Origin of the sequence: Stenotrophomonas sp. AN71 (assembly GCF_050435725.1) — a bacterium.
Classification (GTDB): Bacteria; Pseudomonadota; Gammaproteobacteria; order Xanthomonadales; family Xanthomonadaceae; genus Stenotrophomonas.
In genome coordinates, this window is the sequence record NZ_JBNDKU010000007.1 from 111,800 (window position 1) to 169,470 (window position 57,671).

At 66.9% G+C, this 57,671-nt stretch carries 48 protein-coding genes (2 of these 48 running past the window's edge); 32 read left to right on the forward strand and 16 right to left on the reverse strand.

The features are described 5' to 3' along the window. Positions 1-132 carry the 5' portion of a C40 family peptidase gene (locus ABH900_RS12725; protein WP_429623257.1) on the reverse strand. Its footprint begins 408 nt before the window's first position, so only the first 132 of its 540 coding nucleotides appear in the window; its start codon is at positions 130-132; the stop codon falls past the left edge of the window. A 111-nt stretch (positions 133-243) separates the two neighbouring features. Between ABH900_RS12725 and ABH900_RS12730 the strand changes: the two genes are divergently transcribed. From ABH900_RS12730 to ABH900_RS12760, 7 genes are all read left to right on the forward strand, one after another. Next, on the forward strand, positions 244-726 hold the full coding sequence (locus ABH900_RS12730) for an FKBP-type peptidyl-prolyl cis-trans isomerase (protein WP_429623258.1): 483 nt from the start codon (positions 244-246) through the stop codon (positions 724-726). A gap of 99 nt (positions 727-825) precedes the next feature. Further along, positions 826-2,070, forward strand: a complete 1,245-nt coding sequence (locus ABH900_RS12735; protein ID WP_429623259.1) for a DUF418 domain-containing protein — start codon at positions 826-828, stop codon at positions 2,068-2,070. Positions 2,071-2,073: 3 nt separating this feature from the next. After that, positions 2,074-3,324: an NAD(P)/FAD-dependent oxidoreductase gene (locus ABH900_RS12740; RefSeq protein WP_429623260.1), complete on the forward strand. Its 1,251-nt coding sequence runs from the start codon at positions 2,074-2,076 to the stop codon at positions 3,322-3,324. Continuing rightward, a complete protein-coding gene (gene gorA / locus ABH900_RS12745) occupies positions 3,321-4,679 on the forward strand; it encodes a glutathione-disulfide reductase (RefSeq protein ID WP_429623261.1) in 1,359 nt (452 codons plus the stop codon). The genes ABH900_RS12740 and gorA overlap by 4 nt, the downstream gene beginning before the upstream one ends. 118 nt (positions 4,680-4,797) lie before the next feature. Beyond that, complete coding sequence (locus ABH900_RS12750) at positions 4,798-5,718, forward strand: DMT family transporter (protein WP_429623262.1); 921 nt, start codon at positions 4,798-4,800, stop codon at positions 5,716-5,718. Continuing rightward, positions 5,715-6,053: an MGMT family protein gene (locus ABH900_RS12755; RefSeq protein WP_429623410.1), complete on the forward strand. Its 339-nt coding sequence runs from the start codon at positions 5,715-5,717 to the stop codon at positions 6,051-6,053. Before ABH900_RS12750 ends, ABH900_RS12755 begins: the two co-directional genes overlap by 4 nt. A 93-nt stretch (positions 6,054-6,146) precedes the next feature. After that, positions 6,147-6,821 (forward strand): rhomboid family intramembrane serine protease, encoded by a 675-nt coding sequence (locus tag ABH900_RS12760; protein ID WP_099588485.1) that lies wholly within the window; start codon positions 6,147-6,149, stop codon positions 6,819-6,821. A gap of 50 nt (positions 6,822-6,871) precedes the next feature. Here the strand turns inward: ABH900_RS12760 and ABH900_RS12765 are convergent, their stop codons facing one another. The 7 genes from ABH900_RS12765 to ABH900_RS12795 form a co-directional block, all read right to left on the reverse strand. Beyond that, the gene (locus ABH900_RS12765) at positions 6,872-8,455 is read right to left on the reverse strand and encodes a phytoene desaturase family protein (protein ID WP_429623264.1); all 1,584 of its coding nucleotides are present in this window, start codon (positions 8,453-8,455) and stop codon (positions 6,872-6,874) included. 76 nt (positions 8,456-8,531) lie between these two features. Beyond that, complete coding sequence (locus tag ABH900_RS12770; protein ID WP_429623265.1) at positions 8,532-9,026, reverse strand: VOC family protein; 495 nt, start codon at positions 9,024-9,026, stop codon at positions 8,532-8,534. A 125-nt stretch (positions 9,027-9,151) separates the two neighbouring features. Continuing rightward, on the reverse strand, positions 9,152-11,161 hold the full coding sequence (locus ABH900_RS12775) for a M13 family metallopeptidase (protein ID WP_429623267.1): 2,010 nt from the start codon (positions 11,159-11,161) through the stop codon (positions 9,152-9,154). Between the two features lie 238 nt (positions 11,162-11,399). Continuing rightward, entirely contained in the window at positions 11,400-13,502 is a 2,103-nt protein-coding gene (locus ABH900_RS12780) for a M13 family metallopeptidase (protein ID WP_429623268.1), read from the reverse strand. A 170-nt stretch (positions 13,503-13,672) separates the two neighbouring features. Continuing rightward, the gene (locus ABH900_RS12785; protein ID WP_429623270.1) at positions 13,673-15,718 is read right to left on the reverse strand and encodes an alpha/beta hydrolase family protein; all 2,046 of its coding nucleotides are present in this window, start codon (positions 15,716-15,718) and stop codon (positions 13,673-13,675) included. Positions 15,719-15,790: 72 nt separating this feature from the next. Then, complete coding sequence (locus tag ABH900_RS12790; protein ID WP_429623272.1) at positions 15,791-18,745, reverse strand: TonB-dependent receptor plug domain-containing protein; 2,955 nt, start codon at positions 18,743-18,745, stop codon at positions 15,791-15,793. A 386-nt stretch (positions 18,746-19,131) separates the two neighbouring features. Next, the gene (locus ABH900_RS12795) at positions 19,132-21,939 is read right to left on the reverse strand and encodes a TonB-dependent receptor domain-containing protein (RefSeq protein WP_429623273.1); all 2,808 of its coding nucleotides are present in this window, start codon (positions 21,937-21,939) and stop codon (positions 19,132-19,134) included. Positions 21,940-22,152: 213 nt separating this feature from the next. Between ABH900_RS12795 and apbC the strand changes: the two genes are divergently transcribed. Together apbC and dcd are read left to right on the forward strand one after the other, a co-directional pair. Further along, a complete protein-coding gene (gene apbC / locus ABH900_RS12800) occupies positions 22,153-23,007 on the forward strand; it encodes an iron-sulfur cluster carrier protein ApbC (RefSeq protein ID WP_429623275.1) in 855 nt (284 codons plus the stop codon). Positions 23,008-23,085: 78 nt separating this feature from the next. Then, positions 23,086-23,658: a dCTP deaminase gene (dcd, locus tag ABH900_RS12805; RefSeq protein ID WP_012511735.1), complete on the forward strand. Its 573-nt coding sequence runs from the start codon at positions 23,086-23,088 to the stop codon at positions 23,656-23,658. 96 nt (positions 23,659-23,754) lie between these two features. Here the strand turns inward: dcd and ABH900_RS12810 are convergent, their stop codons facing one another. The 3 genes from ABH900_RS12810 to ABH900_RS12820 are packed head-to-tail and all read right to left on the reverse strand — an operon-like array spanning position 23,755 to position 25,028. Next, positions 23,755-23,922: a LiaI-LiaF-like domain-containing protein gene (locus tag ABH900_RS12810; protein ID WP_414485249.1), complete on the reverse strand. Its 168-nt coding sequence runs from the start codon at positions 23,920-23,922 to the stop codon at positions 23,755-23,757. A 15-nt stretch (positions 23,923-23,937) separates the two neighbouring features. Then, positions 23,938-24,360 (reverse strand): HIT domain-containing protein, encoded by a 423-nt coding sequence (locus ABH900_RS12815; RefSeq protein WP_429623276.1) that lies wholly within the window; start codon positions 24,358-24,360, stop codon positions 23,938-23,940. Continuing rightward, positions 24,357-25,028, reverse strand: coding sequence for a dienelactone hydrolase family protein (locus tag ABH900_RS12820; RefSeq protein ID WP_429623278.1), 672 nt, complete (start codon positions 25,026-25,028; stop codon positions 24,357-24,359). The genes ABH900_RS12815 and ABH900_RS12820 overlap by 4 nt, the downstream gene beginning before the upstream one ends. 204 nt (positions 25,029-25,232) lie before the next feature. Between ABH900_RS12820 and rimO the strand changes: the two genes are divergently transcribed. Further along, positions 25,233-26,594 (forward strand): 30S ribosomal protein S12 methylthiotransferase RimO, encoded by a 1,362-nt coding sequence (gene rimO / locus ABH900_RS12825; RefSeq protein ID WP_429623280.1) that lies wholly within the window; start codon positions 25,233-25,235, stop codon positions 26,592-26,594. Then, positions 26,591-27,424: a DUF3025 domain-containing protein gene (locus tag ABH900_RS12830; protein ID WP_429623281.1), complete on the forward strand. Its 834-nt coding sequence runs from the start codon at positions 26,591-26,593 to the stop codon at positions 27,422-27,424. The genes rimO and ABH900_RS12830 overlap by 4 nt, the downstream gene beginning before the upstream one ends. A gap of 52 nt (positions 27,425-27,476) precedes the next feature. Here the strand turns inward: ABH900_RS12830 and greB are convergent, their stop codons facing one another. Then, the gene (gene greB, locus ABH900_RS12835) at positions 27,477-27,983 is read right to left on the reverse strand and encodes a transcription elongation factor GreB (protein ID WP_429623283.1); all 507 of its coding nucleotides are present in this window, start codon (positions 27,981-27,983) and stop codon (positions 27,477-27,479) included. Between the two features lie 117 nt (positions 27,984-28,100). Next, the gene (locus ABH900_RS12840) at positions 28,101-29,606 is read right to left on the reverse strand and encodes a helicase HerA-like domain-containing protein (RefSeq protein WP_429623284.1); all 1,506 of its coding nucleotides are present in this window, start codon (positions 29,604-29,606) and stop codon (positions 28,101-28,103) included. 122 nt (positions 29,607-29,728) lie between these two features. Between ABH900_RS12840 and ABH900_RS12845 the strand changes: the two genes are divergently transcribed. Next, entirely contained in the window at positions 29,729-31,339 is a 1,611-nt protein-coding gene (locus ABH900_RS12845) for a transglycosylase SLT domain-containing protein (RefSeq protein WP_429623285.1), read from the forward strand. A 23-nt stretch (positions 31,340-31,362) separates the two neighbouring features. Further along, on the forward strand, positions 31,363-31,710 hold the full coding sequence (locus tag ABH900_RS12850) for a ribonuclease E inhibitor RraB (protein WP_429623287.1): 348 nt from the start codon (positions 31,363-31,365) through the stop codon (positions 31,708-31,710). A gap of 69 nt (positions 31,711-31,779) precedes the next feature. Here the strand turns inward: ABH900_RS12850 and asd are convergent, their stop codons facing one another. Then, entirely contained in the window at positions 31,780-32,622 is an 843-nt protein-coding gene (gene asd / locus ABH900_RS12855) for an archaetidylserine decarboxylase (RefSeq protein ID WP_429623289.1), read from the reverse strand. Beyond that, positions 32,619-33,269 carry an SCO family protein gene (locus ABH900_RS12860; RefSeq protein ID WP_429623291.1) on the reverse strand — a complete coding sequence of 217 codons (651 nt, stop codon included), beginning with the start codon at positions 33,267-33,269 and terminating at the stop codon, positions 32,619-32,621. The genes asd and ABH900_RS12860 overlap by 4 nt, the downstream gene beginning before the upstream one ends. Positions 33,270-33,391: 122 nt before the next feature. Between ABH900_RS12860 and prmB the strand changes: the two genes are divergently transcribed. The 10 genes from prmB to ABH900_RS12910 all read left to right on the forward strand — a co-directional run bounded on the left by prmB (position 33,392) and on the right by ABH900_RS12910 (position 44,391). Then, entirely contained in the window at positions 33,392-34,321 is a 930-nt protein-coding gene (gene prmB, locus ABH900_RS12865; RefSeq protein ID WP_429623292.1) for a 50S ribosomal protein L3 N(5)-glutamine methyltransferase, read from the forward strand. Then, the gene (gene aroC, locus ABH900_RS12870) at positions 34,318-35,421 is read left to right on the forward strand and encodes a chorismate synthase (RefSeq protein WP_429623293.1); all 1,104 of its coding nucleotides are present in this window, start codon (positions 34,318-34,320) and stop codon (positions 35,419-35,421) included. The genes prmB and aroC overlap by 4 nt, the downstream gene beginning before the upstream one ends. After that, the gene (locus ABH900_RS12875; protein ID WP_429623294.1) at positions 35,414-36,451 is read left to right on the forward strand and encodes a 2-hydroxyacid dehydrogenase; all 1,038 of its coding nucleotides are present in this window, start codon (positions 35,414-35,416) and stop codon (positions 36,449-36,451) included. Before aroC ends, ABH900_RS12875 begins: the two co-directional genes overlap by 8 nt. A 91-nt stretch (positions 36,452-36,542) precedes the next feature. Then, positions 36,543-37,571, forward strand: a complete 1,029-nt coding sequence (locus ABH900_RS12880; RefSeq protein ID WP_429623296.1) for an aspartate-semialdehyde dehydrogenase — start codon at positions 36,543-36,545, stop codon at positions 37,569-37,571. Positions 37,572-37,720: 149 nt separating this feature from the next. After that, the gene (locus ABH900_RS12885) at positions 37,721-39,730 is read left to right on the forward strand and encodes a FimV/HubP family polar landmark protein (RefSeq protein ID WP_429623297.1); all 2,010 of its coding nucleotides are present in this window, start codon (positions 37,721-37,723) and stop codon (positions 39,728-39,730) included. A gap of 26 nt (positions 39,731-39,756) precedes the next feature. Continuing rightward, positions 39,757-40,119: a VOC family protein gene (locus tag ABH900_RS12890; protein WP_429623298.1), complete on the forward strand. Its 363-nt coding sequence runs from the start codon at positions 39,757-39,759 to the stop codon at positions 40,117-40,119. 32 nt (positions 40,120-40,151) lie between these two features. Continuing rightward, on the forward strand, positions 40,152-40,922 hold the full coding sequence (gene truA, locus ABH900_RS12895) for a tRNA pseudouridine(38-40) synthase TruA (RefSeq protein ID WP_429623300.1): 771 nt from the start codon (positions 40,152-40,154) through the stop codon (positions 40,920-40,922). Next, positions 40,919-41,575 (forward strand): phosphoribosylanthranilate isomerase, encoded by a 657-nt coding sequence (locus ABH900_RS12900; RefSeq protein WP_429623303.1) that lies wholly within the window; start codon positions 40,919-40,921, stop codon positions 41,573-41,575. Before truA ends, ABH900_RS12900 begins: the two co-directional genes overlap by 4 nt. Positions 41,576-41,799: 224 nt before the next feature. Further along, positions 41,800-42,492, forward strand: coding sequence for a hypothetical protein (locus ABH900_RS12905; protein WP_429623304.1), 693 nt, complete (start codon positions 41,800-41,802; stop codon positions 42,490-42,492). Positions 42,493-42,540: 48 nt separating this feature from the next. Continuing rightward, positions 42,541-44,391 (forward strand): peptidoglycan-binding protein, encoded by a 1,851-nt coding sequence (locus tag ABH900_RS12910; protein WP_429623305.1) that lies wholly within the window; start codon positions 42,541-42,543, stop codon positions 44,389-44,391. A gap of 80 nt (positions 44,392-44,471) precedes the next feature. On the opposite strand, the gene ABH900_RS12915 is transcribed toward ABH900_RS12910, so the two are convergent. After that, the gene (locus ABH900_RS12915) at positions 44,472-45,359 is read right to left on the reverse strand and encodes a LysR family transcriptional regulator (RefSeq protein ID WP_429623307.1); all 888 of its coding nucleotides are present in this window, start codon (positions 45,357-45,359) and stop codon (positions 44,472-44,474) included. A gap of 96 nt (positions 45,360-45,455) precedes the next feature. Between ABH900_RS12915 and trpB the strand changes: the two genes are divergently transcribed. The 9 genes from trpB to ABH900_RS12960 all read left to right on the forward strand — a co-directional run. Then, positions 45,456-46,673, forward strand: coding sequence for a tryptophan synthase subunit beta (gene trpB, locus ABH900_RS12920; protein WP_429623309.1), 1,218 nt, complete (start codon positions 45,456-45,458; stop codon positions 46,671-46,673). Continuing rightward, positions 46,670-47,356, forward strand: a complete 687-nt coding sequence (locus ABH900_RS12925) for a hypothetical protein (protein WP_429623310.1) — start codon at positions 46,670-46,672, stop codon at positions 47,354-47,356. The genes trpB and ABH900_RS12925 overlap by 4 nt, the downstream gene beginning before the upstream one ends. A gap of 1 nt (position 47,357) precedes the next feature. Then, complete coding sequence (trpA, locus tag ABH900_RS12930) at positions 47,358-48,167, forward strand: tryptophan synthase subunit alpha (RefSeq protein WP_429623311.1); 810 nt, start codon at positions 47,358-47,360, stop codon at positions 48,165-48,167. Positions 48,168-48,373: 206 nt separating this feature from the next. Further along, positions 48,374-49,249, forward strand: a complete 876-nt coding sequence (gene accD, locus ABH900_RS12935; RefSeq protein WP_197581990.1) for an acetyl-CoA carboxylase, carboxyltransferase subunit beta — start codon at positions 48,374-48,376, stop codon at positions 49,247-49,249. Continuing rightward, positions 49,249-50,610: a phosphoglucosamine mutase gene (glmM, locus tag ABH900_RS12940; RefSeq protein WP_429623313.1), complete on the forward strand. Its 1,362-nt coding sequence runs from the start codon at positions 49,249-49,251 to the stop codon at positions 50,608-50,610. Before accD ends, glmM begins: the two co-directional genes overlap by 1 nt. 284 nt (positions 50,611-50,894) lie before the next feature. Next, on the forward strand, positions 50,895-51,377 hold the full coding sequence (locus tag ABH900_RS12945) for an RcnB family protein (RefSeq protein WP_429623315.1): 483 nt from the start codon (positions 50,895-50,897) through the stop codon (positions 51,375-51,377). A gap of 203 nt (positions 51,378-51,580) precedes the next feature. Further along, positions 51,581-52,732: an efflux RND transporter periplasmic adaptor subunit gene (locus tag ABH900_RS12950; protein ID WP_429623317.1), complete on the forward strand. Its 1,152-nt coding sequence runs from the start codon at positions 51,581-51,583 to the stop codon at positions 52,730-52,732. Beyond that, on the forward strand, positions 52,732-55,854 hold the full coding sequence (locus tag ABH900_RS12955; RefSeq protein WP_429623319.1) for an efflux RND transporter permease subunit: 3,123 nt from the start codon (positions 52,732-52,734) through the stop codon (positions 55,852-55,854). The genes ABH900_RS12950 and ABH900_RS12955 overlap by 1 nt, the downstream gene beginning before the upstream one ends. Continuing rightward, positions 55,851-57,671: the 5' portion of an efflux RND transporter permease subunit gene (locus tag ABH900_RS12960; RefSeq protein ID WP_429623320.1), read on the forward strand. Its footprint extends 1,383 nt past the window's final position; the window shows 1,821 of its 3,204 coding nt (coding positions 1-1,821); its start codon is at positions 55,851-55,853; its stop codon lies off the right edge, out of view. Before ABH900_RS12955 ends, ABH900_RS12960 begins: the two co-directional genes overlap by 4 nt.

The following is a 57,671-nucleotide window of genomic DNA, read 5'->3' on the forward strand; positions in this document are numbered from 1 at the left end:
GGCCGTCGGCGGGGGCGGCGCGGGGCGGGTCGCCTTGCCGCCTCCACAGGCGGTCATCAACAGGGGCAGGACCAGCAGCAGGGCCGGGGCAAGGAGCCGGCGCAGGCCGGACGAAACTGGCGTGATGTGCATGATCTCCGGATAATGCGCCACCTTGGATTGGCCGTCATGATGGCGGCGTCCCCGTCGGGCGACAACCCGCCCCAACCCGCCTGCCTCCGGCAGATCCAGACAGAGTTGCGCATGAAGATCGAAAAAGACCGCGTTGTCCGCTTCCACTACACCGTTTCCGAAGTCGGCCAGGAGCCGATCGAATCGTCCAAGGACCGCGGCGAGCCGCTGGCGATCCTGGTCGGCCACGGCAACATCATCCCGGGCCTGGAAAACGCCATGATGGACAAGGAAGCCGGCGCGACCTTCAACGTCGACGTCAAGGCAGCCGATGCCTACGGCGAGCGCCGCGAAGGCCTGTCCCAGCGCGTGCCGAAGAAGCACTTCGGCAACACCAAGCTGGCTCCGGGCCAGCAGGTCGTGCTGCAGACCAACTTCGGCCCGCGTGCAGTGACCGTGCAGAAGGTCGGCATGAGCGTCGTCGACGTCGATCTGAACCACCCCATGGCCGGCAAGGACCTGCACTTCGACGTGGAGATCGTCGATGTGCGCGAGGCTGGCAAGGAAGAGCTCGACCATGGCCACGTCCATGGCGACGGTGGTCACCAGCACTGATCGCGGCGCGATCGTGATGGCAGCAACGGCCCGCTTTGGCGGGCCGTTGCATATGTGGAACACGACGCTGCGCTCCATGGTGTACGGGCCAGCGGCATAATGGCGGACCTGCCAGACGGACGCCCTGTGAACGCCGTTTCTCCTTTCCTGCAGCCGGTGGCTTCCGGCGAGCGCATCGCTGTGCTGGACGTGCTGCGAGGTGCCGCGCTGCTGGGCATCCTGCTGATGAACATCGAGGCCTTCAGCGGACCGCTGGACCTGGCCTTCACCGGCATCGACACGCACTGGCAGGGCATCGATTACTGGGCCGATGCGTTCGTCTACGTGTTCGTGCAGGGTAAATTCTTCACCCTGTTCTCGCTGCTGTTCGGCGCCGGCTTCGCGGTGATGGCCCAGCGCGCCGACGCGGCCGGGCGCGCGTTCACCCCGTTCTATCTGCGCCGCAGTGCCGGTCTGCTGCTGATTGGCCTGTGCCATGCGCTGCTGGTCTGGTCCGGCGACATCCTTGTGCTGTACGCGCTGGCGTCGTTGCCGCTGCTGGCCTGCCGCGAGGCGCCACGCAGCTGGCTGCCGTGGATGGGGGGGATCGTCTATCTGGGCGGAGTGGCGATGATGCTGCTGATCGGCGCGATGGTGTCGATGGCTTCGGCGGACGATGCGCAGAAGATGCTGGTGGATGCTCAGCAGAGCATTGACTTGCAACGCCAGGTGTACGGACATGGCAGCTGGATGCAGGCCAACGTGCAGCGCTTGAACGAATTCGGCGCATCGTTGGGCGCAATGCTGATCAGCGGTCCGGAGGTGCTGGGCATGTTCCTGATCGGCAGCTGGTTTGCCGGCAGCGGTGCGCTGTCATCGCCTGAGCGCTTCACGAGGCTGTACGTGGTACTGCGCTGGGTGGCGTTGCCATTGGGCCTGCTGGTCACGCTGCTGGGCGTGGCGTGGAAGCCGTATCTGGCGCCCGGGGCCTACGACCTGCCGGTCACGGCAGCGATGGCGCTGGTGGCCATTGGTGGCCTGCCGATGTGCCTGGGCTACCTGGCGTGGATCGTGCACGCCCGCGCGCGGCTGGGGTGGCTGGCGCCGGTGGGTCGGATGGCGCTGACCCACTATCTGGGCCAGTCGCTGCTGTGTACCTGGCTGTTCTATCACTATGGCCTGGGGTGGTTCGAGCTGATGCCGCGCAGCGTGCAGCTGCTGTTCGCGCTGCTGCTGTTCGCGTTGCAGGTGGGAACTTCGCAGGTGTGGTTGCGCCGCTTCCGGTTCGGTCCGATGGAGTGGCTGTGGCGCGCGATGACGTATCGGCAGTGGCCGCCGATGCGGCGTGGGGCCGGGCAGGGCTGACCGGTGCAGGGCGCGCACGAGGATGTGATCGTGGTCGGTGCCGGTGCAGTCGGTCTTGCCACCGCGCTCGCGCTGCGCGCGAACGGTCGGCAGGTGCGCGTGATCGAACGGGGGCGCATCGGAGCGGCAACCTCGCATGGCAACTGCGGCACCATCACGCCCAGCCACGCGCCGCCGCTGGCAGCACCGGGGGTACCATTGCGTGCGCTGCGCTGGATGCTCGATCCGCGCGCTCCGCTGTATGTACGCAGCCGCCTGGACCCCGTGCTGTGGCGGTGGCTGCTGCAGTTCAGCGCGCGCTGCAATGCACGCCACTGGCTGCAGTCCACCCGCGCACGTGCCGCGCTGTTGAACGACTCACGGCTGCGCCTGGCCGAGTGGGTGCAGACGCATGCGCTGGACTGCGAATTCGACGCGCGTGGGCTGGACTACGCATTCGGCGATGCGCGGAATTTCGAGCAGCATGCTGCCGAATGCGAGGCGTTGAACGCGCAGGGCATCGCGACGGTCTGCATTGATGGGGCTGCCTATGCACGCGACAATCCGGCTTTCCATGACCGGCTTGCCGGTGCGATCCATTTTCCCGGCGATGCGCAGCTGCGCCCGGACCGCTACACCGCAGAGCTGGCGCGTGTGCTGCGCGCGCAGGGCGTGACGATCGACGAGCAGCTGGAGCTGCAGGATTTCAGTGGCGACGGGCACGGCGTGAGCGTACGTGCGGGCGGGCGCGTTCTGCAGGCGCGCGAGCTGGTGCTGGCGACCGGGCCGTGGTCGCCGCGCTGGGCGCGGCAGCTGGATCTGCGCGTGCCGATCCAACCTGGCAAGGGCTATTCGCTGACCTGGTCACGGCCGTCACAGGTGCCGCTGCGCCCGGTGGTGCTGAAAGACCATTCCGTGTTCGTGATTGCCTGGCGCGACGCGCTGCGGCTGGGCGGCACGATGGAGTTCGCCGGTGCCGACCCGCAGCTGCGTGCGACCCGCCTGCAGGCATTGCAGCACGCCGCCGACCAGTACCTGCGTGCGCCACGTGGCGCGCAGCTGCAGGAACAGTGGTGTGGCTGGCGGCCCATGAGCGTGGACGACGTGCCGCTGATCGGCCGCGCGCCCGCGCATCCTCACGTCTGGCTTGCAGCAGGGCATGGCATGCTCGGCATCAGCATGAGCGCCGGCACCGGCCAGCTGATCGCCGATCTCGTCTGTGGCCGCACGCCCGCGATCGATCCTGCCCCTTACCGACCCGAGCGATTCCGATGAGCACTACTCCCTATGATTACGACCTGATCGTCCTTGGCGGGGGTTCCGCCGGCCTGGCCGGTGCCATCCGCGCGGCGCAGCATGGCAAGCGCGTGGCGATGCTGGAGCCCGGTGAACTGGGCGGGACCTGTGTCAATGTCGGCTGCGTGCCGAAGAAGGCGATGTGGCTGGCGGCCGACCTGCACGAACGCATCGGCCTGGCCAGCGCAATGGGCTTTGACGTCAATCCGCGCCCGGCGCTGTCGTGGAAGGAACTGGTGATCCATCGCCAGGCCTATATCAGCAACATCCACACCAGCTACCACAAGCGCCTGGATGAAACCGGCGTGGTGCGCATTCCGGCACGCGGCCATCTGCTCGATGCGCATACCGTGGCCTGCAGCGATGGTGTGCGCTACAGCGCAGAACACATCCTGATCGCCACCGGTGCGCACCCGCTGCGTCCAGACATTCCCGGTGCCGAGCTGGGCCTGGTCTCCGACGATTTCTTCGATCTGCGCGCCGCCCCGGCCGAGGTTGCGATCATCGGCGGCGGTTACATCGCGGTGGAACTGGCCGGCCTGCTGCAGGCGCTGGGCAGCAGGGTCAGCCTGCTGGTGCGCGGCAAGCGGCTTCTGGAACGTTTCGATTACGAACTGACCGATCAGTTGGCCGAGAACCTGAAGCAGCAGGGCGTGCGCATCCATTTCAACTACCGCCTGCGTGAGCTGCAGCGCGAGGGCGAGCGTGTACGGACGTTCGGCCATGACGGCCCACTCGACAGCGTGTTCGATGCGGTGTTCTTCGCCACCGGCCGCCGTGGCAACAGCCGTGACCTGGGCCTGGAAGCACTCGGCATCGGCATCGGCGAGCACCAGCAGGTGGAGGTGGACGAATGGCAGACCACGCGCGTGCCGAGCGTGCATGCGGTGGGTGACATCGCTGGCAAGGTCGGTCTGACCCCGGTGGCGGTGGCTGCATCGCGGCGCCTGATGGACCGTCTGTTTGGTGGCCGCCCGCAGTCGAAGATGGATTACGAGAATGTGGCCAGCGTGGTGTTCTCGCACCCGCCGCTGGGTGCGGTGGGCATGAGCGAGGAAGAAGCGCGCGCACGCTTTGACCAGGTGAGCGTGTACCACAGCCGCTTCCGCCCGATGCTGCAGGCGCTGGCCAACGGTACCCAGCGCAGCCTGTTCAAGATGGTCTGTGCCGGTCCGGAAGAACGGGTGGTGGGCATCCATCTGCTGGGCGAAGCGGCCGACGAGATCCTGCAGGGTTTTGCGGTGGCGGTGAAGATGGGCGCGACCAAGGCCCAGTTCGATGACACCGTGGCGATCCACCCGACCTCGGCCGAGGAAGTGGTGCTGATGCGCTAAGCCGGGCCGTTGTAGAGCCGAGCGTAGGCTCGGCTCTACAGGGCGCCTGGCGCGCCCGTGCGACAATGAGCGTTCCCACATACCCCGTGGCCGCCCCGCGCGGCCCGCCGTCGTCCTGATGTCCAACCCCGCTTCCCGTATCGCCACCGCCTCCCCGCGCATCGCGCTGGGTGGCGTCGGCCTGGCCGCGATCGGCGCCATCGCCGCGTCCGGCAAGGCCATCATCGTCAAGCTCGGCCTGCGCCACGGCGTGGATGCCACCACGCTGCTCGCGCTGCGCATGCTGATGGCGCTGCCGCTGTTCGTGCTGATGGCGCTGTGGGCCGCGCGTCGTGCCGAACCGCTGTCCTGGGCCGATCGTGCCCGTGTGCTCTGGCTGGGTTTCACCGGCTATTACCTGTCCAGCCTGCTCGACTTCCAGGGACTGCAGTACATCAGCGTGACGCTGGAGCGGCTGATCCTGTACTTGAACCCGACCCTGGTGCTGCTGATCAACGTGCTGTTGGCCCGTCAGCGTCCGGGCCGCTGGCAGATCGGCGCGCTGGCGCTGAGCTACCTGGGGGTGCTGCTGGCCTTCGGGCATGACCTGCAGCGCGAAGGCGGGCAGATCATCGTCGGCAGCCTGCTGGTGCTGGGCAGCGCGCTCAGCTATGCGCTGTACCTGTTCGGCAGCGGCCAGGTGGTGGCACGCATCGGCGCGGTGCGGCTGACCGCCTACGCCAGCTGCGTGGCCGGCGTGCTGGTGCTGCTGCATTTCGCGGTGACCCATCCGCTGCCATTGCTGTGGCAGGCCCCAGCGCCGGTCCAATGGCTGTCGTTGGTCAACGCCACCGTATGCACGGTGCTGCCGGTGCTGGCGATCATGCTGGCGGTGCAGCGCGTGGGTTCGTCGCTGGCCGCGCAGGTCGGTATGCTGGGCCCTGTTTCCACCATCGTGATGAGCCTATGGCTGCTCGACGAACCGATGGGGCCGGCGCAGATCGCCGGCACCGTGCTGGTGCTGATCGGCGTACTGCTGGTGACCCGCCTGCGGCGCTGACGCCGGAGCAGGCACGTGCACGCATCCTGGCGGTGATCCGCGCGATCCCGGCGGGACAGGTGATGGGCTATGGCCAGGTGGCGATGCGTGCGGGCCTGCCCGGGCGCGCACGCCTGACTGCGCGCGTCCTCGGCCAGAACGACGACCCGGACCTGCCCTGGCACCGCGTGCTGCGCTCGGATGGACGCATCGCGATGGCGGAGGGCTCGGCCGGGTGGCGCGAGCAGTCGCAGCGGCTGCGTGCCGAGGGCGTGGTGGTGGAGAACGGCCGGGTGCGGATGCCGGCAACCGATCCGGCGGCGGCGCTGGATGCCGCCGTGTGGGGCCCGGGCTGAGCGCCGCTGGCGACTGAACGGGCTGCGCCTGCCGGTCGCCAACAAGACACGGTGCTGCGGCTATGATGGAGGCCGTTCCATGCCGGTACTCCCATGTTCCCGCGACTGCCCACCGTCACCAAGGCCCTGCTGATCGCCAACGCGATCCTGTTCCTGCTGCAGCAGCCGTTCCTGCTTGGCATGCAGACCTTCGAGCCGTTCATGCTGCAACCGCTGCAGCAGGGCTTCGACGCATTCTCGCCGGGCGGCAACTTCCAGCCGTGGCAGCTGCTGACCTATGGCTTCCTGCATGGCAGCTTCGGCCACCTGTTCTTCAACATGCTGGCGGTCTTCATGTTCGGCGCGCCGCTGGAGCAGACCTGGGGCGAGAAGCGCTTCCTGCTGTACTACCTGGTCTGCGTGGCAGGTGCCGGTGTCTGCCAGCTGCTGGTGGGGACGCTGTTGGAGAACCCGGCGACGGTACTGGGCGCGTCCGGCGGCGTGTTCGGCCTGCTGCTGGCCTACGGCATGCTGTTCCCGAACCAGCGTGTGATGCTGCTGTTCCCGCCGATCCCGATGAAGGCGCGTACCTTCGTGATCCTGTTCGGCGTGGGCGAGCTGGTGCTGGGCATGACCGGCTGGCAGCCGGGCGTGGCCCACTTCGCGCATCTGGGCGGCATGCTGTTCGGCTGGTTGCTGATCCGCTACTGGCGCGGGCAGTCGCCGTTCAACAAGCGTCGCCCGCCGGGCCCGCCGAAGCGCCCGAACCATCTGCGCAGCATCAAATGATCCGAAGGATCATCTGATGCTGTGGGTGCCGACCGTTGGTCGGCACCCCCTTAAAGATCCTGCAACACCACCTGCGCGGCATTGTGCCCCGGCGCCCCGGTCACGCCGCCACCGGGATGTGTTCCTGACCCACACAGATACAGGCCGGGCAGGGCACCGCGATAGCCGGCCTGGCCAATCATCGGCCGTGCCGAGAACAACTGGTTGGCACTGAGCGCACCGTGGAAGATGTCGCCACCGATCAGACCGAAGGCACGCTCCAGATCCAGCGGTGACAGCACCTGGCGGCCCAGTACGCTGTCAGCGAACCCCGGCGCATACCGTTCAACGGTGGCGATCATCAGATCGGCCACCGTTTCACGATGATCATCCCAGTGACGCCCACCGGGCAGCACCGGCGCCACGTGTTGGCAGAACAGGCTGGCGACGTGCTTCCCCGGCGGCGCCAGCGAATCGTCCAGCGTGCTGGGAATCAGCATTTCCACGATCGGTTCGCGCGACCAGCCGTCGCGACGTGCATCCAGCCAGGCGCGATCCATGTAGTCCAGGCTGGGCGCCATGATGATGCCGGCACTGAGGTGATCGCCGGGGCCGGGAAGGGCGTGGAAATCCGGCAGCCGCGACAGTGCCACGTTCATCCGGAACGTGCCGGAACCGCAGCGCCAGTTCGCCATGCGTTCGCGGGTAGCGTCCGGCACCTGCGCCGGCTCCAGCAACTGCTCGTACAGCAGCTTCGGATTGACGTTGGCGACCACCACGCGTGCGCGCAGGGTGTCGCCGTTGCTCAGCTCCACGCCCACTGTACGGCCCTGTTCGATCAGCACGCGCTGCACGCCGGCATCCACGCGCAGTTCCGCACCGGCCTCGCGCGCGGCAGCGGCAATCGCCTGGCTGATCGCGCCCATCCCGCCGATTGCATGGCCCCAGGCACCCTTCACGCCATTGCACTGACCGAACACGTGATGCAACAGCACGTAGGCGCTGCCGGGCGTGTACGGGCTGGCGTAATTGCCGACGATGCCATCGAAGCCGAACAGGGCCTTGATCGGCTCGCTCTCGAACCAGCGATCCAGGTACTCGGCGGCCGACAGCGTGAACAGGTCCAGCAGCTCCTGCCGCAACGAGGCATCCAGCGCTGCCAGTTCGCGGCCGAGGCGGCCCATCTGCCACAGCGCAGGCAACGCGCGCCAACCACCGGCAACGCCGGCATCCGGTGGCGCGCGCAGAGCCCAGGCGCGCAGCACATCGGCGAAGATCTCCAGGCGCGCTTCGTATTCGGGTAGCCGCTGCGCATCCCGCTCGGAGAACTTCGCGATCTCGGCCTGGGTGCGGCCCGGTGCCGACAGCAGGTAGCGCCCATCGGGCAGCGGCAGGAAGTTGTTGGCCGGGCGATTGGTGACGCGCAGCCCATGCGCATGCAGTTGCAGATCTTCAATCACCTTCGGCTGCAGCAATGACACCGTGTAAGACGCCACCGAGTTGCGGAAGCCCGGGTGGAACTCCTCGGTGACCGCCGCACCGCCAAGGACGCCGCGGCGCTCCAGCACCAGTACCTGCTTGCCAGCGCGCGCCAGATAGGCCGCGCAGACCAGACCGTTGTGGCCGCCACCGATGATGATCGCATCCCAGGACATCAGCACCTCGCAAAAAGGGGACGGAGGGGATTAAGTCGCAATTCGCATTGTGGCGCCGGAAATGGGGAGAAGCGACTTAATCCCCTCCGTCCCCTTTTTGGATTGCGGCCTGGATGGTGGCGATGTCGATCTTCTTCATCGGCATCATCGCGTTGAAGGCACGCTTGGCCAGGGCCTTGTCCTGGCTGGTCACCGCTTCGATCAGCATGCGCGGGCTGATCTGCCAGGAGATGCCCCAGCGGTCCTTGCACCAGCCGCACTGGCTCTCCTGGCCGCCGTTGCCGACGATCGCATTCCACAGACGGTCGGTCTCGGCCTGGTCCTCGGTCTGGATCTGGAACGAGAATGCCTCGCTGTGCTTGAACGCCGTGCCGCCGTTGAGGCCGACGCAGGGAATGCCGCAGACCGTGAACTCGACCGTCAGCACAGTGCCTTCCTTGCCGTCCGGATAATCGCCAGGGGCGTGATGCACGGCGGTCACCGCGCTGTCGGGCAGGAGGCTGGCATAGAAGGTGGCGGCCTCGAGCGCGCCGTTGTCGTACCAGACACAGATCGTGTTCTTGTGCGCCATGTTCGGGCTCCGCGATGGACGAAGCCGCAGCGATAGCACGCCGGCTGTTAACCCGGGATCGTGCTGCACCCGCAAAAAAAAGGGCGCCCGAAGGCGCCCTCTGGGTTACACCCGCAGACGATGGCTCAACGCCAGACCTTGATCTGCTCGGCCTCGCTGCGCTGCATCGGCTGGCCGGCCTTGCAGCTGAAGGTGGCGCCGAACGCCGGCAGGTTGGCCAGCGTACCGTTGCTGCGCCACACGCCCGGCGCGCGGATGTCGGCGGTCAGACGGCGCACGGCTTCGTTCGGCGACAGCTGCTGCGCCCACAGCGCCGACCAGGCGCGGAAGAAGCCCTGCTGTTGTGCCTGCTTGGCCTTCGGTTCCTGCGCGGAATAGGCCGCCCAGGCCAGTTCCAGGCCGGCGATGTCGGCCAGGTTCTCTTCCTGGGTGAGCGTACCGTTGACCTTGGCACCCTTCACGCCGGGGAACTCGTAGGCGCCGTACTGCGCAGCCACGTGGTTGCCGAGCAGGGTCCACGCGGTCTTGTCGGCCGGGGTCCACCAGCTGCGCAGTTCACCCTTGGCATCGACCAGTGCGCCCTTGGCATCGATCGCGCGGGTCAGCTCATGGCCGACCAGGCCACCGAAGCTGCCAAACTTGTCGGCAGCGTCAGCCTTGGCGTTGAACACCGGACCCTGCAGGATCGCGGCGGTGACGATCAGGCGGTTCTGTGCCAGATCGTAGGCCAGCGACGGCTGCTGCGGCAGCACGTCCCAGCGACGGTCGGCATTGCCCTTGCCGATGCGCTTCATTTCCTCGCGATGGCGCCAGGTCGAAGCGATCAGCATGTTGCCACCGAACGAGCCGCGCCCCATCGGCTGCACGCTGTAGTCGAGGTCGCGCAGCGGGGTGCCGATCTCGATCTTCAGCGCGGCCAGCTTGGCCTGGGCTTCGGTCTTGGCTTCGGCGCTCATCCAGCTGTTGTTCTTGACCGCTTCGATCTGCACTTCACGCAGCTTGTCGACGATCCAGGCAGCCTGGCGGCGATCTTCGGCCGACAGGTAACGGCTGGCATACTCGCGGCCGACCATCGGGCCGGCGGCCACGTTGATCGCGTCGAGCACGTTTTCCCAGCGCTGCGGCGGCAGCGTTTCGCCACGCAGCACGCGGCCGCGGAATTCGAACTCGGCGTCGCGGTAGGCCTTGGACAGGTACGGTGCCATCGAGTCGCCCACGCGCCAGCGCAGGTAGGCCTTCCACTGGTCCGGCTTGAGCTTGGTGACCATGCCGTCGAGCTGCTTGAACAGGCCCGGGTCGGCCAGCGAGACCAGGTCGTCCTCCACGCCCTGTGCCTTCAGGAAAGCGTCCAGCTGCAGGTTGCGATAGCGGCTGTTGAGCTCCTTGGTGGAGATCGGCGCGTAGTTGTTGAACGGGTTGTTGATGCCGGCCAGCGACTGCGCATTGCGTGCCAGCTCGGTTTCCAGCGCGATCACCGCCTGCGACTCGGCGTCCAGCTTGGCCGCCGGGGTGCCGGTCAGCGCCAGGATCTGCTTGACGTAGTTGCGGTAGCGGGCCATCAGGGCCACGGTATCGGCGTCGGTGCGGGTGTAGAACGCCGGATCCGGCAGCCCCATGCCGCCCTGCATGAAGTAGCCGATGTGGCGGTCAAGCGCCTTCAGATCGACATCCGGGCCGAAGTTGAAGGCCACCGGGATACCGACCTGGTGCAGCGCGGCGATCGAGGCCGGCACATCCTTGGCCTTCTTGATGGCGTTGATGCGGGTCAGCAGCGGCGCAATCGGATTGGAACCGTCGGCTTCCACGGCCGCTTCGTCCAGGCCACTGGCCCAGAAGTCGCCCAGCAGCTTCTGCACGTTGCCCTGCGGCGACTTCATCGATGCGTCGAGCAGCTCGCGCTGCTGCTGGCGGCTACGGTCGACCAGCTGGCCCAGCGCGGTGGTGGCACCGGTCTGCGGCACCGGATTGGCCTTCAGCCAGCCGGCATTGGTGACGTCGTAGAAGTCGCTGCACTGGGCGCTGACGGCCGGGGCGCGGGCGGCCTTCTTCTTGGCGGCGGCGAACGCATCGTGGGTCGGAACCAGGGTCGCCAGGCTGATGCCCAGGGCGATGGCAAGCGGACGGAAGTTGGGCATGTAGAACGAATCCGTGATGGATTGAGGGCGCGCGCACTATAGCAAGCCGGGCATGGGCACGGGATGCACGCATCACGCCGTTTCCGCCGGGCATGGCCCGGCGCTACCGGGGCGCGCGCTGCATCCGCAGGACACCGGCATCGGTCGATCCATGCCACGCATGGATGGCGAGCACCGCAAAAACAAAGGCCCGGGAATTCCCGGGCCTTTGCAGGTCTGCCGCAGCGTCAGCCGGGGCTTACCAGATCACTACCTGCTGCTCGCCACTGCGGGCCATCGGCGAACCGGCCTTGCACTGGAACGCAGCTGCGAAGGTCGGCAGGTTCGACGGCGCGCCCATGGCACGGAACTGCGCCGGGGCGTGTGGGTCGGTGGCCAGGCGGACCTTGGCGTTTTCCGGCGTGTACTTGGTGCGCCACACGGTGGCCCAGTTGAAGAAGAAACGCTGATCGCGCGAGAAGCCGTCGACCTTCGCATCTTCCTTGCCGGCGGTGGCCTTCTGCAGGGCGTCGTAGGCGGTGGCCAGGCCACCCAGGTCGGCGATGTTCTCGCCCAGGGTCAGGTGACCGTTCACCGCCTGGCCGTCGACCTTGTACTGGTCGAACTGCTTGACCAGCTTGCCGGTGAGGCCTTCGAAGTTCTTCTTGTCGGCCGGGGTCCACCAGTCTTCCAGGTTGCCGGTCGGCCCGAAGCGCGCACCCTGGTCGTCGTAACCGTGGGTCATTTCGTGGCCGATCACCGCACCGATGCCACCGTAGTTCAGCGCATCGTCGGCCTTCGGATCGAAGAACGGCGGCTGCAGGATGGCGGCCGGGAACACGATCTCGTTCTGCAGCGGGTTGTAATAGGCGTTGACCGTCTGCGGGGTCATGCCCCACTCGGTCTTGTCCACCGGCTTGCCGATCTTGGACAGGTTGAACTTGTAGTTGAACTCGTTGGCCGCGCGCACGTTGCCCAGGTAGCTGTCGCGCTGGGTCTGCAGGCCTGCCCAGTCACGCCACTTGTCCGGGTAGCCGATCTTCGGGGTGAAGGTTTCCCACTTGGCGATGGCCTTGGCCTTGGTTTCCGCGCTCATCCAGCTCAGGCCCTGGATGCGCTCCTTCAGCGAAGCGGCCAGGTTCTTCACCAGCTCTTCCATCTTTGCCTTGGCTTCCGGCGAGAAGGCGACCTTCACGTACAGCTGGCCGAAGGCTTCACCGGCATCGTTCTCGATCGTGCCCAGCACGCGCTTCCAGCGCGGCTTCTGTTCCTTCTGGCCGTTGAGGGTCTTGCCGTAGAACTCGTAGTTCTCCTGCACGAAGGCATCGGCCAGGTACGGCGAGGCGCTGTCCACGGTGTGGAAGCGCAGGTAGGCGCGCCACACCGACGGATCGGTGTCGCCCAGTGCCTTGCTCACTTCCTCATGGAAGGCCGGCATGGCCAGCGAGAACTTCTCCGGTGCAGCCACGCCCTGCGACTTGAAGAACTCGGTCCAGCTGAAGTTCGGGGTCAGCTTGTCGGCGTCGGCCAGGGTGACCGGGTTGTAGAACAGCTCGACGTTGCGCGACAGCTCGACGCGCGACTTCGATGCCTTGGCCAGGCGGGTCTCGAACTTGACCACTTCTTCGGCCTGCTTGGCCGCGTCGGCAGCGGCAACGCCCGACAGTTCCAGCACCTTGGCCACGTGTGCCTGGTAGGCCTTCAGCTTGTCGGCGTTCTTGGCGTCGGTGTAGTAGGTGGTATCCGGCAGGCCCAGGCCGCCCTGGCTGGCGTAGGCCAGGTTCACGGCCGAGTTCTTGAAGTCGGCTTCGGCGCCGAAGCCGAACAGGATGTTGTCACCCTTGGCGGCGCTGCTGCGCAGGTAGTTGGCGATGGCTGCCTTGTCCTGCAGGCCGTCGATCGCGGTCAGGTCGGCCTTCAGCGGCTCGATGCCCTGGGCATTGATCTTGGCTTCGTCCATGCCGGTGGCCCACAGGTCGCCGACGATCTTCTCGATGTGGTTCGGGGTCTTGACCTGTGCGACCTGCTCGGCCAGCTGGTGCTGCACGGCCACCGAGCGCTCGTCGAGGATGGTGAACGCGCCCCAGCTGGTACGGTCGCCCGGGATTTCATTGGCGGCCAGCCACTTGCTGTTGACGTAATCGCCAAACGCGGTGCAGGCGTCCTTGGTGGTATCCAGGTCGCTCGGCTGGAAGGCGTTGTAGGCCGGCAGCTTGCTGTCGTCCAGCGTGTAGGTGGTGGCTTCGGCGGTGGCCGGGGCGGGGGCCGCGGCATCCTTGGCCGGGGTTTCGTTCTTGCCGCAACCGGCCAGCACGGCCGACACGGCCAGGCTGAGCAGGACGATCTTGGGAGTGCGCGTCATCACTATTCTTGGCCTCCAGGCCGAGTGAGTCAGGGAGTAGCCGCAGGTACGGCCGTGGGCCGAACAATACGCCGCCGGCCTGACCTGCAAGGGTGTCGAAGGTCATGGCCGGGCGCAAGGGCCAGAACGTGCAAGGGCGCCGCGCGGGCGCCCTTGCCGGGTGGGGTTCCCTACAGGCCGCCGCCGCCGCAGCCCTTGCCCAGATAGTCGTCGATCAGCTGCAGCTGGTCGGCCATGATTTTCCGGGTCCAGGCCGGCCCGTGCGCGTAATCGGCAATGGCGTGGTACTCCACCGGCTGCCCGGAGCCCTTTGCCTTGTTCACGAACCACTCCGACTGCTCGATCGGGACGGTACGGTCCCGATCGCCGTGATAGACCATCAGCGGGATCTTCATCTCTGCGGCCTTGTCCAGCGGGTTCAGGCCTGCCACGGTCGGTGCCTGGGCCTGGCGGAAGAACGGGTTGGTATAGAAACGTGACCAGATCTTCTTGATGTCGGAGACACCGGCACCGGCAATGGCACATTTGTACAGGCCGTTGGGGCGCACGGAGGCGGCAAACGCGGAATAGCCGCCATAGGAGAAGCCGAACATGGCGATGTGGCCGGGCCGGGCGACCTTCTGGTCGATCATCCACTGCGCGCCATCGTCCTTGTCATCCTGCATCTTCTGGCCCCACTCGGCGTCGCCGGCCATCCACAGCTTGCGGCTCCAGTCGGCCGAGCCGCGGAACTGCGGGCGCAGCACGGCCATGCAGCGCGATGCCATCAGCGGCACCCACATCGAGCCGTCGAAATCCATGCCGTCACGCGCCCAGGGTCCGCCGTGCGGATGCACGACTGCCTTCCAGGGGCCGGCACCACACAGTTCGGTGTTGGGCGTGGTCAGGAATGCCGGAATGTCCAGCCCGTCGCGTGCCTTGTAATACACCAGCCGGGTAGTGCCCAGGGCGGCCGGGTCGATCTGCGGGTAGGACTTGGCCAGCAGGGTCAGTTTGCCGTTGTGCAGCAGATGATATTCGGGCGGATTGGAGGGGCCGGAGGTGACCACGATGACGGTCTTCATGTCGGCACTGAAGTCGACGACGCGTACCGCCTGGCCGTTGTCCAGCTCCACGGTGGCGTTCTGGCTGGTGGCCGGGTCGACCAGGGTCACGGGACTGGCCTTGACCGCCAAGGCCTGGCGCAGGCCGGCGATCAACGCCTTGAAGGTGCCGTTGGTCCATTCCACCTCGTTGCCGCGCGGGCCGCTGTAGCCCACGCCGAGCAGGGCGCCGAACGGGATGTTGTCCACGCCCTTGTAATGATTGACACGCACGTCGCCGGCGTTGAAGAACTTGTGCTCGAACAGCACCTCCTTCTGCTTGCGCGCGGCGATGTCGTATTCATAGATGACGGTCTTGTCGCGGCCGACATTGCTCTGGATGAAGGCGATGTTGGCATCGTCGGCGAAACCGACCACCTGGTTGATGTCGCGGTTCTTCACATAGGAACGGAAGTGCTCTTCCCATGCATTGGTGGCCGGATTGCGGAACTCGGTGGCCACGTAGGCGCCGGTGCCATCCACGTCCTGGCGCAGGCGGGCGCGCAGTTCACTGTTGAGGTCGGTCACATAGCCAGCCACGCGCTCTTCGGTCTTCTGGATGCGCTGGGTGGAGAAGTCACGCACGTTGACCTTGTACACGTCGCCGGCATTGCTGCCCGAACCATTGATGACCAGGATGTGGTCCGGGTCGTTGGGCAGCGTATCGAGCACGCTGGAGCTGGAAAGCGCCTGCTCCAGTTCCTGCGCATGGCTGCTGGCACGGGGCGGGGTGATCGGCTCCTTCCAGTTCTTGCCTTCAATGTCGGTGATGAAGAACTTGCTGATGAAGGTCTTGGTCACCCGGTCGGTGCGCAGGTCGTAGGGCTGCCAGAGACTGACAGCGAGCAGCCCGTTCTTGATGAAGGACACGCCCTGGAATTTCATGCGGCCGGACCCGATCACGGTCGGTGCGGCGCCGAGGTTGTCGGTGTTCCAGACCAGGATGACGCGATCTTCGCCCTTGGCCTGCAGGCCGGCGATGTGCTTGCCGTCAGGTGAGATGGACAGGCTGGACAGCTGCGGAAAGGCTGCCAGCTGCTCGATGGTGGGGACGGCCGGCGTTGCCGAAGCCGGTGCCGCGGCGGCCAGCGCGAGGGCCAGCAGCAGCGCGCTGGTGGAAACGACGTTCTTCATGGTCTGTTCCTGGTTGCAGGTCCGGGACGCAAAAAAGCCGCCGCCCTTGCGGGCGGCGGCTCTGGCGCACTATCAGAAGCTCTTGGAGACGTTCACGAAGTACGTGCGGCCGACATAGTCGTAGCCACTGTACAGCGGAGCATTACCCACGCGGTTGTAGGCACCGGAGGAGATCATCGGCGGCTCTTCGTTGCGCAGGTTGCGGACGCCGGCCGTCACCGACCACTTGTCGCCGGTGTACTCGGCCGACAGGGAGTGGGTGAAGTAGCTCGGCACACCGAACTTGTACACCGAGGTGGCCGGATCCAGCTTGTAGTAGTCGTAGCTATCCATCGAGTCGACCCACTCCAGGCCGTAGCGGGCGCGCCACTTGTTCCAGCTGTAGACCAGGTCCAGCGTGCCGGTGTAAGCCGGGGTGTTGAGCATGCCGTTGTAGTCCTGCAGCGCGTCATCAGCGAACAGCTTGTTGGACTGTTCGGTGAAGTGGGTCACCTGGACGTTGGCACGCAGGGTGCCCGGGCCGACGTCGCGGGTGTAGCGCAGGGTGAAGTCGTAACCGCGGACCTTGTCCACTGCCAGGTTGACGTAGCTGTCATACACGGTCAGTGCCTTGTTGACCGGGTTGCGTGCGTCGACCAGACGGCAGAAGCCACCACCGGCACGGAAGCTCGGGTTGTTGTAGCACAGGTCCAGGATGTTGGCGCCACCGGCACGCGACACGCCATTCTTCACTTCGATGTTGAAGTAGTCGGCAGCGAAGGAGATGTCACCGAACCAGCCCGGCAGTTCCGGCTGCAGCACGATGCCGGCGGTGAAGTTCTTCGAGGTTTCCGCCTTCAGGCCCGCAGCCGCACCGCCACCGTTGATGACCGCGACGGACTGGGTGGAGTAGTAGTCCGGGGACAGGCCTTCGGACGCGCAGTTGGTCGCCAGCGGGGTGCCCGGATCCGTGCCCCAGTTGTTGCAGGGGTCGATCTGGTTGCTGAGGAAGCCGCTGGTGGCACCCAGGAACTGTTCGAACAGCGCCGGAGCGCGGTAGGAAGTGCCGTAGGACGCACGCACCGACAGCCACTTGACCGGGGTCCACAGGCCACCCAGCTTGTAGGTTTCATCCGAACCGTAGGAACGGTAGTCGGTCCAGCGGGCCGAAGCATTGAAGGTCAGCTCTTCGGCAGCCGTGACGCCCGACAGCACCGGCACTTCGATTTCACCGAACACTTCACGCACCGAGTCGGAACCGCGGGTCGGGGTGGACGAGGTCAGGTTGTACAGGTTGTTGTTGATCGAATGGATCGACGGGGTGTCATCGATCTTGGCACGGCGCCATTCGGCACCGAACGCGGCGCGCACATCACCGTGCGGCAGGGTGAACAGCGGGCCGTCAACCGAGAAGTTGGCGGTGGTTTCGGTGTACAGCGTGTTGCCGGTCACCGGCACGAACACGTAGTCCTTCCAGGCCTGCGGCAGTTTGCCGGCAACCACCGCGCTGGTCAGGGCCGGGGCGGCGACGCAACCGTTGCTGGGATCGACGCAGCGGAAACCGCCGGCGCCGTCGGAGACCACGGTCAGGCTCTGGCGCAGGCGGTCGGTCAGGAACGACTGCTGGGTGTAGTCCGCGTCCGAACGGGCATGGCTCAGGTAGAAGTCATAGTTCCAGGTCGAGCTCAGCTCGCCACGCAGGCCGGCGGTGGCCTTGAAGAAGTCGACGGTCTGGCTGCTCTTGTCGTTGCCGTAACCGATGAAGGCACGCACGCCGACGCCACCGCCGAAGTTGGAGGCCTGCAGGTTGGACGGGATCAGCGGGCTGCCGCGCAGGTAGTCCAGCGACAGCTGGCGGTAGCCGGTCTGCTCCGATTCACGACGGCTGCCGAGCAGCTCGAAGTAGGCTTCGGCATTGCCCAGGGCATTGACGTCCAGGCCGCCCTGCAGGAACAGGGTGTGGGTCTTGGCGCCGGAGATCATCGAGCGGTTCAGCGTGCGCGGATCGAAGGTGTCGCGGATGTTGTTGTTCAGCGCGGAGCCGCGGCCAACGCCCTCGAAGCCGACCAGGCCGGAGGTGACCGAGGAGTTCGGGCGCCAGCGATCGAAGCTGGTACCGGTGGCGCCCTGCGCCGGGACGCCGGCCAGGGTATTGGTACCGATGGTATTGATGGTCACGCCGTTGGAGCCGGTACCGGTGATCGGATAGCACTTCGGCTTGCCGGTCAGCGGGTCGATGTAGTCTCCGTCCCCCCAGGCGCCCTGGCCACCCGCGCGCTTGCGGTAGTCGGTGTTGCAGCTGGACCAGCTGCGGTCGCCGAGGGTCAGTTCGTCGCGGTTGTAGTACTCGTACGAACCGGAGAAGTGACCGCGCTCGCCGGTGCTGCCGAACACCACGGAGTAGCGGCGCTCTTCGCCGCCGCCGCCGTCGGTCGCGGTGTGGCGGGCTTCGACGGTGACGCCGTCGACCTTGTTGCGGGTGATGATGTTGATCACGCCGGCGACGGCGTCGGAGCCGTAGATCGACGATGCGCCGTCCTTCAGCACTTCAACTCGGTCGACCATGGCGTTGGGCAGCACGTTCAGGTCGGCAGCGCCGACCGAGCCGCGCGAGCCGGCCGGAGCGACGCGGCGGCCGTTCATCAGGATCAGGGTACGGGTCGGGCCGAGGCCACGCAGGCCGACGGTGTTGGCGCCCGGGCCGCCGTTGGTGACGTAGCCGCCGTAGGCATTGTTGATCTGCGCCGAACCGGCGGTCACCGCCGTGCTCTGCAGGATGCCGGCGGTCGACTGGAAGCCGGCCAGCGTGGTTTCCTCACGGGTGATCACCTGCACCGGCGAGACGGAATTGAACACGTCACGGCCGATGCGCGAGCCGGTGACGGTCACCGTGTCCAGATTGGTGGCCCTGGACTTGGCGGTCTCTTCGGCGGTCTGGGTGGTGCTGGTGGTGCTCTGTGCGACCGCCGGGGCGGCTGCGGCAAGCAGCACGGCAGAGGCGAGGGCGAAGCTCAGCGGATGCTTGCTGAGCGACTTGCGATTGATCATCTGAAATCCCCTTGAATCGAATGATTGCGTCGTACACCGGGACAGGTCCTCTTCGGCGTCTCCGGGTGCCCCTTGTCGGTGTCGGCAGCACGCTGCCTCCCCGGTTCTGGTACCGGCTTCACATGCCGATGACTCGAGATTAACACGGCATTAACCAAAGCTGTCAAACGTTCACGAAGGAGTCATCAAGTTGTGGGTTCCTGGCCTCCGTAGGGCGGTGGAATGCCCTGCTTTTACTGCATCTCATTGATTCGTATTGAAATATTTCAGTTCGTGTCAAAGGTGTCTGGACTCTGAACGGGCGTCGGCTGGTGGGGCGCCGGGCAAAAAAAAGGCCCCGCCGAAGCGGGGCCTGGTCCAGACACAGGGTCCGGAATACGACGGGATCAGAAGTCGTACTTGACCTGGGCGGAGATCTGACGGCCGTAGACGCTGTAGAAGCCGCTGTTGAACGGGGTCGATTCGTTGCCCGGGTAGTTGTAGCGCTGGCCTTCCGGCAGCTTGTTGAACACGTTGTTGACCATCAGCGACAGGGTCAGATCATCCTGCGCCTGGTAGTTCAGGCTCATGTTGTACGTGGTGTACGAGCCCCACTTGCCGGCCTTGGCGCCGGAGGAGTGGACGTAGTCGTAGCTGCGGCCGGTGTAGGCCAGGTAGTTCGGGGTGCTGCCGACGTAGTTGGCATACACGGTGGTGGTGAACCGGGAGATGGCCCAGGCCACCGACAGGTCGCCGCGGACCTTGGCGAAGTTGTCGTAGTACCACATGTTGTACGGATCGCTCAGCAGATCCAGCTTCTTCGCGCCCGGCAGTGCCACCACTTCACGCTTGAGCATGTTGGTGTAGTTGCCGGAGAACATCAGCGAACCGAAGCGGCCCAGGTCCTGCTGGTACTTGGCGCCGACGGTCACTGCTTCCAGGTTCTGGCTGGCGACGTTGAGCTTGGGGGTGTACACGCGGGTCAGGTTGCCACCGGCGTCGCGGGTCACCCAGTCGGTCACGTTCTGGCAGCTGGCCGAGGTGTTGTTCGGCAGGCCGTTGCGGCACTGGTACTCGGCCAGCAGCAGCTGGTCGGTGCTCAGGGTCTTGACCTCGTTCTTGATCTTCCAGTTGTAGTAGTCGACCGACAGCGAGAAGTTGCTCACCGGGGCCCACACCACGCCTGCACTCCACACGTCGGCAGTGATCGGCTTCAGGTCCGGGTTGCCGGACTTTTCGCTGTACACCGAAGTGGTCTTGTAGAACGAGCAGGCATCGTCATGCAGCGCGTAGTTCATCTGGCTGCAGCGGTAGTAGTCGTTCTGGCTGGAGGCGAACGAACCGCTCATGCCCTGGAAGGCATCGGACAGGGTCGGCGCACGGAACGCGGTGCCGTACTTGCCGCGCAGCAGCAGGCTCTCGATCGGGCGGTATTCCAGGCCGAGGCTGTAGGTTGCCTTGTCGACGGTCTTGTCGGCGATCTTGTAGGCGTCATAACGGCCCGACGCGCTGAGGGTCAGCGATTCGAACACCGGCATGCGCAGTTCGCTGGTCACCGCGTAGTTGCTGCGGTGGCCGGCGCCGGCCACGGCGCTGGCGCCCCAGGCGTTGCCATCAACGAAGGCCTGGTCGGGCGAGTAGTCCCAGCCCTCGCTGCCGCCTTCCAGCACGACGGCCAGGCCGGCGTCACCGCCCGGCAGGGAGAACAGCGAACCGTTGGTGACCTGCACGCGGCCCAGGTTCTGCCAGGTCTTGCTGCGGTGGGTGCCATAGCCGGTGAAGCTGGCGAACTGGTCCGGGGTGATCGGCGAGTAGTACGCGGCGTAGTTCGGGTTGTAGATGCCGAACTGCGCGGTCGGGTCCTTCGGGTCGGTGTAGGTGCCCAGGCGCGGGCCCAGCACGGTGTCGCCGAAGAAGCCTTCGATCTTGTCCTTCCAGCGCGCGAAGCGGTTCTGGTCCAGGCGGTACTCGCCGCGGGTGAAGCTGGCGCTGTAATCCCAGTTGCCGACCATGCCCTTGCCGCCCAGGGTGACCTGGTAGGAACGGCTCTCATCGGAGTTGAGGATGTTGTTGTAGTGGCCCGGGCCGATTTCTTCCGGCGCGAAGGCGCGCTGCAGGTTCACGACCTTGCCCAGGCCCTGGTCGTAGAAGCCGCCCATCACCGACTTGGTGCCCCACCACAGCGCGCTGGCGCCAGAGGTGAACTCGGTCTTTTCCTTGCTGTACAGCACGTCGGCGAACAGCTGGAAGTCGTCGTTCACGTCGAAGGTCATCGACGAGTAGAACTGACCGCTGTTCTTGCCGTTCTTCAGGGTCTTGTAGCCGGCGCTGTAGACCGAGCCGCAGGACTCGCCCGAGGCACGCTTGCCGACGGTGGTGGTGCCGTCGTACAGGCCTGCCACGTTGGCACAGCGGGTCGGGTCCATCATGTACAGCTTGTTGTCGGCGTTGCCGATGACGGCAAAATCGTTCGACGGCAGCTGCGCGGTGTAACCGACCGGGTTGTTCTGCTTGGTGATGTCACGCTGGTAGCCCCAGATCGGGCTGCCGTTTTCGATCTGCACGTTGACCAGCGCGTGGAAGCGGTCGTCGAACGCGTTGAAGCCCTTGGCGGCGCTGAAGCGGATGTTGCTGCCACCGCCTTCGGTGTAGGTGCCGCCACGGATGGACATCGTGCCGCCGTCCATGCGTTCCTTCAGGATGATGTTGACCACACCGGCGATCGCGTCCGAGCCGTACAGCGAGGACTGGCCGCCCGGCAGCACTTCGATGCGCTCGACGATGTCGATCGGAATGCCGCTGATGTTGTTGAACGACTCGCTGCCGTTGTACAGCGCCGGATACGTGAGCATCGGGCGGCCGTTGATCAGGTACTTGGTGTAACCCGGATTCAGGCCGAACATGCCGGCCGCTTCGGCGCCCTGGGTGAATGCACCCGAGGTCTGGCCGCCCTGCAGGCCGCCGGTGGTCAGCGAGGACTGCTGCAGCACTTCAGCAACACTGCTGAAGCCGCGGGTCTGGATGTCTTCTGCGGTGATGGACATCACCGGGGTCTGGGTTTCAACCTGGGTCTGCGGGATCAGCGAACCGGTGACGGTGATCTTGTCCAGGTTGGTCGCCTTGTCCTGGGCCATTGCCGGTGCGGCGGCCATCAGAGCGGAGATCAGGGCGACGGTGAGCGTGTTGCGACGTGCGGTATTGCTGAAGTGTTTCATGTAGTTCCATTGGAGAGCAAAAACAAAAACGGCACTGCGCGTGCGCCATCACGCGGGCTGAAATATCCTGCGGCGCGGCTCAAAGCGGTGCGTATCGAACGTAACATGAACTTAACAATTCGTGCACGAATCTGTCGCAATCCTGAATTTCAGTCAGGTTGCGTCCAGCTTGTATGATGCTGGGTTATCCCTCTGATCCCGCCGGTGCCCGTTGTGAACAGTTCTCCCCGCCGCCCCCATGCCAGCCAGGTCCAGAAGGGACTCACGCCACATGCGCGCATCCGCAACGTGATCGCGGTCGGTTCGGGTAAAGGCGGCGTCGGCAAGTCCACCACGTCGGTGAATCTGGCCGTGGCGCTGCAGCAGCTTGGCGCGCGCGTGGGCGTGCTCGACGCGGACATCTACGGCCCCAGCGTGCCTGCCATGCTGGGCCTGTCTGGCCGCCCGGAAAGCCCGGACAACAAGAGCATCGAGCCGCTGCGTGCATTCGGCGTGGACACCATGTCGATCGGCTACCTGATCGAGGAGGACACGCCGATGATCTGGCGTGGTCCGATGGCCACCTCGGCCATGACCCAGCTGTTCAACGATACCCTGTGGGACGACCTGGATTTCCTGCTGATCGACCTGCCGCCGGGCACCGGTGACATCCAGCTGACCCTGACCCAGAAGATTCCGCTGGCCGGCGCGGTGATCGTCACCACGCCGCAGGACATCGCCACGCTGGATGCGAAGAAGGCGCTGAAGATGTTCGAGAAGGTCGAGGTGCCGGTGCTGGGCATCGTCGAGAACATGGCCGTGCATACCTGCAGCAACTGCGGGCATGTCGAGCACCTGTTCGGCGAGGGCGGCGGCGAGCGCATGGCAGCGCAGTACGGCGTGCCGCTGCTGGGTTCGCTGCCGCTGCAGATCGGCATCCGCGAGCAGGGCGATGCCGGCACGCCGATCACCGTGGCCCAGCCGGATTCGGCACCGGCCCAGGCCTACCGCCACGCTGCGCAGCGCCTGATCGAGGAAGTCGGCAAGCGCCCTCGCGCGTCGATCCCGATCCTGTCGTCGCTGCTGTGACTGCCGGGGCAGGGGCCGCCGGCGCTGGCCGGCCCCCTGCTAGAATCCTCGCGCCCCCTCGTACCCCCAGGACAAAGCATGAGCATCAAGAGTGACCGTTGGATCCGCCGCATGTCCGAGCAGCACGGCATGATCGAGCCGTTCGAGGCCGGGCAGGTCAAGCAGGCCAACGGCGAGCGCATCGTCAGCTACGGCACCTCCAGCTACGGCTACGACGTGCGCTGCTCGCGCGAGTTCAAGGTGTTCACCAACATCAACTCGACCATCGTCGATCCCAAGCACTTCGATCCGGGCAGCTTCGTGGACATCGTCGGTGATGAATGCATCATTCCGCCGAACAGCTTCGCGCTGGCACGCACCGTGGAGTATTTCCGCATCCCGCGCGACACCCTTGTGGTGTGCCTGGGCAAGAGCACCTACGCGCGCTGCGGCATCATCGTCAACGTGACGCCGCTGGAGCCGGAATGGGAAGGCCACGTCACCCTGGAATTCAGCAACACCACGCCGCTGCCGGCGCGCATCTACGCCAACGAGGGCGTGGCGCAGATGCTGTTCTTCCAGGCAGCTGCCGATGACGTCTGCGAGACCTCGTACCGCGATCGTGGCGGCAAGTACCAGGGCCAGACCGGCGTGACCCTGCCGCGGACCTGACCGGCGCATCAGCGCATGACGAAAACGCCGGGCATGCCCGGCGTTTTCATTGGTGCGTCCGCACGCCGTGCTCGCCGGGCATGGCCCGGCGCTACCTTACTTCCCGCGACCGAACAGCATCGCGATGCCGACGCCTACCAGGGCCACCGGCCACCAGGTCATCAGCAGCTTGGACAGGTTCAGGTGCGTCCAGCCGAGATTGCTGGCAAGCATGAACAGGCCGATCAGGATCAGCAGGACGGCGGCAACAAGGTTGAATCGCATCGGGTCGGCAAGGGGTCAGGACTGGGCCGGATATCCTAGCCGGTCCTTCCAGTAGGCGACATGCTGGTCCAGCGCCGCCGGCGCGTAGCGGTGCGCCGGGCCGCTGCCCCAGACCGGGCCCGGCCAGGCCGGATCGCCGTCATGGCGGCCGATCACGTGGAAGTGCAGCTGGCGCACGATGTTGCCCAGCGCACCGATGTTGATCTTCTCCACCCCGTCGGAGCCCTTCAGGGCCTTGCAGGCGCGGTTGAGCTCGGTACGCAGCTTGTCCTGCTGCTCGCCATCCAGCTCGATCCACTCGGTGACCCCCGCCAGGCGCGGTACCAGCACCAGCCAGGGGAATCGTTCGTCGTTCATCAGCCGCACTTGCGACAACGGTCCTTCGGCCACCAGCACGCTATCGGTGGCCAGGCGTGAATCGAGTTCGAAATCGCTCATCCAAGATGCTCCGAGAAGAAGTCCAGGGTGCGTTGCAGCGCCAGGGCGGCGCTGTCTGGATCATACGCATGTCCGACCTCCCGGTTGAAGGCGTGGTCGGCCGGATAGACGTAGGTGGCCATCTGCGGCAGCTTCTCGCGGTGGGCCTTGATCGCCTCCCGCGGGATGCTGCGGTCCTGGGCGCCGAAATGGAACATCACCGGGGCCTTCGGCGTTTCGTCAAGGAACTGCACGTTGCGCGCGCCGTAGTAGCTGACCGAGGGCAGACCCAGACGCAGTGCGGCCAGCATCGCCACCGTGCCGCCCCAGCAGTAGCCGACGGTGCCGACCTTGCCCTGCGGTGCCAGCCGGGTTGCCGCGGCGCGGACCACTTCCAGCGCCCGCTCCATGCCCAACGCGCCGACCCGTTCCAGGCCCTGCTTCACGCCGTCGGCGTCGTAGGGCAGGGCGTCAGGATCGGCGTCGGGGCCCTCCAGCAGGTCGAAGAACGACGGCGCCAGTACCGCGTAGCCGACGGCGGCGAAGCGCTCGGCCACGCTGCGGATGTGCGGGTTGGCGCCGAAGATTTCCTGCACCACCACCAGCCCGCCGCGCGCGGTGCCCTCCGGCAGGGCCTGCCAGGCCCGTACCGGGCCATGATGCGTATCCAGGGTGATCCACTCGGCCATCGTCATCTTCCTCGTTGCAGGGAACAGTGCTGCATTGTCAGTGCTGCGTGGGTTAGCGCGGTGTCAGCGGCTGTGCGCGATCGGGCGGCTGGTCATTCAGAGCGCGGCCGCCAACCCCGGTATACTGGCGCCCTTTCAGGCCCCGGCCCCCAGGAACCCCTGCCATGCCGGCAGGGGCCCAGGCCCCCAGAGTCCCGCGATTCCATGTCCCAGCTGAACCCCAAAGTCGGCTTCGTCAGCCTTGGCTGCCCGAAGGCCCTTGTCGATTCCGAGCGCATCCTCACCCAGCTGCGCTCGGAAGGCTACGACATCGTCCCGTCCTACGATTCGGCCGACGTGGTGGTGGTCAACACCTGCGGTTTCATCGATTCGGCGGTGACCGAGTCGCTGGATGCGATCGGCGAGGCGATGAACCAGAACGGCAAGGTCATCGTCACCGGCTGCCTGGGCAAGCGCCCCGAGCAGATCCGCGAGGCATACCCGAACGTGCTGGCGGTGTCCGGTCCGCAGGACTACCAGAGCGTGATGGAAGCGGTGCATGCCGCGCTGCCGCCCAAGCACGATCCGTTCGTGGACCTGGTGCCCGATTACGGCATCAAGCTGACCCCGCGCCATTACGCCTATCTGAAGATTTCCGAGGGCTGCAACCACAAGTGCAGCTTCTGCATCATTCCGTCGATGCGTGGAAAGCTGGTCTCGCGCCCGGTCGATGAGGTGCTGCGTGAGGCCGAGCGACTGGTGCGTGGCGGCGTACGTGAGCTGCTGGTGGTGTCGCAGGACACCTCGGCTTACGGCGTGGACGTGAAGTACGCCGAGAAGATGTGGCGCGACAAGGCTTACCAGACCCGCCTGAAGGCGCTGTGCGAAGGCCTGTCCGAGCTGGATGCATGGGTGCGCATGCACTACGTCTACCCGTACCCGCACGTGGACGAGGTGGTGCCGCTGATGGCCGAGAACCGCATCCTGCCGTACCTGGACATCCCATTCCAGCACGCCAGCCCGCGCATCCTGCGCCTGATGAAGCGCCCGGGTGCGGTCGAGAAGACCCTGGAGCGCGTGCAGAACTGGCGCCGCATTGCCCCGGACATCACCGTGCGTTCGACGTTCATCGTCGGCTTCCCGGGCGAGACCGAATCCGAGTTCGAGGAGCTGTTGTCGTTCCTGGATGAGGCGCAGTTGGACCGCGTGGGCGCGTTCGCCTACTCGCCGGTCGAGGGCGCCACAGCCAATGACCTGCCCGATGCAGTGCCGGAAGCAGTGAAGCAGGAACGCCTGGCCCGTTTCATGGAGAAGCAGGCGCAGATTTCCGCCGCGCGCCTGGAAGCCAAGATCGGCACGGTGCAGCAGTGCCTGGTTGATGCCATCGAAGGCGATATCGCGGTGGCCCGCTCCAAGGCCGACGCGCCTGAGATCGATGGCCTGGTGCACATCCAGAATGCCGATCAGGTGCCGCTGCGCGTGGGTGAATTCGTCGACGTGGAAATCACCGAGAGCGACGAGCACGACCTGTACGGTGACGCGCTGGCATCCGCCACCCGTCCGGCGTTCGACCTCAAGATGCTGTGACCGCAGCGATGACTGCCGCCGGCGACGGGGGCGGTTCTCGGCGCTTCGTGCCGCCGCCGCGTGCGGCGGTCGATCCGCAACGGTTCGACCACCCGCTGTTTGCCGGGTTGCAGGGTTTCCGCGACCTGCTGGACGGCACCGCGTGGCCGTCCATCGCGACCCTTGATGCGCGCCTGGCCCTGCCGGGCTGGCAGCTGGTCGAGCAGGACGCCGCGCTGCTGGCTGACGGCCTGCACTACGAAACCCGCATCGCGCAGGGACGCATCGCCACCCGCGCCGACAACTGGCATGACCTGTTCAATGCTCTGGTGTGGGCGCGCCATGTGCAGTTGAAGCGAACGCTCAATGCACGGCAATGCCTGCACATCGATGCCATGCCGGCCGGTCAGCGCAACCGCGCACAGGCAGCACTGACCCAGTTCGATGAAACCGGTGTGATCGTGCGTGTGCGCGATGAGGCGGTGCTGGCTGCATGGGACGCGCACGAATGGTCAATGTTGTTTGAACCGACGCACTGGCGAAGCAATGCTATCGCCGTCGCGACCGTGTTCGGCCACGCGCTGATGGAACAGGCACTGTTGCCGGGGCGATTGCTGGTCGGCAAGTGCGTGGTGGTGCAGGGCGATGATGACGACGCCTGCATGGCCGGGGTCGCCGCAGCCATCGGCGAGGGCAGCGCGCTGACCGATCCCCTCCAGTTGCGTCCGCTGCCGCTGGCGGGAATTCCCGGCTGGCATGACCTGCAGGACTCCGCCTTCTATCGCAATGCCGACTATTTCCGTCCGCTGCGCGCAGGGCGCCAGTACCCGCCGGCGCTGTTGCCGTTGTAGAGTCGAGCATGCTCGACTCTACATTGACGGTACGGTCGAGCATCGCCCGACTCTACAGGGGCTCGTATTCCACGCCGGTCACCGCGAATGTGAACTGCCCGCCGGGCAGCTCTACCGAGAACTCGTCGTCGATGCGCTTCTTCAACAGCGCCCGCGCCAGTGGCGAATCGATGCTGATCCAGCCCAGGCCGGCGTCGGTTTCATCCGGGCCGACGATGCGGTAACGCGTGCTCTCGCCGCTGTCCACGTTTTCCAGCTCGACCCATGCGCCGAAGAACACCGCCTGCGGATCGGTCGGCGTGGTGTCGACCACGCGCAGCGATTCCAATCGCTTGGTCAGGTAGCGCACGCGGCGATCGATCTCGCCCAGCTGCTTCTTGCGGTAGGTGTATTCGGCGTTCTCGGAGCGGTCGCCTTCCGCGGCAGCGGCGGCCAGGGCCTTGACCACCTCGGGGCGGCGCACGCGCCACAGGTCATCCAGCTCGGCCTTCAGCCGCGCATGGCCGGAGGCGGTGATCAGGGCGGTGCTCTTTTCTGCAGGGGGACGCCAACGGGACATGCGGTAAGGCTTCTTTTCAGGGGAACGATGGGGTCAGAGCCCTTCCATCCGGAAGGAATCCGACCCCGGGGTCAGATCCCTTTCCCACGGAAAGGGCTCTGACCCCATGAAGCGATCTCAGCGCTTGCCGCCGAAGATGCCACCGAGAATACCGCGCACGATCTGGTTACCCAGCTTGGAACCGACCGTGCGCGTGGTCTGCTTGGCCATGGTCTCGATCATGCCCTGGCGGCGCTTGGTGCCGAAGATCGCGTCCTTGATCGCCTGGCCGAAACCGCCTTCCTGCGCCTCGTCCTGCTCGCGGCTGCGCGCGGCCGGGGTCTGCGCCTGCTCGACGCTCTTCTGCGCGCGCTGGGCCAGCAGCTCGGCCGCCGATTCGCGGTTGATCGCAGTGTCGTAACGGCTGCCGACCGGGCTGCCGGCACGCACCTGTGCGCGCTCGGTGTCGGTGATCGGTCCCATCCGGCAGCGTGGCGGTGCGATCATCGTCTGCTGCACCGGCATCGGCACGCCCTTGTCCTGCAGCGTGGAAACCAGTGCTTCGCCGGTACCGAGCTGGCTCAGCACCTTGACGACGTCCAGCTTCGGGTTCGGCACGAAGGTTTCGGCGGCGGTCTTCACCGCCTTCTGGTCACGCGGGGTGAACGCACGCAGCGCGTGCTGCACGCGGTTGCCGAGCTGGCCAAGGATGTTGCCCGGCACGTCGTCGGGGAACTGCGAGCAGAAGTACACGCCCACGCCCTTGGAGCGGATCAGTCGCACCACCTGCTCGATGCGCTGCACCAACGAAGAAGGCGCGTCGTCGAACAACAGGTGCGCTTCGTCGAAGATGAAGACCAGTTTCGGCTTGTCCAGGTCGCCCACTTCCGGCAGCTGCTCGAACAGTTCCGAGAGCAGCCACAGCAGGAAGGTGGAATACAGCTTGGGCTTGAGCACCAGCTGGTCGGCGGCAAGGATGCCGATGATGCCGCGGCCATCGTGGTTGACGCGCATGATGTCGGCCAGTTCCAGCGCCGGCTCGCCGAAGAAGTTCTCGCCGCCATCCTGCGCCAGGCGCAGCACCGAGCGCTGGATCGCAGCGATCGACTGCGCGCTGACCAGCCCGTATTCGGTGGAGATGTCCTTGCGCTCCTCGGCGACGAGGCCGAGCAGGGCGCGCAGGTCGTCCATGTCCAGCAGCAGCAGGCCACGGTCATCGGCCAGCTTGAACACGATGTCGAGCACGCCGGCCTGGGTGTCGTTCAATTCGAGGATGCGCGACAGCAGGGTCGGGCCCATTTCGCTGACGGTGGTACGCACCGGGTGGCCGAGCTTGCCGTACAGGTCCCAGAAAATGGTCGGGCTGGCGGCGGGGGCATAGTCGGCCACGCCGATCTCGGCCGCGCGCTGCAGCAGGTTCTCGGCGCCGGTGCCGGGCACGGCCAGACCGGACACGTCGCCCTTCACATCGGCCAGGAACACCGGCACGCCCAGTCGCGAGAAGCCCTCGGCCAGGGTCATCAGGGTCACGGTCTTGCCGGTACCGGTGGCGCCGGCCACCAGGCCGTGGCGGTTGCCAAGTTTCGGCAGCAGGGTGACGGCAATATCGTCGGTGATGCCTTTGCCGAGCAGAATCGGATCCATGGTCCAGCCCTTGTGGTGAATAGCCCAATGTTAACCGCCGGCGGTGACGGCCCGAAGGTCCGCTTGCCCGGACCTCGGCAGCGCCGCTACTCTGCCTGCCTGTTTCACACACAGTGCCATCAATGCCCGTTCCTGTCCTGATTTCCCGTGGTTGGCCGCTGCTGGCCCTGGCCGGCCTGGTTTCCCTGGCACCCGACGCCCATGCGCAGCGGGTTTCGGCCCGGGACAAGGTGAAGGTGGATGCGCTGCAGCAGCGCATGACCGCCGCCGAGAAGCGCTACAGCGACGCCCTGCTGCGGGTCGCCAATTCCGACCCCAAGGGCAGCAACGAGGCCGACGCGGCGCTGGAGGACATGGAAGATGTCCTCAATGACTGCGTGAAGCAGAAGGGGTGCCAGATGGGCACACTGCTGGCCAGCTACAAGCGCCTGCTCAAGCACGACGCCGACGCGGCTGCAGGCGATGATGTGGCCGATGAAGGCGGTGACCGCCTGGAAGCCGACCCCGACCATATCGGCCCGCTGACTGCCGACGTGCCCGAGGCCGCCCGCGCCGCCGCACTGCTGAACGACAAGCGGCACGCCTTCGACACCATGGTCGAGTACAACCCGGCGGTGCAGGCCGGTATCCGCCGCTGGCTGACCGACATGCGCCCGGCGCTGATGACCAGCTACGAGAACTACCAGAACCTGCGCGCGGTGATGTGGCCGGAATGGGAGAAGCGTGGCCTGCCCGAAGCGCTGCTGTTCGGCATCATGGCCAAGGAATCCAATGGCCGTGTGCATGCGTCTTCGCGTGCGGGCGCGGCCGGCCTGATGCAGTTCATGCCGGCCACCGGCCGCCGCTTCGGCCTGGGCCCGGACGGCACCGGCTTCGATACCCGTTTCGACGCGCGAAGCGCCGCCGAGGCAAGCGCCAGCTACCTCAACGAGCGCCTGCGCGAACTGAACAACAATGTGGAACTGTCGGTGGCCGCCTACAACGGTGGCGAAGGCCGTGCCGCGCGCGTGTTCAAGCAGAGCGCTGGCCAGAGCTTCTGGACCGACAGCGTCTACAACCAGTTCCCGGGCGAGACCAAGGACTACGTGCCGATGGTGATCGCCGCGGCCTGGATCTTCCTGCACCCGCAGCAGTACGGCGTGGAGTTCCCGAAGATCAGCGCGCAGCCGGCCACGCTGCGCCTGGCCAAGTCCACCACCATCTACGAACTGACCATCTGCCTGGGCAGCCACGGTACGCGCGATGGCTACATGCGCGCGCTGCGCAACCTCAACCCGCGCTATGAAGCCGATGGCTGGATTCCGGCCGGCACGCTGATCAACGCTACCACCCGCATCGCCGGCCTGTACCAGCGCAACTGTGTCAGTGGCCCGCGTGCCGATCTGGCCCGCACCCTGATCACCGCCGATCTGAATGCGGCGATCAAGCGCCCGACCGCGGCCAGCTATACCGGCAGCGTGGCGGTGGGCGGTGTGGTGCCGGTGGCCGACGCGGCCGCTTCCACCAGCGTGCCGACCGCGCCGGTGGCCGCAGTGGCGACGCCGCGTCCGGCGCCGGCCGCGCGGCCGAAGCCGGTGCGCAGCCACAAGGTGGGCAAGGGTGAGACCCTGGGTGCCATCGCGGCGAAGTTCCAGTGCGACGTGCCGACCCTGGCCCGCGCCAACGGCCTGAAGGCCCCGGCCTACAGCCTGCGCCACGGCCAGACGCTGAAGCTGCAGGGCTGCGACAAGTAATCCCCACGACCACTGGAATCCGCATGGACCTCGAAGCCACCCGCAACCTGTTCGCCAACCTCCGAGAAAACACCGACTGGGACATCAACGGCCCGTTGCTGTGGGGGTATTTCTTCGTCCACGCCACGGCCGAGCCGCTGCAGTCGCTGGCCAGCCATCTGCAGGCGCAGGGCTACACCCTGGTGGAACTGTTCGAGCAGGAGCCGGAAGAGGGTGACGCGCCGTTCCACGTGCTGCACGTGGAGCGCGTGGAGACCCACGACGAGGCCTCGCTGGACCGTCGCAACCAGGAATTCGCAGCGTTGGCCGCGGAACATGGCGTAGAGGATTACGACGGCATGGACGTCGGCCCGGCCCCGGTCCTGCAGTAACCAAAAAGGGGACGGAGGGGATTAAGTCGTTTATGCATAAACGACTTAATCCCCTCCGTCCCCTTTTTCTCAGCGCAGCTTCGCCAGTGCCTGGCCCAGCTGCACCGGGCTTTCGGCGCCCAGTTGCGGGGCGAACTCGGCTACGCCCGGCGGCAGCAGCACGATCACGGTCGAGCCGTAGTTGAAGCGTGCCATCTCGGCGAAGCGCTCCAGCTGGATGCCCTGGCCGCGGTAGTCCTTGCGGGTGATGCGATCACCATAGGCGGGGATCTCTTCACCGCTCCATACGGTTTCCACGCCGGACACCAGCAGCGCCCCCACCATCACGCTGACCATCGGGCCGAAGCTGGTGTCGAAGTGGCAGACCAGGCGCTCGTTGCGGGCGAACAGGCGTGGCACGCCATTCACCGCGGCCGGGCCAACGCTGAACAGGCGTCCGGGTACGTGCACGGTCTCGCGCAGGGTGCCGGTCCACGGCATGTGCACGCGGTGGTAGTCGCGCGGAGACAGGTACACGGTGGCGTACAGGCCCTCGTTGTACGGCTTGGCATCTTCGGCGCTGCCCAGCAGCTCGGCGGCGGTGAACGACTGGCCCTTGGCCTGGAAGATGCGGCCGGCCTCGATCCTGCCCAGCTGGCTGATGCGGCCGTCGGCCGGCATCACCAGGCTGCGCGGATCGGCATCGGCCACGCGCGCGCCGGGCTTCAGCGCACGGGTGAAGAACTGGTTGAAGGTCGCATAGCTGCGCGGGTCCGGGTTGGCGGCTTCGTCCAGGTTGACGTTGAACTTGCGGGTGACCGTGTCGATCAGCCAGCGCGATACGCGCGGATCGTCCGAGTACGCCAGCGAACGCGCCATCGAGGACAGCAGGCGGTGGGGCAGGGCGTACGTCAGGGCGGTGGTGAGGCTCATGGGGCGGTTTTCTCGGTCAGCTTCTGCAGGTCGCGGGCGATCGCCGGCGCGTTGAACGGGGGGCGCACCAGGCCGGCAAGGCGGCCCTGCGGGTCGAGCACGGCCAGGCTGGCCGAGTGCTCGACGGTGTAGTCCTCGGGGTTCTCGTCGAAGTGCTTGCCCGGCACCTTCTGGAACACGAAGCCCAGCGAGGTGGCGAAGCGCTCCAGTGACGGGATGTCGCCGGTAGCGGCCAGGGTGTCCTTGTGGAAGCCATGCACGTACTCGCCCAGGCGGGTGGCGCTGTCGCGGTCGGGGTCGACCGAGATGAACAGCACGCGCGGGCGCAGGCCATCGGGCAGGGCCTCCCACTGGTTCTGCGCGCCGGCCAGCTCGGCCAGCGTGGTCGGGCAGACGTCGGGGCAGAAAGTGAAGCCCAGGAACACCAGGGTCCAGTGGCCCTTCAGCTCGCCGGGGATCAGGCGGGTGCCGTCGGACTGGGCCAGGTTGAAGTCGGGCAGCGCGCGCGGCTGCGGGTACAGGGTGATCGCTTCGGTGGCCGGGGCGTTGGCCGGCGGCTTCGGCGCGAACACCTGCTGGGCGGCCAGCAGGCCGAGGCCCGCCGCCAGGGCGATCAGCAGGATGATGCCGGCGTTGCGATTGAACATGGGGGCCCCCGCGCGAAATGGGCTCCATCATACCGGCTGCGGCCGGATCGTTTCCGCCGCAACGGATGCCGGCGCGGGCGCCAGCCCCTATAATCGGGGGCCACTTTGCCCGCAGTACCGCCATGACCGCTGAAACGGCCGCCGAACTCCACACGATCATCGATCTGATCCGCTACGGCACCAGCCGTTTCAACGAAGCCGGACTGACCTTCGGGCACAGCTACGACAACGCGCTGGACGAGGCCACCCAGCTGGTGCTGCACAGCCTGCACCTGCCGCACGATCTCGGCCCGGCCTACGGCCAGGCGCGCCTGCTGCAGGCTGAAAAGCTGCGCGTGCTGGAGCTGTTCCAGCGCCGCATCGACGAGCGCATCCCGGCCGCCTACCTGACCGGCGAGGCCTGGTTCGCCGGCCTCAGCTTCAAGAGCGACGCGCGTGCACTGGTGCCGCGCTCGCCGATCGCCGAGCTGATCGAATGCGGCTTCGAGCCGTGGCTGGCCGGCCGTGACGTGCGCCGTGCGCTGGACCTGTGCACCGGTTCGGGCTGCATCGCCATCGCCATGGGCCACTACTACCCGAACTGGGAAGTGGACGGCGTCGACCTGAGCGACGAGGCACTGTCGCTGGCCGAGGAAAACAAGGAACGCCTGCAGGCGCACAACGTCACCCTGATCAAGTCGGACCTGTTCAACGGCCTGACCGGCCGCCACTACGACCTGATCGTCACCAATCCGCCGTACGTCACCAACGACGAGACCGATGCCCTGCCGCAGGAATACTCCTATGAGCCGGAAATGGGGCTGCGTGCCGGCGACGACGGCCTGGACCTGGTGCTGAAGATCCTGCGCGACGCACCGCTGCACCTGAGCGAAGACGGCCTGCTGATCTGTGAAGTGGGTGAGTCGGAGCAGCACCTGTACAAGCTGCTGCCGGAAGTGGACTTCCGCTGGGTCGAGTTCAAGGTCGGCCAGATGGGCATCTTCGCGGTCGAGTGCCGCGAGCTGATCGCCCACAGCGCCCGCATCACCGAACTGGCGGCGCAGCGCCCGTGAGTTCCAATTCGTTCGGCAAGCTGTTCACCGTCACCACGTTCGGCGAGTCGCACGGGCCGGCCATCGGCTGCGTGATCGATGGCTGTCCGCCGGGGTTGGCGCTGGACGCGGCCGAATTCGCCCACGATCTGCAGCGCCGCGCCACCGGCAAGAGCCGCCACACCTCGGCGCGCCGCGAAGCTGACGAGATCGAGATCCTGTCCGGCGTGTACGAAGGCCTGACCACCGGCACCCCGATCGCGCTGCTGATCCGCAACACCGACCAGCGCAGCAAGGATTACGCCAACATCGGCCAGCAGTTCCGTCCGGGTCATGCCGACTACAGCTACTGGCACAAGTACGGCATCCGCGACCCGCGCGGTGGCGGCCGTTCCTCTGCGCGCGAGACCACCATGCGTGTGGCTGCCGGCGTGGTCGCCAAGAAGTGGCTTGCAGAGCGCTTCGGCGTCACCGTGCGCGGCTACCTGTCGCAGCTGGGCGACATCACCCCGGCCGGTTTCGACTGGTCGGCGGTGGAAGACAATCCGTTCTTCTGGCCGCATGCCGCACAGGTGCCGGAGCTGGAGGCGTACATGGATGCGCTGCGCAAGTCCGGTGATTCGGTCGGCGCATGCGTGGACGTGGTCGCCGACAACGTGCCGCCGGGCTGGGGCGAGCCGATCTACGGCAAGCTTGATGGCGAACTCGCCGCCGCACTGATGAGCATCAACGCGGTGAAGGGCGTGGAGATCGGTGACGGTTTCGCCAGCGCTGCACAGAAGGGCACCGCGCACCGTGACCTGCTGACCCCGCAGGGTTTCACCAGCAACCATGCCGGCGGCATCCTCGGTGGCATCTCCACCGGGCAGCCGGTGGTCGCGTCGATCGCGTTGAAGCCGACCTCCAGCCTGCGCCTGCCGGGTCCGTCGCTGGACACCGACGGCAATGTGGTCGAAGTGGTCACCACCGGTCGCCACGATCCCTGCGTCGGTATCCGCGCCACCCCGATCGCCGAGGCGATGATGGCGATGGTGCTGATGGACCAGGCGCTGCGCCACCGCGCGCAGTGCGGCGACGTCGGTACGATCACCCCGCGTATCCCCGGGCAGATCGATGGCTGATGCGCGGCCGACGGTGTGGGTGAGCCAGCCGCTGATCGAGGCGGCCCTCGCGCCGCTGCGCGATCGCGTGCAGTTGCGCGCCACCGACACCGTCACCGCCTGGTCGCCGCAGCAGATCGCTGAACAGCTGGCCAGCGCCGACGGCGCGATCATCACCCTCAACGAACGCATCGGTGCGGCCCAGGTGGCCGACGCCGCGCAGTTGCAGGTAATCGCGAATGTCGGGGTCGGCTACAACAACCTGGACGTCGACGCGCTCAGCGCGGCCGGCATCCTCGCCAGCAACACCCCGGACGTGCTGACCGAGACCACCGCTGATCTCGGCTTCGCCCTGTTGATGGCCACTGCACGCCGGATCACCGAATCCGAACGCTGGCTGCGCGAAGGGCAGTGGCAGCAATGGTCGTTCCAGACCATGCTTGGCGCCGACATCCACGGCAGCACGCTGGGCATCCTCGGCATGGGCCGCATCGGCCAGGGCATCGCCCGCCGTGGTGCGCACGGTTTCGGCATGAAGGTGCTGTACCACAACCGTTCGCGCCTGCCGGCCGATACCGAGGCCGCGCTTGGCGCTTCCTACGTGGACCTGGACACGCTGCTGGCGCAGTCCGACCACCTGGTCACCGTGCTGCCGTACACCCCGGCTTCGCACCACCTCATCGATGCGGCGGCGCTGGCGAAGATGAAGCCTTCGGCCACCCTGGTGAACATCGCCCGCGGCGGCATCGTCGACGAACTGGCCCTGGCCGAAGCGCTGGCCAACGGCCGTCTTGCAGCCGCCGGCCTGGACGTCTACGAGGGCGAACCGACGGTGCGTCCGGAGCTGCTGGCGCTGCGCAACGTGGTGCTGACCCCGCACATCGGCAGTGCCTCGCTGGCCACGCGCACGGCGATGGTACAGCTGGCCGTGGATAATCTGCTTTCCGGGCTCGGCCTGGAGGGCGGCCCGTCGCGCATGCCGAGTGCGATCAACGCCGACGCGGCGATGGCCGCGCGCGTGACGCTGGGCAAAAAAACCGGGAAACGATAGGGAACCTCCGCGCGCCCCGCTTGAGGAGGTTCCCCGAACCCTGCTGTCGTGCGTGAATTTTTCCCATCCCGTTTTCGTGAGAGTTTCCCCCATGAGCAATGCACAGCGCAGTTTCCACGTCGCCGTCGTCGGTGCCACAGGTGCGGTCGGCGAGACCATGTTGTCGATCCTGGCCGAGCGTGACTTCCCGGTTGGCACCCTGAGCGTCCTCGCCTCCGAGCGTTCGGCCGGTGGCGAGATCGAGTTCAATGGCCAGAAGGTCAAGGTCCAGGACCTGGCCACCTTTGATCCGACCGGCGTCGAGATCGCCCTGTTCTCGGCCGGTGGCAGCGTGTCCAAGGAGTACGCACCGAAGTTCGCCGCCGCCGGTGCGGTGGTGATCGACAACTCCTCGGCCTTCCGTTACGACGATGACGTGCCGCTGGTGGTGTCCGAAGTCAACCCGGAGCAGGTTGCCAACCGCCCGCGCGGCATCATCGCCAACCCGAACTGCTCGACCATGCAGATGCTGGTGGCGCTGGCGCCGCTGCACCGCAAGTACGGCATCGAGCGGATCAACGTGTCCACCTACCAGTCGGTGTCTGGTGGCGGCCGTTCGGCGACCGAAGAGCTGGGCAAGCAGACCGGTCAGCTGCTGAGCTTCCAGGAGATCGATCCGCAGCGCTTCCCGGTGCAGATCGCTTTCAACCTGATCCCGCACATCGATGACTTCCAGGACAACGGCTTCACCAAGGAAGAGATGAAGCTGGTCTGGGAAACCCGCAAGATCCTCGGCGATGACAGCATTCTGGTGAACCCGACTGCAGTACGTGTGCCGGTGTTCTATGGCCACTCCGAGTCGGTGGCGATCGAAACCCGCGACAAGGTCACCGTGGCCGAGGCGCGCGCGCTGCTGGAACAGTCGCCGGGCATCGAAGTGGTGGATCGCCATGAAGCAGGTGGCTACCCGACCCCGGTCACCCATGCCTCGGGTACCGACGCGGTGTACGTCGGCCGCATCCGCGAGGACCTGTCGCACCCGCGTGGCCTGAACCTGTGGATCGTCTCGGACAATGTGCGCAAGGGCGCTGCCCTGAACGCTGTGCAGCTGGCCGAGCTGGTCGCCGCCGAACAGCGCTGATCACCGCGGTTGCCTGACCGGTAGTGCCGGCCGCTGGCCGGCATTGCCGTGATGTATGGACGAGCGTGTCTGCCGGCCAGCGGCCGGCACTACCGAAGGTCGCCGTCGGTGGGTGCGGACCGTGGTCCGCACGCTTTATAGTGTCGCCCATGAATAAACGGGCCCGGGGCGCGAAACGCCCGCTCCTCTATCTTTCCACCGCGCTGCTGGCGCTGGCCAGCAGTTCGGCGCTCGCGCTGGGGCTGGGCGACATCCGTGTCCTGTCCAAGCCGGGCCAGCCGCTGCTGGCCGAAATCCCGGTGGTCTCGGCCGATCCGTCCGAGCTGGAGAACCTGCGCGTGGCACTGGCCTCGCCGGTCACCTTCGAGCGCGTCGGCCTGCAGCGGCCGAGCGGGCTGGTCAGCGAACTGCAGTTCGAGCTGACCCGCAACGCGCAGGGCCGGGCGGTGGTGCGTGTCACTTCGCAGACGCCGGTCGAGACCCCGTCACTGAGCTTCCTGATCGAGGCCGACTGGGGCCAGGGCCGGCTGGTGCGCGAGTACTCGGCGCTGGTTGATGCGCCGGCCAGCGCGCTGTCCGTGGCCGAGCCGGAAATCGTCGCCCCGGCAGGCACCCTGACCAACACCATTGCCCGTGAAGCGGCGCCTGCACCGGCGGTCGCGGCGGCGGCCCCTGCATCGACGCGGGCGCCGGTCGCACCACCGGCGCCGGCATCCGCGCCCGCACGTCCGCGTGCAGCGCCGGCAACGATGACCGCACCGGCGGCCGACGGCAGCGTCACTGTGCAGCGTGGGCAGACCCTGTCGCAGATTGCCAGCGCGGTGGCCCGTGGCAACCAGGTCAGCCGCGATCGCGCGATGATCGCACTGCTGCGTGCCAACCCCGAAGCCTTCATCCGTGGCAACGTGAACCTGCTCAAGCAGGGCGCGGTGCTGCGCATGCCCGGCAACGATGCGCTGGCGTCGGTCGATGCCGGCGAGGCTGCGGCGCTGGTGCGTGAACACGCTGCACAGTGGCGGCAGGCGCGCACCGTGCCGCAACCGGCAGGCACGGTTGCAGCGGTCGCCACGGCGGCAGCCGCGAACGCTTCTTCCCCGGCTGCGGCCAACGGGGCACGACTTGAAATCGCTCCGGCGCTGGCGTCCGACGCCGCGCGCGCGGGCACAACCACCGGCACCGGAGCCGGCAGCGAGGGTGACATGCTGGGCAATGAACAACTGCGCCAGGCCCGCGAGGACATCGCGACCCGCGATGCCGAGATCGGCGAACTGAAGCAGCGCGTGGCCGACCTGGAGAAGCTGAAGACACAGCAGCAGTCGCTGATCGCGATGAAGGACAACGATCTGGCCGCCGCGCAGCAGCGCCTGGCGCAGGCGCCGGGTGCGCGCGATGCGGCCACGCCCTGGTACTGGCTGGGCCTGCCGGTGCTGTTGCTGGCTGCCGCTGCGGCCTGGCTGCTGCGCCGTCGCAAGCCGTCGCCGTTGCCGCCGCTGCGCGAGGAAGACGACGCGGCCGGCCTGGCCGCGGCCGTACCTGCGGGGGCCGCACTGGATACGCTGGCCGAGCAATCCTCGTGGTCGGCGGCGGTGGCTGATGGTGGTCGCCAGGAACCGGCGATGCCGGCCTGGGCGACCGATACCGAAGTGCAGCGCGAGTTGACTGCCGATGTCGGCGTCGCGACGCAGGCCGACTGGCAGGCGCAGACGCTGCGCGATGACGAGGTGGTGGAACTGCCGGAAGCGGTGACCGATCTGCCGCGCTGGGACGAGCCGATGGCCAGCGGCGAGGACGATGCACCGGCCCGGCCTGTGCAGGACGAGCCGGCCGAGGTGGCCATACCGGACTACGCCCTGCACGCCGAGCAGCAGCCGCAGTTCCGCGGCGTGTTCGACCTGCCCGCAGAGGCGCATGACGGTGCAGCGTCCGCCGAGGCGCTTCATCACAGCCCCATCGATGCCGCGCAGGACGACGCAGGCGCCGCACCGGCCGGCGAGGGTGGCTGGCCGCCGCGCGCCAGCCAGGAGCGCCTGGAATTGGCCATCGCCTACCTCGACCTGGGCGATGCACAGACCGCTCGCACGTTGTTGCAGGAAGTCGCCGAAGGCGGCGACCTGCACTGCCAGGCACAGGCCCGCGAACTGCTGGCCCGCCTGTCGTGACCGAACCTGCTGACAAGGACCTTGCCATGAGCCGCGAGCGCCGCATCGACTACGTTGAATTCGCCTCCACCGATCCGGCGGCCAGCCGTGCCTTTTTCGAGAAGGTGTTCGGCTGGTCGTTCGTCGACTATGGCAGCGACTACACCGCCTTCGACGACGGTCGCCTGCAGGGCGGCTTCTTCCGTGGCCAGCCACAGCGCGCCAGTGATGCCGGCGCACCGCTGCTGGTGCTGTATGCCGAGCAGTTGGCGCCGATCGAGGCTGCAGTGCGGGACGCGGGCGGCGAGATCGTGCGGCCGGTATTCTCTTTTCCTGGTGGCAGCCGCTTCCAGTTCGTCGAGCCCGGTGGCAACGAACTGGCGGTCTGGTCCGAACGCGATCCGGCCTGAGCGCCGCCCCATCCGCAACATCGAGGTAGCACATGCGTTACGCGCTTGGCGTCGAGTACGACGGCAGCGATTTCAGGGGCTGGCAGCAGCTGGGCGAGGGTGGCCCCAGCGTGCAGGCAAGCCTTGAGCAGGCCCTGTCGTCGGTCGCCGACGCACCGCTGCAGGTGGTCTGTGCCGGCCGCACCGATGCCGGCGTGCACGGCCAGTGCCAGGTCGTGCATTTCGACACCGACGTGGTGCGCGATCCGCGCGCCTGGATGCTCGGCACCACCACCCGCCTGCCGCGCTCGATCGCGGTGCGCTGGTGCGTGCCGGTGGCCGATGATTTCCATGCCCGCTTCTCGGCACGCGCGCGCCGCTATCGTTACCGCCTGCTCAACCGCGAGGTGCGGCCGGCGCTGGGCCGGCAGACCCTGAGCTGGGAGCGCCGCGCGCTGGACGAGACCCTCATGCATGCAGCCGGCCAGGCCCTGCTCGGCGAGAACGACTTCAGCGCGTTCCGATCGGTGCAGTGCCAGGCCCTGCATGCGCGGCGTGAGCTGCAGTCGCTGCAGGTCAGCCGCGAGGGGGAGGTGATCGAGGTCGCCGTGCGCGGCAATGCATTCCTTCATCACATGGTCCGCAATATCGTCGGATCGCTGATCCTGGTGGGCAGTGGCGAGAAGCCGGCGGAATGGATCGCCGAACTGCTGGCCGGGCGCGATCGCACCGTAGCTGGTCCCACCGCACCGCCGCAGGGCCTGGTGTTCCTTGGGCCCCTGTACCCCGACAACTGGCATCTGCCCGCCGAGGTCACGCTATGAGCCGCTCCTACTACCGCACGCGCATCAAGTTCTGTGGCATGACCCGGGCCGGCGATGTCCGCCTGGCCGGTGAGCTGGGCGTGGACGCGGTGGGTTTCATCTTTGCCCGTGAAAGCAGCCGCCGGGTGGCCCCGGCCGAGGCGCGCGCGATGCGCCAGGCGATCGCACCGATGGTCGATGTGGTGGCCCTGTTCCGCAACAACAGCAAGGAAGAAGTGCGCGAAGTGCTGCGTACGGTGCGGCCGACCCTGCTGCAGTTCCACGGCGAGGAAGACGAGAGCTTCTGCCGCAGCTTCAACATGCCGTACCTGAAGGCGATCGCCATGGGCGGGCGTGAAGAGATCAACGCCCGCACCCTGCAGCTGCGCTATCCCAGCGCTGCTGGCTTCCTGTTCGACAGCCATGCCCCAGGAGGCGGTGGCGGCACCGGCGTGGCTTTCGATTGGGGCCGCGTCCCGACCGGCCTGCACCGTCCGTTCCTGCTGGCCGGTGGCCTGAATCCGGAAAACGTCTACGACGCTGTGCTGGCCACGCTGCCGTGGGGCGTGGACGTGTCCAGTGGCATCGAGCTGGAGCCCGGTATCAAGGACGGCTACAAGATGCGCACCTTCGTCGAGGAAGTACGTCGCGCGGACTGCACGGTTCTCGAGTGAAGCACTGATCTTTGGTGCGCCCGCGCCCGGTGGGGCATGGGCGGCTGCTGAATGCGATGGACGTCTCAATTCCGGGTGAGGCAAGCTCGCCCATCCTGGAGTCGACGTCACCAGAACATCTGATCGTACACACTAGGCGCAGCCAGCCGTGGCTGGGTGCGTGCATGGGCGCGCGTGGTTCATCGTGCCCCGGTGGTACGTCATCCCCCTTCAATGAGGTTGCAATGGATATGCCCCATCTTTCGTCCCGTCGTATTCGTCTGGCCCGTATGGCGATTGTTCCGGGCCTGCTGCTTGCCTTGGGCGCGTGCGCGGCGGGCGATTCGTCGAACCCGGCTGCATCCACGCCGGTGGCGGCGACTACCGCAGCACCCACACCTGCACCCGCAGCGGTCACTGCCCCGGCGGCGGCCACAGCCAGCAGCGGGCTGGCCGCACTGATCCAGGCCAGCGGCGTGACCTGCACCAACGCCAGTGCCGGCACCGGCTGTACCGCCGGTGATGTCGACAGCGGAGACTTCTACGACGTGGAACTGTCGCCGGACTGCGGCGAGCAGGGCTTCTTCGCCGGCGTGGCCGAAGACAAGGGCGTGGAAGCGCTCAACGCGGTGCCGAGCACCGGCAGCAAGACCCACGCAACGGCAACGCTGTCCAAGGGACAGCTGGTGTGCGTGCAGGGCATCGGGCGCACAGGACAGAATCCGCTGTTCTACTACGTCGTTGCGATCCCCGCCGCGACGGTTGCCAAGTGCAAGGGCAATGCGTTGTGTGACACCTATGGCGACCGGCCGATCAGCGGCCTGGCGGGCACCGCAGGCGAGGCCTGCCACGCGACGGCACCTGGGCACTACGCCGGAAACTGCGCGCAGGGGTGGGTGGCTGCGGACGTGCTCGACGTGTTTTCCAACGGAATGTAATCACCGCCGGGGGAGCGGTCCAATCAACCACTGGCAAAGGAACAGCTCATGTCGGATCCAAAGGTCACCCGGGTGGTCAGCAGCGTCGGTAAGACGCGTACGCTGGAAATGGACGATGGCAGTGTCATCGAACGATCAGGCGGCAGCGTCTCGTGGCGCAACAACAATCCAGGAAATCTCAAGTTTGAATTCGCCGGCAGTGCCGACACGACAGTGACCAACCCGCGCACGCGGGAACAGGCACTGGACGCGGCGCAGGGCCGCTACAAGGGCGTGGTCGGCCTGGATCAATGGGGCAACGCGGTCTTCGAAAGCTATGAAGCCGGACGTGTGGCGAAGATCCAGTTGCTCGAGCGCCGGTTCGGCGACAAGACCGTCGAGGAAATGCTGCCCAGCTATTCCAAGAAGGACTACAGCGGCACCACCCACCACAAGGAGCAGGCCGCCACCATCTATGCCGAAGGTGACCGCCAGGGCGTCGATCTGCGTTCGAAGACCGTTGGCCAGATGAGCGTGCGTGAGCGCGAAGTACTGGCCGATGGCATTCGCCGTTTCGAGGGATGGCAGCCGGGCGACGTCGCCACTGTGCAACAGCCAACGCGCACGGCCGGCACCGCACCCGTGCAGACGCAGGCCCAGACGCAGGTGCAGACACCGTCGGTGGCGGCGCCCGCTGCCGGACAGGCAGCGGCTGCAGTGGGCAGTGCCGCGGTCTACAACGAGGCCCATCAGCATTTCCTGGCCTCGGGCCGCCAGTACGAATACGGGCGCCCGGACCACCCGCGCCCGGGCCGCGACAGCAGCCGGCTGGAGCGCGACCTGGATGGCGACGGACGCCTCGGCGTGGACTGCTCGGCATTTGTGTGGCGCGGGCTGAAGAACGCCGGCTACGACGTGCGCGGTGAGAACGCCGCGGGCTTCACCACCTCGACGCTGTTCAATGGTGCGAACACGACGGCCTACGCGCGTGAGCATTTCGATGTGACCTCGGCGGCGGAAGCACGCAAGCCGAACGGATCGCTGAAGCAGGGCGACATCCTGATGTTCTCGTCGTCGCAGGGTCAGCACGTCGGTATTTTCAAAGGCTACGACGCGCACGGCAACATCCAGTTCATCGGTTCGCAGGGAAGCACCGGGCCGGCCGAGGTCACCATCCGCCCGGGCGGTTACTGGGACGGTGGTGGTACGCGCATCGTCGGCGCACTGACGCCGAAACCCGAGTTCCAGGTGCGTGCACCGCTGCACGGCAATGGTGATCCGGCGCCTGCCCGGGCGGCTGCGCCATCGGCGGACGCCGTTCCGCATCCGGCGCCGGCCGAGGTGATGAAGCAGGGCCAGCGGGGCGGTGACGTGCAATCGCTGCAGCAGACGCTCAACCAGCTGGGCGTACGCGATGGGCAGGGCCATCGACTGGCCGAGGATGGCCGTTTCGGCGAACACACCCGCGAGGCGGTGATTGCGTTCCAGAAGCAGCAGGGCCTGGCCGCCGATGGCATTGTTGGCCGCCACACCAGCACGGCACTGGCGGCGGGCCGAAGCCACGAGCCACCTGCAGCGGCACCGAAGGGGCCGTCGTTGAACGATGCTTCGCATCCGGACCACGCACTGCACAACGCGATCCGCAGCAAGCTTCCAAGCGTGTTCTCCGAGGAGGCGGCGGCCAACGTCACGCTGCATGCAAAGCAGAGTGGTATCGATGCGGCCGACAAGCTGCAGAGCATCACCGTGCAGGACGGCAAGGCGTTCGTGATGGGGACCACGCCGGGCTTCCGCGCTGCGGTTGACCTGGCCCAGGCGCCGCCCTCGCTGGAACAGACCAGCGCGAAGCTGCTGGGGGATCCGTCACACCAGCAGCAGGTGCAGGAAGAACAGCATCGGGTCGCCATGGGCGGCCGCTGAGGCCTGTGTCACGGCCGGCACCGGGCGGAGCTGACTCCGCCCGGATGGCCGGCCGGTGCGCACCCGCGCGGCGACGCGGGTTACTGCAGTTGCGTTGCGGCCCAGTCGGCCAGTGCTTCCACCCGCGGATCCAGCCGGCCCTCCGGCCACGCCAGCACCCAGAGGCCACCGGTGGCGGCAAATCCCCAGGGCGCGACCAGCCGCCCCGCCGCCAGGTCTTCGGCCACCAGCGGTTCCGGCGCGATCGCCGGGCCAAGCCCGGCAACGGCGGCCTCCAGCAGGTAGTACAGGTGCTCGAAGGCGGTGCCCAGCTGCAGCGTCGAGGTGTCCAGTCCATGTGCCTGCGCCCAGGCCGGCCACGCCTGCGGTCGTGAGCTGGTATGCAGCAGCGTCTCCTGCAGCAGAGCTGATGGCGGCCGATGGCGCAGCCGCTGTGCCGCCGGATGCGACGGCGCCACCACCACGCCGACCCGTTCCGGTGCCAACTCACGGACCTGCCATCCGCGTGGCCACGGCCCTTGCGCCAGCAGCAGCACCGCGTCCAACGCCGCCTGCGCGTCGGTGAAGCTGCCATCCAGTGCAGACCACTGCAGGCGCACGCCGGGCAGGGCGGTCTGCAGCGCCGGCAGGCGCGGGATCATCCAGCGTGCCAGCACGCTGCCACTGCAGCCCAGCACCAGTGCCGCAGATCCCGTCGGCCGCCGCAACTCACGTACGCAGTCCTCGATGCCGGCGAAGGCCTCGCTGCACGCTGCCTGCAGCCGGGTGCCGGCGGCGGTGAGGCGCAGGCCCCGGCCGGCACGCTGGAACAGCGCCAGGCCCAGATGGTCTTCCAGCAACTTCAACTGCCGGCTGACCGCACCGTGGGTGACGTGCAGGTCCTGGGCGGCGCGGCCGACGCCGCCCAGGCGGGCCGTGGCTTCGAAGGCACGCAGTGCGTTGAGCGGCGGGAGCTGGGACGTGCTCATGTGAGTTTTCCTGACGATATGCGCCAGATAATATCCATTTTCCGGTCACGACCCGTGCGCTAGAGTATCCACCTGTCTGAACCACCGGTCGTATCCATGTCTGCCTCTCCCATTTCCGACTACCACGCCTTCCCGGATGCCCAGGGCCACTTCGGCCGCTACGGCGGCAGTTTCGTTGCCGAAACCCTGGTGGGCCCGCTGCAGGAACTGGCCCAGGCCTATGACCAGGCCCGCCAGGACCCGGAATTCCAGGCCGCCTATGACCGCGATCTGGCCCATTACGTGGGCCGGCCGAGCCCGATCTACCACGCCCAGCGCCTGAGCGACCATGTCGGCGGTGCGCAGATCCTGCTCAAGCGCGAGGACCTGAACCATACCGGCGCGCACAAGATCAACAACACCATCGGCCAGGCCCTGCTGGCCGCGCGGATGGGCAAGAAGCGCATCATCGCCGAGACCGGTGCCGGCCAGCATGGTGTGGCCAGCGCCACCGTCGCGGCCCGGCTGGGCCTGGAATGCGTGGTGTACATGGGCGCCACCGACATCGAGCGGCAGAAGATCAATGTCTATCGCATGAAGCTGCTCGGCGCGACGGTGGTGCCGGTCACGTCCGGCTCGGCCACGCTGAAGGACGCGCTCAACGAAGCGATGCGCGACTGGGTGACCAACGTGCAGGACACCTTCTACATCATCGGCACCGTCGCCGGCCCGGATCCTTACCCGCGCATGGTGCGCGACTTCAACGCCATCGTCGGCCGCGAAGCCCGCGAGCAGATGCTGGCCGAGTACGGCCGGCTGCCCGATGCGATCACCGCCTGCGTCGGCGGCGGCAGCAATGCGATCGGCCTGTTCCATGCCTTCCTCAATGATCGCCAGGTCGAGATCGTCGGTGCCGAAGCGGCCGGTGATGGCATCCACACCGGTCGCCACGCCGCGTCGATCGCCGCCGGCCGCCCGGGCGTGCTGCATGGCAACCGCACCTATGTGCTGTGCGACGACGATGGCCAGATCATCGAGACCCACTCGGTGTCGGCCGGTCTGGACTATCCGGGCGTCGGCCCGGAGCACGCCTTCCTGGCCGATTCCGGCCGTGCACGCTACCTCGGTATCACCGACGAGGAGGCCCTGCAGGCGTTCCATCTGCTGGCACATACCGAGGGCATCCTGCCGGCGCTGGAATCCAGCCACGCCCTGGCCCAGGCGATCAAGCTGGCGCGTGGACGCCCGCGTGACCAGATCGTGCTGTGCAACCTGTCCGGCCGTGGCGACAAGGATGTGCATACCATCGCCGCGCGCGAGGGGCTGGTGCTGTGAATTACGTGCTGCGCCATGGTGGCGCGCTGGTGCTGGCGGTGGGGTTGGGGGGCTGCACGCCTCCCGATCCACCCGTGCTGGCGCCTGCGCCGGCAGCGCCCGCGGCCATCGCACCGGCGCAGCATCCGGCCAGCAACGACGACATGGCCCACCGCCCGATCGACGACGCACCGGAGGCCGTTGCGGCTGCAGCGGCCGATGTGGACAGCGCTCCGTCCGTGGTCTCGGTGGCGCTGGACCATGCCGGCGAGGTGCTGATCGGCCAACCGTTCAGCGAAGTGCAGGCGGACGGCCACTGGCATTCGGCGGGGCTGCACGAGGCCACGCAGGGGCGCTGCGAGTATTACGAGCGCGGCACGCTGCCGGAAGGCGTGGCGATGATGGTGCAGGACGGCGACGTGGTGCGCTTCGACCTGGCCCCCATCGATGATTCCGGCCAAGTGGTGGTCCAGCCGGGGCCGTTCGGCCTGCGCCTGGACATGCCACGGGCGCAGGCACTGCGGCAGCTCCCGCGTGGTGCCACCGCGCAGCCCTATGGCAATGATCCGGAAGCCGGCGAGACCCTGCTCTGGCAGGACCCGGGCTCGGATCTGGCAATCCGCGTGGAGATCGTCGATGGCGTTGTATCGAGAATGTACTGGGGCGCCAGTGGCGCTGTTGATCTGATTGAAGGATGTACCTGACATGTCCGTTGAGCGTATCGATGCCTGTTTCGCCCGCCTGCGTGCCGCTGGCCGCAAGGCGCTGATTCCGTTCGTCACCGCCGGTGATCCGTCGCTGGAGGCCACCGTGCCGGTCATGCATGCGCTGGTCGATGCCGGCGCCGACGTGATCGAACTGGGCGTGCCGTTCTCCGACCCGATGGCCGATGGTCCGACCATCCAACGCAGCTCCGAGCGGGCACTGGCACGGGGCGCAGGAAGCCGCTATGTGCTGCAGTCGGTGGCGCAGTTCCGCGAGCGCGACACGCAGACTCCGGTGGTGCTGATGGGCTACCTGAACCCGGTGGAGATCCACGGCTACTCGGCATTCGCCAGGGATGCGGTCGACGCGGGCGTGGATGGCGTGCTGCTGGTCGACCTGCCGCCGGAAGAAGCTGGTGAAGCGCTGCAGGCCTTCGACGCGGCTGGCCTGGCGCTGGTCCTGCTGGCCTCGCCGACCACCAGCGAAGCACGCGCCGACAAGTTGCTGGCGCTGGCCCGTGGCTATCTCTATTACGTCAGTTTCGCCGGCGTCACCGGCGCCTCCGAGCGCCTGGACAGCGCCGCTGCCAGCGCACGGCTGCAGGCATTGCGCGAGCGGGCCTCGGTGCCGGTGGTGGCGGGCTTCGGCATCAAGGATGCCGCCAGTGCCGCCGCCATGGCCCGCCAGGCGGACGGCGTGGTGGTCGGCAGCGCGCTGGTGGCGGCACTGGCCGAAGCGGGCTCGGCCGACGACGCGGCCCAGCGTGCGCGGGCCTTCCTCGCCCCGCTGCGGCAGGCGCTGGACGCCTGACGGTAGCGCTGGGCCATGCCCGGCGATGCGTCAGGCAGGGACATCCGCCGGGCATGGCCCGGCGTTTCCTGCCCTAAACGTACGTCCCAGCATGGTTTTTTCCCGGCCGTCGCGGGGCCGACAAGGGGTGCACGGGCGGGGAAAGCGGAGCTAGACTGTCCGCCTTTGCGGCCCCTGGGCCGCCCTGAACGGAAGTGTCCTCCCGCATGAGTTGGCTCAGCAAGTTGATGCCGTCCGGCATCCGCACCGACAACACCCCCAGCAAGAAGCGCAGTGTCCCCGAGGGCCTGTGGGAAAAGTGCAGCAGCTGCGGCAGCGCGCTGTACCGGCCGGAGCTGGAAGAGAATCTGGAAGTCTGCCCGAAGTGCGGTCATCACATGGCGATCCGCGCCCGCGCGCGCCTGGCCGCGTTGTTCGACGCCGACAGCACCACCGAGATCGGTGCGCGCCTGGGGCCGACCGATCTGCTCAAGTTCAAGGACCAGAAGAAGTACAGCGAGCGCATCAAGATCGCGCAGAAGAACACCGGTGAATATGATGCGCTGATCGCCATGCGCGGCCTGCTCAAGGGCCGCGCGCTGGTGGCGTCGTCGTTCGATTTCGCCTTCATGGGCGGCTCGATGGGCTCGGTGGTCGGTGAGCGCTTCGCGCTGGCCGCCGAAACCGCGGTCGAGATCGGTGCGCCCTACGTGTGCTTCTCGCAGAGTGGCGGCGCACGCATGCAGGAGGGCCTGTTCTCGCTGATGCAGATGGCCAAGACCTCGGCCGCGCTGGGCAAGCTGCGTGAAGCCGGCCTGCCGTACATCTCGGTGCTGACCCACCCGACCACCGGTGGCGTGTCGGCGTCGTTTGCGATGCTGGGCGACATCAACATCGCCGAGCCGCAGGCGCTGATCGGCTTCGCCGGCCCGCGCGTGATCGAGCAGACCGTGCGCGAGAAGCTGCCGGAAGGCTTCCAGCGCTCGGAGTTCCTGCTCGAGCACGGTGCCATCGACCAGATCTGCGATCGCCGCGAACTGCGCGACCGCCTGTCCGATCTGCTGGCGATGCTGGGCCGGCAGCCGGCGCCGGAGGTGGCTTGATGGGAGGCCGCAAATACTTCGGTACTGATGGCATCCGCGGGCGGGTTGGCCAGGGCGTGATCTCGGCCGACTTCGTACTGCGCCTGGGCAATGCCCTGGGCCGTGTCCTGGTCGCCCAGCGTGGCCAGGACGGGCGCCGGCCGATCGTGGTGATCGGCAAGGACACCCGCATTTCCGGTTATATGTTCGAAGCGGCACTGGAAGCCGGCCTGGTGGCCGCCGGTGCCGACGTGCAGCTGCTGGGGCCGATGCCGACCCCGGCGGTCGCGTTCCTGACCCGGACGCTGGGCGTGGATGCCGGTATCGTCATCAGTGCCTCGCACAACCCGCATTACGACAACGGCATCAAGTTCTTCTCCGCCCAGGGCGAGAAGCTCGACGATGCCACCGAGCTGGCGTTGGAGGCGGCGCTGGACGTGCCGTTCACCACCGCCGAATCGGAGAAGCTGGGCAAGGCCTCGCGCGCGCGCGAAGCGGTGGGCCGTTACATCGAATTCTGCAAGGCCAGCGTGCCGCGCGCGTTCGATCTGCGGGGCGTGCGCCTGGTGCTCGATTGCGCACACGGTGCCACCTACCAGATCGCGCCGCTGTTGTTCCGCGAACTGGGGGCCGAAGTGATCGGCATCGGTGCCGAGCCCAACGGCGTCAACATCAACGCCGGGGTCGGTTCCACCCATATCGACAATCTGGCGGCCAAGGTCCGTGAGACCCGTGCCGATCTCGGCATCGCCTTCGATGGTGACGGCGACCGCGTGCTGATGGCCGATGACCAGGGCAACCCGGTCGATGGTGATGATCTGCTCTACATCCTGGCGCGCGCATGGAAGGCCGAAGGCCGCCTGCGCGGCCCGGTGGTCGGCACCTTGATGAGCAACTATGGCGTCGAGAAGGCCTTCGCCGACCTGCAGATTCCGTTCGAGCGCAGCAATGTCGGCGATCGTTACGTGCACCAGGCGCTGATCGAAGGCGGTGGCGTGCTCGGTGGCGAAGCCTCCGGCCATCTGCTGTGCCTGGACCGGGCCACCACCGGTGACGGCATTGTCAGCGCCCTGCAGGTGCTGGTGGCGCTGCGCAACAGCGGACAGACCCTGCGACAGGCGTTGAAGGGGTTGCTGCGGGTACCGCAGAAGACGGTCAATGTGCGGCTGGGCAATGTCTCGGCCAAGGCCACTGTGCAGGCTGACAGCGTGCAGGCCGCACTGGCCGTGGCTCAGCAGTCGGTGGCCGGTCGAGGCCGCGCGTTCCTGCGTCCGTCCGGTACCGAGCCGGTGGTGCGGGTCACGGTCGAAGCCGATGATGCGGCGCTGATGCAGGACACGCTCGATCGTCTGTCCGCTGCCGTGCGTGAAGCGGCCGCCTGATCCGGGCGGCGCTGCAGGCAGGAACCCCGACATGGCCGCGAAAGCGGCCATGTCGCTTTTCGCATGCCTGGAGCACGGCGCCAGGCTGAATCATCTGATACCCGCATCGCACTTGAAGAGGGTGTTCAGCTGGCGCTGGCCGCTTGCTGACACCGGCTACACGCGCCGGGGGGTATTCCCGCAGTCAGGATCCACGGCGTTTCCCATCATCGGTGTTGGGCCGGGGATCGGGTCGGAGCAACAGTGCTTCTTCCATCCATGTTTCAAGGACAAGGACAAGGGTCATGAACACTTCACTGCGCCTCAGCCGCTATCTGCTGGGAGGGGCGTTGGTGGTCCTGCCGCTGCTGGGCGGCATCTCCACCGCCAGCGCCGAACGCCATCCGGGAGGCGGACCGCACATGGGCGCGGTCCGCGAGGAACCGATGCGCTCACCACTGGGCTATACCCGCATGGAACGACCGCGCGAAGTTACCAATGCGCGCCCGCAGTTCCGTGATGAGTACCGGCACAATTTCCGTGCCGACCATGGCTTCCGCATCGGCCCGTACCATCCGCCGGTCGGCTTCCAGTACCGCCGCTGGCACTACGGCGAGATCCTGCCGCGGCCGTTCTGGGTCGGTGACTACATCCTCAACGATTTCTGGTTGTTCGATCTGGACTTCCCGCCGATGGGCTACGAGTGGGTGCGCTTCGGTCCGGATGCACTGCTGATCAACACCGGCAACGGCGAGATCGTGCAGACCGTCTACGGTCGCTTCATCTGATGCCCGCGACCATCGCAGGCGCGCCTGGCCTGCGTTGACCGTCCACCGCTCGTAAAGGCAACAGGCTGTTCCATCCCGCGCCTTCCCGGCCACCACCGGGGAGGCGTGGGTGTGCCAGGGGATACCGGCAGTGGAGAGTGCCAATGCAAGCAGAGGTGACGCCGCCTGCGACGCGGCGAGGCAGCAGGAACGTGTGGACGTGGGTGCTGGTGGTCGTTGTGGCGGTGGCGATCGCGCTGCTGGCCCGATGGCTGGCTGGCCATGGCGGGGGCAGCGGCGGCGGGCGACCGACCGCATCGGTCAGCGTCGAAAAGGTCGCCCGCATGGACGTGCCGGTAACGATCACCGCGATCGGTACCGTCACCCCGCTGGCCACCGCCACGGTGCGCTCGCAACAGGCCGGCGTGCTCGGGCGCATCCTGTTCCGCGAGGGACAGCCGGTGCAACAGGGGCAGGTGCTGGCCGAGGTCGATCCGCGGCCGTTCCAGGCAGCACTGGCCCAGGCGCGTGCAGACCAGCTGCGTGACCAGGCACAGTTGGCCGCGGCCAAGGTTGATCTGGCGCGCTACCGCACGCTGCTCGCGCAGGACTCGATCGCCAGCCAGCAGGTCGATACCCAGGCCGCCTTGGTACGCCAGCTGCAGGGCACGGTACAGGCGGATGCAGCGGCAGTGCAGACTGCCGAAATCAATCTGGGCTATACCTCCATCCGCAGCCCGGTGACCGGCGTGGTCGGCCTGCGCCTGACCGACATCGGCAACTACGTCACCGCGCAGGATGCCACCGGCATTGCCGTGGTCACCCAGCAGGATCCGATCGACATCGCCTTTTCCATTCCGCAGGGCCAGCTTGGCCTGCTGGGGGCGCGCGGCGACATGCAGGGCGACGACCTCGTAGTGCAGGCCCTGGCCCAGGAGGGGGGCGCGTTGCTGGCCGAGGGCCGGCTGCAGGCGCTGGACAACGTGATCGATACCAGCACCGGCACGGTCAAGGCCAAGGCACGTTTCGCCAATCCGGATGGAAAGCTGTTCCCGAACCAGTTCGTGAACGCAGTACTGCAGGTACGCAGCCTGCCGCAGGCGATGGTGGTACCGGTCAGCGCGGTGCGCCATGGCACGCCGGGCGATTTCGTGTTCGTGCTGCAGCCGGGGCAGAAGGTCCGCATGCAGGTGGTCACCACCGGCCCAATGGTGGGCCAGAAGGTGGCCATCCTCGGCGGCCTGAAAGGTGACGAGTCGGTGGTTACCGCCGGTGCGGACGGTCTGCAGGATGGTTCCCAGGTGCGGGTGGGAGGCGGCGCACCCGGCGCCGGCAGCAGCAAGGCGCCGAGCCAGCACAAGAAGAGCACACCTTGATGGACGGCGCGGCGGAGACCGCAGCGGACACCGCCGGAGGGCCCTCGCGTCCGTTCATCCTGCGCCCGGTGGCGACCACCCTGATGATGGTGGCGATGCTGCTGGCCGGCCTCATCGCCTGCTTCAACCTGCCGCTGTCAGCGCTGCCCGAAGTGGACTACCCGACCATCCAGGTCACCACCCTGTATCCGGGCGGCAGCCCGGAGGTGATGGCGCTGACGGTGACCGCGCCGCTGGAGCGCCAGTTCGGGCAGATGCCGGGGCTGGCACGGATGACGTCCAGCAGTTCCTCGGGTGCCTCGGTGGTCACGCTGCAGTTCAACCTGGATCTCGATCTGGATGTGGCCGAGCAGGAGGTGCAGGCGGCCATCAATGCGGCCACCACCCTGCTGCCCACCGACCTGCCCGCCCCGCCGATCTATGCCAAGGTCAATCCGGCCGATGCGCCGATCCTGTCGCTGGCGGTGACCTCGCCGACGCGCACGCTGGGCGAAATGGAGGCGATCGTCGAGCGCCAGTTCGCCAACCGTATCGGCCAGGTCAGCGGGGTGGGCCTGGTCTCGGTGTCAGGCGGTCAGCGTCCGGCGGTGCGCATCCAGGCCAACATGGCCGCACTCGCCTCGCGCGGTCTATCGCTGGAGAGCATCCGCACCGCGATCGGCAATGCCAACGTCAACGCGGCCAAGGGGAGTTTTGATGGGCCGAGCAAGAGCTGGACCATCGATGCCAACGATCAGCTGGCCAGTGCGGATCAATACGCCGTGCTGGTGGTGGCTTACCAGAATGGCGCTGCGGTGCGCCTGCGCGATGTCGCCAACGTGGTCAGCTCCACGGAGAACACCCGGCTGCGTTCGTGGATGAACCGCGAGCCAGCGATCATCCTGGATGTGCAGCGCCAGCCGGGTGCCAATGTCATCGCGACCGTGGACGCCATCCGCCAGGCACTGCCCGGTCTGGAGGCCCAGTTGCCGGCCGATGTGCATGTCACCCTGCTCAGCGACCGTACCGAAGGCATCCGCGCCTCGGTCTCGGATGTGTGCTTCGAGCTGGTGATGGCCGTGTTGCTGGTGACGCTGGCGATCTTCATGTTCCTTGGCTCGTGGCGCGCCACGCTGATCGCCTCGATCGCGGTACCGCTGTCGCTGATGGGCGCGTTCGCGCCGATGTGGGCGATGGGGTTCTCGATCAACAACCTGACCCTGATGGCGCTGACCATTGCCTCCGGCTTCGTCGTCGACGATGCCATCGTGGTGCTGGAGAACATTTCCCGCCACGTCGAGAACGGCATGCGCCCGTTCCAGGCAGCGTTGAAGGGCGCGGGGGAAATCGGCTTCACCATCGTGTCGCTGACGGTCAGCCTGATCGCGGTGCTGATCCCGCTGCTGTTCATGGGCGATATCGTCGGTCGCCTGTTCCGCGAATTCGCGGTGTCACTGGCAGCGACCATCCTGTTGTCGGCGGTGGTGGCGCTGACCCTGGTGCCGATGCTGGCCGCACGCTGGTTGCGTCCACCGCAGCACGAACGTCCGTCACGGATCAGCCAATGGACAGTGCAGCGTTTCGAGAAGCTCACTGCGCTCTACGCGCGCGGCCTGGACTGGGTGATCGGTCACGCACGGCTGACCCTGCTGGCGTTCGTCGCCACCCTTGGCCTGACCGCGCTGCTGTTTTCCGTGGTGCCGCGCAACCTGTTTCCCGAGCAGGATACCGGCCAGATCGCGGCGACCACGCTGGCCACGCAGGACCTCAGTTTCGCCGCGATGAGCGAGCTTCAGCAGCAGGTGGCAGCGGCCCTGCTGGACGATCCGGCAGTGGCCAGCCTGTCCTCCAGCATCGGCGTGGACGGGCAGAATCCAGCGCTGAAGCAGGGACGGTTGTCGATCAACCTCACCCCGATCGGGCAGCGCTCGAGCCTGGACGAGGTGCTGTCGCGGTTGCGCCAGCGCACCGATGGCATCGCCGGCGTGCGCCTGTTCCTGCAGCCGGTGCAGGACCTGGTGATCGACACCGAACCCGGTATCACCGGCTACCGGCTGGTCCTGCAGGGCGCGGACCAGGCCCTGGTCGACCAATGGGGGCAACGGCTGGCGCAGGCGATGGACGGTCGCGGCGAGCTGCGCGATGTCACCCCGGCCAGCCTGGGCGAGGGCAGCTCGGTGATCGTGGACATCGATCGCGATGCTGCGGCGCGCCTCGGTGCCAACGCGCTGGCGGTGGACAACGCACTCTACGATGCGTTCGGTCAGCGCATCGTCTCCACCATCTACACCGCCTCCAGCCAGAACCGGGTGATCTTGGAGGCCAGTCCGGACCTGCTCACCGGTCCACAGGGCCTGCAGCATCTGTACGTGCCGGCGGGCAATACGGTGGTGCCGTTGACCGCGCTGGCCACGATCCGCAACGGCAGTGCGCCGCTGGTGATCGCCCACGAAGCCCAGTTCCCCGCGGCCAGCATCGGTTTCAACCTGGCGCCGGGCGTGTCGCTGGGGGCGGCGATGAAGGCGATTGCGCGCGTACAGCAGGACATTGCCTTGCCGGCCGCATTGAACACCCGCTACTCCGGAGCCGCCGGCGCCTTCCAGGATTCGCTGGGCAACGAGATGCTGCTGATCCTGGCCGCGGTGGTGGTGGTCTACATCGTGCTGGGCGTACTGTACGAGAGTTTCGTGCACCCGCTGACGATCCTCTCGACGCTGCCATCGGCCGGCGTCGGTGCGTTGCTGGCACTGGGTCTGAGTGGCTGGGGGTTGGGCGTGATCGGCATCATCGGCATCGTGCTGCTGATCGGCATCGTCAAGAAGAACGCGATCATGATGACCGACTACGCGCTGATGGCGATGCGCGAGGAGGGCAAGGATGCGGTGGACGCCATCCGGCAGGCCGCGTTGCTGCGCTTTCGCCCGATCATGATGACCACCTTCGCCGCACTGTTCGCTGCGCTGCCACTGATTTTCGGCAGCGGCATGGGCCACGAGCTGCGGCAGCCACTCGGTATCGCCATCGCCGGCGGCCTGATTCTCAGCCAGGCACTGACCCTGTTCACCACGCCGGTGATCTTCCTGATGTTCGAGCGTCTGCGTGAACGCCATGCACGGCCGACGGCGGCGGGGGAGCCGGGATGAACCTGTCGGCCCTCTTCATCCGGCGCCCGGTCGGTACCCTGCTGCTGGCGTTGGGGATGATGCTGGCCGGCATCGCGGCATATCCGCAGCTGTCGGTGGCACCTTTGCCGCAGATCGACTTCCCGACCATCGTGGTCCAGGCCAGCCTGCCCGGCGCCAGCCCGCAGACCATGTCGACCACCGTGGCCTCGCCACTGGAGAGGCGCCTGGGGGTGATCGCCGGTGTCAACGAGATGACCTCGCAGTCGGGCGTGGGCTCGGCACAGGTGACATTGCAGTTCGATCTGTCGCGCGACATCGACGGTGCTGCGCGTGATGTACAGGCGGCGATCAATGCCGCACGCGCGGACCTGCCCACCACGCTCAAGAGCAATCCGACCTATCGGAAGATGAACCCGGCCGACGCGCCGATCCTGATCCTGGCGCTGACTTCGGCCACGCGCACGCCTTCGGAGATCTACGACGCAGTGTCGGCCACGGTGCAGCAGCGGCTGCTGCAGGTGCAGGGAGTGGGCAACGTTGAACTGGGAGGTGCGGCGTTACCTTCGGTGCGGGTCGAGCTGGACCTGTCGGCGCTGTCGCAGTACGGCATCGCGCTGGAGGACGTGCGTACCGCATTGTCCTCGGAAAGCGCCAATCGTCCGCGCGGCGTCATCGATGGTGACGGGCGTGCGTTCCAGGTCTATTCCAATACACCGGGGCTGCATGCGGCCGACTACCGTGACGTGGCGGTGGCCTGGCGCAACGGCGCGGCGGTGCGCCTGCGCGACGTGGGTTCGGTGCGGGACGGCCCGGAGGACGTACGCACGATGGGCCTGTTCAACGGCCAGCCCTCGGTCTCGGTGATCATCTCGCGGCAGCCGGGTGCCAATATCGTCGACACCGTCGATGCGATCAAGGCGCTGCTGCCGGGCCTGCAGGCCAATCTGCCCGAGGACGTGCACCTGGCCGTAGCCAGTGATCGCACGCTGACCATCCGCGCTTCGCTGCGCGAAGTGGAAGCAACATTGGTGATCGCAACGTTGCTGGTGGTGCTGGTGGTCAGCCTGTTCCTGCGCAGCTGGCGCGCCACGCTGATCCCGGCCGTGGCGGTGGTGGCCTCGCTGCTGGGCACGTTCGCGATGATGTACCTGCTGGATTTCTCATTGGACAACCTGTCATTGATGGCGCTGACGGTCGCCACCGGCTTCGTGGTCGATGACGCGATCGTGGTGGTGGAGAACATCAGCCGACACCTCGAAGCCGGCATGCAGGCACGCGCGGCGGCGTTGCTGGGTGCCGGCGAGGTGGGCTTCACCGTGCTGTCGATCTCCACCAGCCTGATCGCGGTGTTCGTGCCGCTGATCTTCATGGGCGGCCTGATCGGGCGCATTTTCCGCGAGTTCGCCCTGACTCTGTCGATCGCGGTGGCGATCAGCCTGCTGGTGTCGTTGACGGTGACGCCGATGATGGCCTCGCTGCTGCTGGTGCCGCCAGCCCAGGGCGAGGCGCAGGGACGCCTGATGCGCACGGTGCAGCGGGGCTTTGATCGCATGCAGCAGCGGTATGTGCGCAGCCTTGACTGGGCGCTGGCCCATCGCGGCGTGATGCTGTTGTCGCTGGCCCTGGCCATCGCACTGAACGTTTACCTGATGATGGTGGCGCCGAAAGGATTCTTCCCGGCGCAGGACACCGGCGCGCTCAACGGAGGCATTCGTGCCGATCAGAGCATTTCCTTCAGTGCGCTGCGCGACGGGTTGGCGCAGGCAGTGAAGATCATCCGCGCCGATCCCGCCGTGCAGGACGTGGTCGCGTTTTCCGGTGGCAGCCGTGCCGGT

Excerpts from the sequence above, each read along its gene's own strand:
- ABH900_RS12730 (WP_429623258.1), top strand. The coding sequence starts at position 244 with ATGAAGATCGAAAAAGACCGCGTTGTCCGCTTCCACTACACCGTTTCC.
- ABH900_RS12735 (WP_429623259.1), top strand. The coding sequence starts at position 826 with ATGGCGGACCTGCCAGACGGACGCCCTGTGAACGCCGTTTCTCCTTTC.
- gorA (WP_429623261.1), top strand. The coding sequence starts at position 3,321 with ATGAGCACTACTCCCTATGATTACGACCTGATCGTCCTTGGCGGGGGT.
- ABH900_RS12750 (WP_429623262.1), top strand. The coding sequence starts at position 4,798 with ATGTCCAACCCCGCTTCCCGTATCGCCACCGCCTCCCCGCGCATCGCG.
- ABH900_RS12760 (WP_099588485.1), top strand. The coding sequence starts at position 6,147 with ATGTTCCCGCGACTGCCCACCGTCACCAAGGCCCTGCTGATCGCCAAC.
- ABH900_RS12765 (WP_429623264.1), bottom strand. The coding sequence starts at position 8,455 with ATGTCCTGGGATGCGATCATCATCGGTGGCGGCCACAACGGTCTGGTC.
- ABH900_RS12770 (WP_429623265.1), bottom strand. The coding sequence starts at position 9,026 with ATGGCGCACAAGAACACGATCTGTGTCTGGTACGACAACGGCGCGCTC.
- ABH900_RS12775 (WP_429623267.1), bottom strand. The coding sequence starts at position 11,161 with ATGCCCAACTTCCGTCCGCTTGCCATCGCCCTGGGCATCAGCCTGGCG.
- ABH900_RS12780 (WP_429623268.1), bottom strand. The coding sequence starts at position 13,502 with ATGACGCGCACTCCCAAGATCGTCCTGCTCAGCCTGGCCGTGTCGGCC.
- ABH900_RS12785 (WP_429623270.1), bottom strand. The coding sequence starts at position 15,718 with ATGAAGAACGTCGTTTCCACCAGCGCGCTGCTGCTGGCCCTCGCGCTG.
- ABH900_RS12790 (WP_429623272.1), bottom strand. The coding sequence starts at position 18,745 with ATGATCAATCGCAAGTCGCTCAGCAAGCATCCGCTGAGCTTCGCCCTC.
- ABH900_RS12795 (WP_429623273.1), bottom strand. The coding sequence starts at position 21,939 with ATGAAACACTTCAGCAATACCGCACGTCGCAACACGCTCACCGTCGCC.
- dcd (WP_012511735.1), top strand. The coding sequence starts at position 23,086 with ATGAGCATCAAGAGTGACCGTTGGATCCGCCGCATGTCCGAGCAGCAC.
- ABH900_RS12810 (WP_414485249.1), bottom strand. The coding sequence starts at position 23,922 with ATGCGATTCAACCTTGTTGCCGCCGTCCTGCTGATCCTGATCGGCCTG.
- ABH900_RS12815 (WP_429623276.1), bottom strand. The coding sequence starts at position 24,360 with ATGAGCGATTTCGAACTCGATTCACGCCTGGCCACCGATAGCGTGCTG.
- ABH900_RS12820 (WP_429623278.1), bottom strand. The coding sequence starts at position 25,028 with ATGGCCGAGTGGATCACCCTGGATACGCATCATGGCCCGGTACGGGCC.
- rimO (WP_429623280.1), top strand. The coding sequence starts at position 25,233 with ATGTCCCAGCTGAACCCCAAAGTCGGCTTCGTCAGCCTTGGCTGCCCG.
- greB (WP_429623283.1), bottom strand. The coding sequence starts at position 27,983 with ATGTCCCGTTGGCGTCCCCCTGCAGAAAAGAGCACCGCCCTGATCACC.
- ABH900_RS12840 (WP_429623284.1), bottom strand. The coding sequence starts at position 29,606 with ATGGATCCGATTCTGCTCGGCAAAGGCATCACCGACGATATTGCCGTC.
- ABH900_RS12845 (WP_429623285.1), top strand. The coding sequence starts at position 29,729 with ATGCCCGTTCCTGTCCTGATTTCCCGTGGTTGGCCGCTGCTGGCCCTG.
- ABH900_RS12850 (WP_429623287.1), top strand. The coding sequence starts at position 31,363 with ATGGACCTCGAAGCCACCCGCAACCTGTTCGCCAACCTCCGAGAAAAC.
- asd (WP_429623289.1), bottom strand. The coding sequence starts at position 32,622 with ATGAGCCTCACCACCGCCCTGACGTACGCCCTGCCCCACCGCCTGCTG.
- ABH900_RS12860 (WP_429623291.1), bottom strand. The coding sequence starts at position 33,269 with ATGTTCAATCGCAACGCCGGCATCATCCTGCTGATCGCCCTGGCGGCG.
- prmB (WP_429623292.1), top strand. The coding sequence starts at position 33,392 with ATGACCGCTGAAACGGCCGCCGAACTCCACACGATCATCGATCTGATC.
- ABH900_RS12875 (WP_429623294.1), top strand. The coding sequence starts at position 35,414 with ATGGCTGATGCGCGGCCGACGGTGTGGGTGAGCCAGCCGCTGATCGAG.
- ABH900_RS12880 (WP_429623296.1), top strand. The coding sequence starts at position 36,543 with ATGAGCAATGCACAGCGCAGTTTCCACGTCGCCGTCGTCGGTGCCACA.
- ABH900_RS12885 (WP_429623297.1), top strand. The coding sequence starts at position 37,721 with ATGAATAAACGGGCCCGGGGCGCGAAACGCCCGCTCCTCTATCTTTCC.
- ABH900_RS12890 (WP_429623298.1), top strand. The coding sequence starts at position 39,757 with ATGAGCCGCGAGCGCCGCATCGACTACGTTGAATTCGCCTCCACCGAT.
- truA (WP_429623300.1), top strand. The coding sequence starts at position 40,152 with ATGCGTTACGCGCTTGGCGTCGAGTACGACGGCAGCGATTTCAGGGGC.
- ABH900_RS12900 (WP_429623303.1), top strand. The coding sequence starts at position 40,919 with ATGAGCCGCTCCTACTACCGCACGCGCATCAAGTTCTGTGGCATGACC.
- ABH900_RS12905 (WP_429623304.1), top strand. The coding sequence starts at position 41,800 with ATGGATATGCCCCATCTTTCGTCCCGTCGTATTCGTCTGGCCCGTATG.
- ABH900_RS12910 (WP_429623305.1), top strand. The coding sequence starts at position 42,541 with ATGTCGGATCCAAAGGTCACCCGGGTGGTCAGCAGCGTCGGTAAGACG.
- ABH900_RS12915 (WP_429623307.1), bottom strand. The coding sequence starts at position 45,359 with ATGAGCACGTCCCAGCTCCCGCCGCTCAACGCACTGCGTGCCTTCGAA.
- trpB (WP_429623309.1), top strand. The coding sequence starts at position 45,456 with ATGTCTGCCTCTCCCATTTCCGACTACCACGCCTTCCCGGATGCCCAG.
- trpA (WP_429623311.1), top strand. The coding sequence starts at position 47,358 with ATGTCCGTTGAGCGTATCGATGCCTGTTTCGCCCGCCTGCGTGCCGCT.
- accD (WP_197581990.1), top strand. The coding sequence starts at position 48,374 with ATGAGTTGGCTCAGCAAGTTGATGCCGTCCGGCATCCGCACCGACAAC.
- glmM (WP_429623313.1), top strand. The coding sequence starts at position 49,249 with ATGGGAGGCCGCAAATACTTCGGTACTGATGGCATCCGCGGGCGGGTT.
- ABH900_RS12945 (WP_429623315.1), top strand. The coding sequence starts at position 50,895 with ATGAACACTTCACTGCGCCTCAGCCGCTATCTGCTGGGAGGGGCGTTG.
- ABH900_RS12955 (WP_429623319.1), top strand. The coding sequence starts at position 52,732 with ATGGACGGCGCGGCGGAGACCGCAGCGGACACCGCCGGAGGGCCCTCG.